47 protein-coding genes and 1 pseudogene (1 of these 48 running past the window's edge) are annotated in these 57,671 nt (G+C 64.1%); 12 read left to right on the plus strand and 36 right to left on the minus strand.

All coding sequences use genetic code 11. The features are described 5' to 3' along the window. The first annotated feature begins 101 nt into the window (after window positions 1-101). Complete coding sequence (locus tag Q362_RS24975) at window positions 102-251, plus strand: transposase (RefSeq protein ID WP_084312433.1); 150 nt, start codon at window positions 102-104, stop codon at window positions 249-251. 186 nt (window positions 252-437) lie between these two features. Here the strand turns inward: Q362_RS24975 and Q362_RS22150 are convergent, their stop codons facing one another. Then, a complete protein-coding gene (locus tag Q362_RS22150; protein WP_051553878.1) occupies window positions 438-3,929 on the minus strand; it encodes an NACHT domain-containing protein in 3,492 nt (1,163 codons plus the stop codon). A 695-nt stretch (window positions 3,930-4,624) separates the two neighbouring features. Between Q362_RS22150 and Q362_RS0107605 the strand changes: the two genes are divergently transcribed. Next, the gene (locus tag Q362_RS0107605) at window positions 4,625-5,026 is read left to right on the plus strand and encodes a type II toxin-antitoxin system MqsA family antitoxin (protein ID WP_028318194.1); all 402 of its coding nucleotides are present in this window, start codon (window positions 4,625-4,627) and stop codon (window positions 5,024-5,026) included. 115 nt (window positions 5,027-5,141) lie between these two features. Beyond that, the gene (locus Q362_RS22155) at window positions 5,142-6,590 is read left to right on the plus strand and encodes a sensor domain-containing diguanylate cyclase (RefSeq protein ID WP_051553879.1); all 1,449 of its coding nucleotides are present in this window, start codon (window positions 5,142-5,144) and stop codon (window positions 6,588-6,590) included. Between the two features lie 82 nt (window positions 6,591-6,672). Here Q362_RS22155 and Q362_RS19700 read toward each other — a convergent pair whose 3' ends face one another. Together Q362_RS19700 and Q362_RS0107620 are read right to left on the minus strand one after the other, a co-directional pair. After that, a complete protein-coding gene (locus Q362_RS19700; RefSeq protein ID WP_051553899.1) occupies window positions 6,673-7,440 on the minus strand; it encodes a class I SAM-dependent methyltransferase in 768 nt (255 codons plus the stop codon). Window positions 7,441-7,508: 68 nt separating this feature from the next. Then, window positions 7,509-8,135 (minus strand): LysE family transporter, encoded by a 627-nt coding sequence (locus tag Q362_RS0107620; RefSeq protein ID WP_028318195.1) that lies wholly within the window; start codon window positions 8,133-8,135, stop codon window positions 7,509-7,511. Window positions 8,136-8,694: 559 nt separating this feature from the next. On the opposite strand from Q362_RS0107620, the gene Q362_RS0107630 reads away from it, so the two are divergent. The 3 genes from Q362_RS0107630 to Q362_RS0107640 are packed head-to-tail and all read left to right on the plus strand — an operon-like array spanning window position 8,695 to window position 11,075. After that, window positions 8,695-9,099: a PaaI family thioesterase gene (locus tag Q362_RS0107630; RefSeq protein WP_028318196.1), complete on the plus strand. Its 405-nt coding sequence runs from the start codon at window positions 8,695-8,697 to the stop codon at window positions 9,097-9,099. After that, complete coding sequence (locus Q362_RS0107635) at window positions 9,096-9,977, plus strand: MBL fold metallo-hydrolase (protein ID WP_028318197.1); 882 nt, start codon at window positions 9,096-9,098, stop codon at window positions 9,975-9,977. Before Q362_RS0107630 ends, Q362_RS0107635 begins: the two co-directional genes overlap by 4 nt. A gap of 33 nt (window positions 9,978-10,010) precedes the next feature. Then, window positions 10,011-11,075, plus strand: a complete 1,065-nt coding sequence (locus Q362_RS0107640; protein ID WP_028318198.1) for a radical SAM/SPASM domain-containing protein — start codon at window positions 10,011-10,013, stop codon at window positions 11,073-11,075. Between the two features lie 82 nt (window positions 11,076-11,157). On the opposite strand, the gene Q362_RS0107645 is transcribed toward Q362_RS0107640, so the two are convergent. The 11 genes from Q362_RS0107645 to Q362_RS22160 all read right to left on the minus strand — a co-directional run bounded on the left by Q362_RS0107645 (window position 11,158) and on the right by Q362_RS22160 (window position 24,028). Then, on the minus strand, window positions 11,158-11,460 hold the full coding sequence (locus Q362_RS0107645) for a hypothetical protein (RefSeq protein ID WP_028318199.1): 303 nt from the start codon (window positions 11,458-11,460) through the stop codon (window positions 11,158-11,160). A 35-nt stretch (window positions 11,461-11,495) separates the two neighbouring features. Then, entirely contained in the window at window positions 11,496-11,693 is a 198-nt protein-coding gene (locus Q362_RS0107650; protein WP_028318200.1) for a hypothetical protein, read from the minus strand. Window positions 11,694-12,048: 355 nt separating this feature from the next. Further along, a complete protein-coding gene (locus Q362_RS0107655) occupies window positions 12,049-13,503 on the minus strand; it encodes a hypothetical protein (protein WP_028318201.1) in 1,455 nt (484 codons plus the stop codon). A 74-nt stretch (window positions 13,504-13,577) separates the two neighbouring features. After that, window positions 13,578-14,831 carry a polysulfide reductase NrfD family protein gene (locus tag Q362_RS0107660; RefSeq protein WP_028318202.1) on the minus strand — a complete coding sequence of 418 codons (1,254 nt, stop codon included), beginning with the start codon at window positions 14,829-14,831 and terminating at the stop codon, window positions 13,578-13,580. 3 nt (window positions 14,832-14,834) lie between these two features. Beyond that, a complete protein-coding gene (locus Q362_RS0107665) occupies window positions 14,835-15,764 on the minus strand; it encodes a 4Fe-4S dicluster domain-containing protein (protein WP_028318203.1) in 930 nt (309 codons plus the stop codon). A 41-nt stretch (window positions 15,765-15,805) separates the two neighbouring features. After that, window positions 15,806-16,318 (minus strand): cytochrome c3 family protein, encoded by a 513-nt coding sequence (locus Q362_RS19705; protein WP_035216040.1) that lies wholly within the window; start codon window positions 16,316-16,318, stop codon window positions 15,806-15,808. Beyond that, the gene (ftsH, locus tag Q362_RS0107675; protein WP_028318204.1) at window positions 16,315-18,162 is read right to left on the minus strand and encodes an ATP-dependent zinc metalloprotease FtsH; all 1,848 of its coding nucleotides are present in this window, start codon (window positions 18,160-18,162) and stop codon (window positions 16,315-16,317) included. Before ftsH ends, Q362_RS19705 begins: the two co-directional genes overlap by 4 nt. Continuing rightward, on the minus strand, window positions 18,159-19,088 hold the full coding sequence (locus tag Q362_RS0107680) for an IS1595 family transposase (RefSeq protein ID WP_028318205.1): 930 nt from the start codon (window positions 19,086-19,088) through the stop codon (window positions 18,159-18,161). The genes ftsH and Q362_RS0107680 overlap by 4 nt, the downstream gene beginning before the upstream one ends. Before the next feature lie 336 nt (window positions 19,089-19,424). Next, entirely contained in the window at window positions 19,425-21,233 is a 1,809-nt protein-coding gene (locus Q362_RS0107685; RefSeq protein ID WP_028318206.1) for a sigma-54 dependent transcriptional regulator, read from the minus strand. Next, on the minus strand, window positions 21,230-22,006 hold the full coding sequence (locus tag Q362_RS0107690) for a PAS domain-containing protein (RefSeq protein ID WP_028318207.1): 777 nt from the start codon (window positions 22,004-22,006) through the stop codon (window positions 21,230-21,232). The genes Q362_RS0107685 and Q362_RS0107690 overlap by 4 nt, the downstream gene beginning before the upstream one ends. Then, window positions 22,007-24,028, minus strand: coding sequence for a PAS domain S-box protein (locus Q362_RS22160; protein ID WP_157469956.1), 2,022 nt, complete (start codon window positions 24,026-24,028; stop codon window positions 22,007-22,009). Between the two features lie 171 nt (window positions 24,029-24,199). Between Q362_RS22160 and Q362_RS24735 the strand changes: the two genes are divergently transcribed. After that, complete coding sequence (locus Q362_RS24735) at window positions 24,200-24,331, plus strand: hypothetical protein (protein WP_281172875.1); 132 nt, start codon at window positions 24,200-24,202, stop codon at window positions 24,329-24,331. A 303-nt stretch (window positions 24,332-24,634) separates the two neighbouring features. On the opposite strand, the gene Q362_RS0107710 is transcribed toward Q362_RS24735, so the two are convergent. From Q362_RS0107710 to fdnG, 7 genes are all read right to left on the minus strand, one after another. Next, on the minus strand, window positions 24,635-24,859 hold the full coding sequence (locus Q362_RS0107710; RefSeq protein ID WP_157469957.1) for a hypothetical protein: 225 nt from the start codon (window positions 24,857-24,859) through the stop codon (window positions 24,635-24,637). 345 nt (window positions 24,860-25,204) lie between these two features. Then, window positions 25,205-26,998: a KamA family radical SAM protein gene (locus Q362_RS0107715; RefSeq protein WP_028318209.1), complete on the minus strand. Its 1,794-nt coding sequence runs from the start codon at window positions 26,996-26,998 to the stop codon at window positions 25,205-25,207. A gap of 563 nt (window positions 26,999-27,561) precedes the next feature. Further along, on the minus strand, window positions 27,562-28,410 hold the full coding sequence (ypfJ, locus tag Q362_RS0107720) for a KPN_02809 family neutral zinc metallopeptidase (protein WP_028318210.1): 849 nt from the start codon (window positions 28,408-28,410) through the stop codon (window positions 27,562-27,564). A 226-nt stretch (window positions 28,411-28,636) separates the two neighbouring features. Beyond that, window positions 28,637-29,545 carry a formate dehydrogenase accessory protein FdhE gene (gene fdhE / locus Q362_RS0107725; protein WP_028318211.1) on the minus strand — a complete coding sequence of 303 codons (909 nt, stop codon included), beginning with the start codon at window positions 29,543-29,545 and terminating at the stop codon, window positions 28,637-28,639. A 100-nt stretch (window positions 29,546-29,645) separates the two neighbouring features. Then, entirely contained in the window at window positions 29,646-30,266 is a 621-nt protein-coding gene (locus Q362_RS0107730) for a formate dehydrogenase subunit gamma (protein ID WP_028318212.1), read from the minus strand. Then, a complete protein-coding gene (gene fdxH, locus Q362_RS0107735) occupies window positions 30,263-31,135 on the minus strand; it encodes a formate dehydrogenase subunit beta (RefSeq protein ID WP_028318213.1) in 873 nt (290 codons plus the stop codon). Before fdxH ends, Q362_RS0107730 begins: the two co-directional genes overlap by 4 nt. 11 nt (window positions 31,136-31,146) lie before the next feature. Beyond that, a complete protein-coding gene (fdnG, locus tag Q362_RS0107740) occupies window positions 31,147-34,218 on the minus strand; it encodes a formate dehydrogenase-N subunit alpha (protein WP_084312435.1) in 3,072 nt (1,023 codons plus the stop codon). A gap of 295 nt (window positions 34,219-34,513) precedes the next feature. On the opposite strand from fdnG, the gene Q362_RS0107750 reads away from it, so the two are divergent. Continuing rightward, window positions 34,514-34,957 (plus strand): LexA family protein, encoded by a 444-nt coding sequence (locus tag Q362_RS0107750; RefSeq protein WP_051553882.1) that lies wholly within the window; start codon window positions 34,514-34,516, stop codon window positions 34,955-34,957. A 3-nt stretch (window positions 34,958-34,960) separates the two neighbouring features. Beyond that, a complete protein-coding gene (gene umuC / locus Q362_RS0107755; RefSeq protein ID WP_028318217.1) occupies window positions 34,961-36,208 on the plus strand; it encodes a translesion error-prone DNA polymerase V subunit UmuC in 1,248 nt (415 codons plus the stop codon). 166 nt (window positions 36,209-36,374) lie between these two features. Here umuC and Q362_RS0107760 read toward each other — a convergent pair whose 3' ends face one another. The 12 genes from Q362_RS0107760 to Q362_RS0107815 all read right to left on the minus strand — a co-directional run bounded on the left by Q362_RS0107760 (window position 36,375) and on the right by Q362_RS0107815 (window position 49,924). Continuing rightward, window positions 36,375-37,550: an MFS transporter gene (locus tag Q362_RS0107760; protein ID WP_028318218.1), complete on the minus strand. Its 1,176-nt coding sequence runs from the start codon at window positions 37,548-37,550 to the stop codon at window positions 36,375-36,377. Next, window positions 37,543-38,391: an FAD binding domain-containing protein gene (locus Q362_RS0107765; protein ID WP_028318219.1), complete on the minus strand. Its 849-nt coding sequence runs from the start codon at window positions 38,389-38,391 to the stop codon at window positions 37,543-37,545. Before Q362_RS0107765 ends, Q362_RS0107760 begins: the two co-directional genes overlap by 8 nt. Beyond that, on the minus strand, window positions 38,388-38,867 hold the full coding sequence (locus Q362_RS0107770; protein ID WP_028318220.1) for a (2Fe-2S)-binding protein: 480 nt from the start codon (window positions 38,865-38,867) through the stop codon (window positions 38,388-38,390). Before Q362_RS0107770 ends, Q362_RS0107765 begins: the two co-directional genes overlap by 4 nt. Beyond that, window positions 38,864-41,155, minus strand: a complete 2,292-nt coding sequence (locus Q362_RS0107775) for a xanthine dehydrogenase family protein molybdopterin-binding subunit (protein ID WP_028318221.1) — start codon at window positions 41,153-41,155, stop codon at window positions 38,864-38,866. The genes Q362_RS0107770 and Q362_RS0107775 overlap by 4 nt, the downstream gene beginning before the upstream one ends. Then, window positions 41,152-42,279, minus strand: coding sequence for a histidinol-phosphate transaminase (gene hisC, locus Q362_RS0107780; RefSeq protein WP_028318222.1), 1,128 nt, complete (start codon window positions 42,277-42,279; stop codon window positions 41,152-41,154). Before hisC ends, Q362_RS0107775 begins: the two co-directional genes overlap by 4 nt. Next, window positions 42,276-43,598: a hypothetical protein gene (locus tag Q362_RS0107785; protein ID WP_028318223.1), complete on the minus strand. Its 1,323-nt coding sequence runs from the start codon at window positions 43,596-43,598 to the stop codon at window positions 42,276-42,278. Before Q362_RS0107785 ends, hisC begins: the two co-directional genes overlap by 4 nt. 47 nt (window positions 43,599-43,645) lie before the next feature. Then, window positions 43,646-44,689, minus strand: coding sequence for a hypothetical protein (locus tag Q362_RS0107790; protein WP_028318224.1), 1,044 nt, complete (start codon window positions 44,687-44,689; stop codon window positions 43,646-43,648). Between the two features lie 2 nt (window positions 44,690-44,691). Beyond that, a complete protein-coding gene (locus Q362_RS0107795) occupies window positions 44,692-44,928 on the minus strand; it encodes an acyl carrier protein (protein WP_028318225.1) in 237 nt (78 codons plus the stop codon). A 30-nt stretch (window positions 44,929-44,958) separates the two neighbouring features. Next, window positions 44,959-46,464, minus strand: coding sequence for a benzoate-CoA ligase family protein (locus Q362_RS0107800; protein WP_028318226.1), 1,506 nt, complete (start codon window positions 46,462-46,464; stop codon window positions 44,959-44,961). Window positions 46,465-46,604: 140 nt separating this feature from the next. Then, on the minus strand, window positions 46,605-46,940 hold the full coding sequence (locus Q362_RS0107805) for an STAS domain-containing protein (protein WP_028318227.1): 336 nt from the start codon (window positions 46,938-46,940) through the stop codon (window positions 46,605-46,607). Window positions 46,941-46,986: 46 nt separating this feature from the next. Further along, complete coding sequence (locus Q362_RS0107810; RefSeq protein WP_035216066.1) at window positions 46,987-48,918, minus strand: SpoIIE family protein phosphatase; 1,932 nt, start codon at window positions 48,916-48,918, stop codon at window positions 46,987-46,989. After that, the gene (locus Q362_RS0107815) at window positions 48,905-49,924 is read right to left on the minus strand and encodes an ABC transporter substrate-binding protein (protein WP_035216068.1); all 1,020 of its coding nucleotides are present in this window, start codon (window positions 49,922-49,924) and stop codon (window positions 48,905-48,907) included. Before Q362_RS0107815 ends, Q362_RS0107810 begins: the two co-directional genes overlap by 14 nt. 191 nt (window positions 49,925-50,115) lie before the next feature. On the opposite strand from Q362_RS0107815, the pseudogene Q362_RS24535 reads away from it, so the two are divergent. Beyond that, a pseudogene (locus Q362_RS24535) lies at window positions 50,116-50,235 on the plus strand (IS110 family transposase); the annotation flags it as partial. 77 nt (window positions 50,236-50,312) lie between these two features. On the opposite strand, the gene Q362_RS0107820 reads toward Q362_RS24535, so the two are convergent. Continuing rightward, window positions 50,313-52,064, minus strand: a complete 1,752-nt coding sequence (locus Q362_RS0107820) for a bifunctional metallophosphatase/5'-nucleotidase (protein WP_035216045.1) — start codon at window positions 52,062-52,064, stop codon at window positions 50,313-50,315. 303 nt (window positions 52,065-52,367) lie between these two features. Here Q362_RS0107820 and ppk1 point away from each other — a divergent pair, with 303 nt between their 5' ends. Then, window positions 52,368-54,536: a polyphosphate kinase 1 gene (gene ppk1, locus Q362_RS19715; protein ID WP_084312437.1), complete on the plus strand. Its 2,169-nt coding sequence runs from the start codon at window positions 52,368-52,370 to the stop codon at window positions 54,534-54,536. Window positions 54,537-55,022: 486 nt separating this feature from the next. Continuing rightward, a complete protein-coding gene (locus Q362_RS0107830) occupies window positions 55,023-55,355 on the plus strand; it encodes a YnfA family protein (protein WP_028318231.1) in 333 nt (110 codons plus the stop codon). Window positions 55,356-55,425: 70 nt separating this feature from the next. On the opposite strand, the gene olsF is transcribed toward Q362_RS0107830, so the two are convergent. Then, entirely contained in the window at window positions 55,426-57,150 is a 1,725-nt protein-coding gene (gene olsF / locus Q362_RS0107835; RefSeq protein ID WP_028318232.1) for a bifunctional ornithine lipid synthase OlsF, read from the minus strand. 33 nt (window positions 57,151-57,183) lie between these two features. After that, window positions 57,184-57,671, minus strand: the 3' portion of a protein-coding gene (locus Q362_RS0107840; RefSeq protein ID WP_028318233.1) for a hypothetical protein. The gene runs 316 nt beyond the window's last position; 488 of the gene's 804 nt are visible here — the last part of the coding sequence; the start codon falls outside the window, past its right edge; the stop codon is at window positions 57,184-57,186.

The raw sequence follows: 57,671 nt of genomic DNA on the forward strand, positions 1-57,671 counted from the left end.
GCCCTTGTTCACTCTCCATGCCATGAAGGAACAACTCCGCCTGTTTTGGAGCCAGGGCACAGCAGACCGTGCTCAATCCTTTCTCCTCAACTGGTGCTTCGATGACCTCGGGCATCAAACAACTCAACGCGGTCGGCTCGACGATACTTGCCAGCATGCAAGGGTTGCTCGGCTACTACCCCCACAAGATTACCAACGGCCCGCTGGAAGGCCTTAATAACAAAATCAAAACCATGAAACGGCAGGCCTAGGGGTTCCGTGACATGGAATACTTCAAGCTCAGACTCTACAACCTACACAACTCCGGGTACGTATTTGCCGGATGAACCTTACTTTTACGCAGTTTATGACGAAAAAGATTCATCTCCTTCCTGGCGTAATCGCCAAAGGAGCTCCTTATGTTGACCTCTTGACGTCCATTAGTTGAGCCGCATGCGTCAAGGCTTCTTTGGGGCGGTCTTTTTTACCAGCTTAGGTTTCGCTCCAACTGTGACGTCCCACCCCAAGTGAGCCGAGAGCGAGGCGACTTGGGCGTCGATGTCCTCGGGACGAATGCCAGCCTGCGCCGCTGCTACCTTGATATGCTGGTGTGGAATTGGTTCGAGGGGATCGAAATATTCACCCCATTCGTCCAGGACCCGCATTGGCAAAAATTGACCGAACTCGGAGTGCATCTTGCCCAGTGCGGAGAAGGCTTTGCCGCGTCCAATGGCGTCCGGCGCTTCCAAGGCGTGTTGGACGAGCAGGTCGCGGGTAATCTGGTCTGGCCACTTCTCCGCCAACGCCTCCAGCGCGGTGCTGCGAGAGTATTTGCTCTCATCCTGGACGGAGCGCAGGGTGAGCAGGTCACGGGTGGCCCGGTCCGGCCACTTCTCCGCCAACACCCTCAACGCGGTGCTGCGGGGGTATTTGCTCTTATCTTGTACAGCACGCAGGGTGAGCAGATCGCGGGAGGCTTGGTCCGGCCACTTCTCCGCCAACACCCTCAACGCGGTGCTACGGGGGCCGGAGTCATTATCTTGGACGGCGCGCTGGACGAGCAGGCTACGGGTAGTCTGGTCCGGCCACTTCTCTGCCAACGCCTCCAGCGCCGCGCCGCGGGGGTATTTGTTCTCATCCTGGACGGCGCGTTGGGTGAGCAGGTCGCGGGTGGCCTGGTCCGGCCACTTCTCCGCTAACGCCTCCAGCGCACCACGGCGGGGGTGCTCGTCATCATCTTGGACAGCGCGCTGGGTGAGCAGGTTGCGGGTGGCTTGGTCCGGCCACTTCTCCGCCAACGCCTCTAGCGCGGCACAACGTGGCCATTCACTTTTATCATCATAGACGCATTGGAGCAGCATTTTATGAGTAATAGCGTCCGGATATCTTTCCGCAAGCGAAAGCAAAGCACCTTCACGGATACGTGGGTGTTTATTGTTTGCCAAATGGATGAGAAAAGATCGGCTAGCGCCAACGATTGAAACGAAATGCACCCAACAGCGAGCGGCATACATTCTTTCCCCCAAGTTATTGCTCACTGACCATGACGCCTTGGCCAAGTCTGGTAGATTCGACCAGCGCGTGCCGACTTCTTGAATAGCCTTGACAAGGTCTATAAAGAACTGTGCCGATCCACCCACTTTAAACAGATGAACAACGCGCTTGCCAACAACTTCACTGCCGGATTGGGGTTTTGCCAGATTCCGGCACTCACTCAAGCACTCAATCGCGCAGATTACCTCCGTTGCCTTATTCACCGCGCGCGTGTAATTCACCGCGCGAGTATAATCTACGTGCCTTGTAATGTGCTCAACGATTTGGCCCACAAACTGTTCATCGATTTGACCGCAGATCAGCCGCAGAACTTCCCGCCATTCATCGTCGCGGCAGTGCTGGTCGAACAAGGCGATTAGCCCATCAATATCCAGCTTCTTGGCGACGTTGAATTGATGCACGAAATCGGCGGCGCAGAAGTACTCCAGGAACGTGCGATGAACGAAGGCGTAGCTGTCCGCACCCACAAAGCAGAGGATGAAATTCCGCAGCCGTAACTGCTCGACCACCGCCCGTGCCACGGCGCGGGATTGGGCTATGTGCAATTCGTCTTGCAGATAGCCCTCGATCAAACTGGTCAGCGTCGGCCCATCGATCAGGTTCCCCTTCAGCCCGCCGGGCGCAGCCTGCATGTGGGCGGCGATGCGGCGGAGGAGGTCGGTCTTCTCCCGCAGGCCGATATCGGCACTCACGCCCGGGAGTGCCTCCAAGGCGCGTTCGGTGTCCCACTGGTGCAGCAGCACACGGGAGGCCTGGGCGTAGAGGTCGGCGCGGTCACGCGGCAGTTCCTGGTTGCGGTTCAGAATGGCCATCATTGTCAGTAGCAGCGGATTGCCGGCCAGCAGGGCGATGGACTTGGACTCGCGGATGGCCTTCTGCAAGCGGTCGTGCTTCGGCGCTGCCTGTGCTGGGTCGTCGAAGGTCACCTCATGCCAGCGTTGCACGAAGTCGTTGATCTGTGCGGCGTCCAGGTCATGCAGCATGAAGTGCCGAAACTCGATATCGCGCAGCCGCTGCGTCTGATAGCCCACGACACGCGATGTGACGAGGATGGGCAGGTGAGGGAACTGGCTGGTGAACCTCTGGATGTCATCCATGACGTCTGCGCGGAGCTTCACATCAAAGACTTCATCCAACCCGTCCAGTAGCAACACGACGCGGCCCGGCTGTGCGATGAGCTTGCCGAGCAGGCTGGGGGCCCATTGGTGCCAGCCGGGGGCTTCTTCCAGGAAGAGGATGAAATCCTTGCGCCGGTCGCACCGCCAGCGGCCGTAGGCGCCCAGTTCGACAACGAGCGGAATCGGCTGTGTGTCACGGACCGCCGGCTCGGAAATGCCCGCCCAGCGCACGGCCAGGTAGCGGACCAGCGACGATTTGCCGGAGCCGGGATCGCCCAGGATGACCAGCTTCTGCGCCGCCCCCGCTATCGAGGCGCGAAGGGCCTCGTCCACAACCTCCAGCACCGGGCGGAGTGGCTGGAGAAAGTATTCCTGCCGCAACCGGTCCGCCTGCCGCTCGGCCTCTTCGATTTCTTGGGCGGTGATCTCACCGGCGTCCAGGAGCAGGCGTTGGTGTTCCTTTGGTATTTCCAGCAGGCGTGGGTTGTATTGGTGGCATTCCCTTACCGACTGCGCAACGAAGACGCTCCACAGACGGACCGCACTGTAGAACGCGCCGGTGGTGTCGAGCATCTCGAAGTTGAGCTTGTCGAACCGCTTGAGTACAGCGATCCGGTAACCTTCCGCATCGAACTCTGCGGGGAGAGTTGGCGCGGTCGTGCCGCCGGTGGTGGCGATGTGGGCGGCGAGTTGTGATGCCCAAGGCCGAGCGGGATCGGCCAACCAGTGGTTGAGGTCACGCGCGAGCACCTCAGCGAAAGCCGCAGGATTCGGGTACTCGGCGTAAAAAACTGGGTTATTCAACTCCTGCATCCGCTGGCGAAAGGCAAGGACCTTTTGCCATTGCTCGACCGCGCTCACCAATTGGGCCGGATCTGCCGGCATCTCCAGCTTGTCCACCTTACGGAAGAACCACTTGATCTCCGGGAAACCCGAGGTTGCGTGGCTCTCCATCGCCCAGTTAAACTCTTCCTTCGTGCCCGAATCGGCCTCGCCGCTCGGCGAACCGAACCGCTGGGCCATGATGCCGATGACCAACGCGAGCGAATCGCGGTACTTCTCCAGCGTCTGTTGCGTGATGAGGTCTTGGGGCCTTCCCACGCCGATGGTGGCGTAGTTTTCCCAGTCCACCACGTCGAAGCGAACATTCCAAATATGGGCGGTGTGGCGGTTATATTCGTCGAAGAACCGGCGCACGTGCTCTCGTTCCACCCCTACATCACCGGGCGAGGCCAGGAACACATGATACTGACTGAGTGGGCGAGGTCTGGGTGCCATCGCAGGAAACTCCTCTGACTTTGGGTTTTACCTAACTGGATATCAAGCAATTTTGAAGTATATCAAGAAACCGGATATCTCGTAGCTATCCATTAAATTGGGGAGTCAAGCAAATTCCAATATAGTTTGCCTCATGCCTTCTGGTTTGGATACTCATCAAAATGAATACAAAAAATGGGATGAGGTCAACTAAATTGAAACTATCGAGAAAATGACCATATAAGTGGGCACAAAAAAAGGGATTTTGCTAGAAAGGTTGGCGGGTAGCAGCTATTGGGAAAGGCGGGAGGGGCACGCTCTCCGCCTGATTACAGGCAAAAAGAGCGTGAAGAGGAGGCGTTTCACCCGAAGCAGGGAGGTGTTTTTCTATTTTTGCTTGGCAAAGTTTCCATGTTTGCTTGGCAACTTACAACGGGGGCCAATACCCTTGCCAAGGGTAACCAACTAGGTTATGTGTGCCTCTGAAAAAGAACCACCGCATTGCAGGCTGGCGGCGCGGCGTTGGCTTCGAGGTCGAGGGCCTCGTCGGCGTGAACGAGGCCCCGACCCCGCCGATTGCCATCACGCATGCCCCCGCATGCCGATCACCGGATTCGGCAGGATGTGCATCGGCCTCTTCCCCATGCGGAGAGGTCGTTGTCCGGAACGCATGGGGGCGGTGCCGTGTTTGTCTTGTTTTTCAAGGAGATGTGAACATGAAATGTCCATTTTGTGCGGGGGATGAGTTGGTCCATGACACTCGCGACATACCGTACACCTACAAAGGGGAGTCGACCGTTATTCCCGCGGTGACCGGAGATTTTTGCCCGGCCTGCGGTGAGGTTGTCCTCGGTGTTGCCGAATCGACACGCACCAGCGCGGCCACGCGGGAATTCAACAAGCAGGTAAACGCTTCGATTGTCGATCCGGGCTTCATTGCCCGTGTCCGCAAGAAGCTCGCGCTCGACCAGCGCGAGGCGGCTGCACTCTTTGGAGGTGGAGTCAATGCGTTCTCACGGTACGAGAACGGTAAGACCAAACCGCCATTGGCCCTGGTGCAACTGCTTAAGGTTCTGGAGCGCCATCCAGACCTGCTGCACGAGATTCGGGCGTCGTAATTTGAACGCATGTTGCTCGGGCTCCATGGCAAGAGCCTATAAAACGATTCGATTCAAGATGTTGTAAGTAAAAAACAGATGCAATTATCATGTATATTAATTTCTTGACATTACCATGAAATTCAAGCTAACCATATGCCTCAAGCTGTTCTTGAGTCATACCATCGCGGTATTGATGGTGTCCGGCAGTATAGGAACATACTTTTATACAAGTGCGGCAAGCAGCTTGATGGATGGGTTGAAGGAGCGTCTTCAGTCAAGCGCGGCACTCATCAGCCAGGTTATTGATGCAGAAAAAATCTGTACGGTTGTTTCCGCATCAGATGTGACGCAACAAGGTTATCTTGACGTCCTGGAAAAGTTACGATCCTTGAAACGGATGAATCCGGATATCGCCTTCCTGTATGTGATGAGACAAGAAGGGGAAAAAATATTTTTTGTGGTCGATTCCGACGAAACAGAAAAACAGGCCCTGCCGGGCCAGCAATACAGTCTCCACCTGCCCAGCCTCCTGAAAGGCTTCACCAGCGTCACGGTTGACGACGAAATCGTATCAGACGAATGGGGAGCTTTCTTGTCCGGATATGCGCCTATCAAGAATGGCGTGGGCAAGTTTTTGGTGGGGATCGACATGCGGGCCGACAAAATATACGACAAATACCAAAGCTTACGCATATCAGGACTTGTTTCCCTCATAACTTCGGTTGCCCTGGCATTTCTCTTCTCCAGATTTCTCTCGTCAAAATTCACCGAACCGATCCATATGGCCATCGCCCGATGCATGGCCATTGCCGTTGGTAAATTGGATGAGCAGATCACGATGCGCACAAATGACGAACTCGATCAACTGCTCAATGCGTTTAACGAGATGTCGGCCACGCTCGCCCGCACGGAGCAAAAGAAACGCGAGGCGTTCGCGGCTCTCCAACGCTCCAAGGATGAACTGGAAATCCGGGTGAGGCAGCGGACCGCCGATCTCAACGAGGTCAATCACAGACTGAGCAATGAAATCGCCCAGCGCATCATTGCGCAGACCGCCCTGGAGGAAGCCGCCCGCATCGATCCTCTTACCCGCCTCTATAACCGGCGGGCGATGATGGAACATTTCGACCACGAAATTGCGCGGAGCACAAGAAGCCGGCGGCCGTTTTCCATCGTCTTCATCGACCTCGATTATTTCAAGAAAGTCAATGACGCCATGGGGCATGACGCTGGCGACTGTGTTCTGGTGGAGATCAGCATTCGAATGAAAAACATGCTCCGGAGCCAGGATTCAATCGGGCGGTGGGGAGGCGAGGAATTTGTCGTGTTGTTGTCGGAGACCAAGTTGTCCGACGGTACGATAGTGGCAGAAAAGGTACGGCGCGGAATAGCCGAAGCCCCGTTCTACGCGCATGGTGAAGAGGTCTTCGTTACCGCCAGCTTCGGGGTCGCGGAATTCAGAAAGGGCGCCGACATCAACCACGTCATTCAAGCGGCGGACGAAGCCGCCTATGCGGCCAAGATGAAGGGGCGGAATCGGGTGGAAATCGAGAAGACGAGACAGGAGGGGCAGCCGTCGTGACCATGGCACCGGTCCGTCTTCCAGGCAAAACCGATTGGGTTGCCGGGAGGAAGCGCGTGCCGGGCATTCTGTCCGGGCCGGTTCAGGCAGGCTCTCCCGACCGCCGTGGGCTGGCCAAAGGTGCGCCCTTGATGCCGCCAAAGGCAGCGAAACAGGAATTTTTATGCAAAAGATCCACTGAATTGAACCCCACTTGCCGCATCAGGTCCAATTGAAACGTGACCGGGCGGGGGGAATCTTCCTTGTCGATGTAGGCGACCACCTTTTCCCGATAATCCCTGCCTCCCGCCGCTTCAAGATAGTCACCATAGCGACGCCACATGAGCCGTTGCACGTGATCGATTTCGTGGCTCACCAGGTCGGTCACCCAAAACGAGCCTCCCGGCCTGAGCAGGCGAAAGATCGTCGAGAATGCCTCGGCCCAGTCCCGCTCGTCGCGCAGGTGATGGAGCACCGCAGCCGCCAGAATGACGTCGTAGCCGTCGTCCGCAAAGCGGACGGTGCGAAAATCGCCCTGAAGGATGGTCACCCGGCCCTCGGTTTCCTGCGAGACCCGCTGCCGTGCCCGGAGGAGCATGGGCATGCTGAGATCGTTCAAGTCGCAGTCGAAGGTGCCGGCATAGCTGCGCAGCAGTTTGATCGTGTTGTTGCCCGCACCGCATCCGATATCGAGCGTTCTCGTTATGACCGGCGTGGCCGCCACGGCGGCGGCGGTGATCAATTCCATCGCCAACGGCGCGTCGATCGTTGCAACCTGGCCGGTTTCCATGTTGGCAAACCTTTCGACGTCCCGGTCAAACCGGCGTTCGATTTCGGAAAGCGTGGATTTTTGATGCAGGGGTGTGGGCATGATTGCAACCGAAAAAATCAGCCGGGGGTCGGGTTGTTTCTTTCCTGCGCGCTTTGCGGAGTGCGCATTCATTGCCTGCTGAGCGCCAGGCGACCGGCCAAAAGCACGAAAACCGAGCCTGCCACGCGATTCAAGACAAGGTGCGCGCGCTGCGAACGTCTGAGCCAGTGGCCGATGCGGCTCGCGGCCCAGGCGATGCAGCCGAAGACGAGGAGCGCGCAGATCATGAAGACCGCGCCCAGCAAGACGATCTGGAGCGGGAGGGGGCCTCGGGCCGGATCGGCGAACTGGGGCAGGAACGCCAGGAAGAAAATGGCGACCTTGGGATTGGTGACATTCATCACGATGCCCCTGGCATACAAGGCCCAACCCCCCCTGGGACCGTTCTTCTGCCCGACCAGTTCGGTTCCGCCGGAGCGAAACGCCTGCCATGCGAGATAGAGGAGATAGCCGGCGCCTGCCATCTTGAGCGCGTTGAATGCGAGCACGGATTTTTGCAGGATGGCGGCCACGCCCAGGGCGACGGCGCTTATATGGACCAGGAGTCCGGTGCACAGGCCAAGCGTGATCAGCACTCCCGCCCTGCGCCCGTGCAGCGCCGACTGCGTCAGGACGAAAATGTTGTCGGGTCCCGGCGCGATCGCCAGTGCGACCGAGGCCGTGATGAACAGAACGAGCACATCGAATGGAATCATGGGGGCGTGTGGTGTCGGCAAAGTCCAGTCCAATCCGACAGGCAGGCCACCGGGCACCGCTTTGGCCGGACCGATTTCGGCGCCGGTTTCCGCCGGTGGCTGTCGGAGACAGATATGATGCGGTCGTTCATTCTGCCAGAGTTTGCCGCCATCCTCAAGTCTTTCCGGAAGCACCCCGCCGCGCCACAGGTTCGTGGCGGCATTGCCACGGATGTGCGTCTTGCGCGCGACGCTTTTGATCGTGCCGGCAAGCGTCGCGGACGGTCGTTTCCTTCCGTTCCCCCTGCCTGTGCCGATTCTGCCCCAGAGAAAGGTCTGGCATCGTTGGTGCATCGCGCGGATGAAGGGAACAACGGAATGCGGCGGAAAGGGAGGAAGACGGGCATGCGCGCCATGTGGAGGGTTGCACGATGAGGATCTCGGAGCCGAGGGGCCGGGACGACGATGGCAGGGAAGGCGGCATGTTCTCCTCCCGCGCCTCCTTTCGCCCGAACGCCGCCGCGGGCCGGCGTCTCGGCCGCCGGAACCATGACGCCCCTTTGTCCCGGGACCGCGCAGTGTGATCGATCCCGGCCACGGTCACCGTCAGTGCGTGCTCTGCGGCGCCTTCCATCCCCGCTCCTGGCGCCTTGCCTTCAAGAAAACCGAAGATGGCGGAGTGCGGACTTTTTTTGTGGCGAGTCCGGCATTGCAGGGGTACCATGGCATGGTCCATGGCGGCGTCATCGCTTCGCTGCTGGATGCAGCCATGACGCACTGGCTGTTTCACCATGGCATCCAGGCGGTGACCGGTGAGTTGCGCGTCCGTTTTCTCCATCCGGTCGCCTGTGACGTTCCCCTGGAACTTCGGGCCCGTTTGCATTTCTCCTGCCCGCCCCTGTATCAGCTCCGGGCTGAATTGCTGTGTCGGGAAGTCCTGCAGGCCAGAGGCGAGGGCAAATTCATGCGGCGGGAGCAGGTATGAACGCAGGTGCGGCGTGTCGGGAAACCAGGGTCACCATTCTTGTCGATAACGAAGCCGGCGCGGGCCTCGAGGCCGAACACGGTTTTTCCCTGTGGATTGAAACCGGCGGCAAGCGCATCCTCTTCGATACGGGCCAGGGCGGCACCCTGATGGCCAATGCCCGCATCCTGGGCATCGACCCGGCCGCAGCGGATCACCTCGTGCTCAGTCACGGGCACTATGACCACAGCGGCGGTTTGGTCCCGCTTCTCCATCATGGCCACGGCTTCATCCTCCATTGCCATCCCGGCGCGGTCAATCCCCGCTATTCCATCCGCAACCGCATCGTCAAATCACTGCAAATGCCCCGCGAGGCCATGGCCGGCCTGGACCGGTTTCCCCAGGAGCAACTGGACTGGGTCCAGCGGCCCGTGCTGCTCGGCGACACCGTGGGCCTGACCGGGCCCATTGCCCGTGAAACGATCTTCGAGGATAGCGGCGGCCCTTTTTTCCTCGATCAGGCCGGGCACCGGCCGGACCCGGTGGACGACGACCTGGCGCTGTGGGTGCGCACGGAAAACGGCCTGATCGTCTGCGTCGGCTGCGCCCATGCCGGTCTGATCAATACCCTGCACCAGGTGCGGCGCCTCAACGACGGCATGCGCATCCTGGCGGTGATCGGCGGCTTCCATCTGCTCAATGCCGACCACAGACGGCTGGAGCAGACCGTCTGCGCCCTGGACCGGCTGGCACCCGATCACGTCATCCCCTGCCACTGCACCGGAGAGGAGGCGGTCGCATCCCTGCGCCGGGCGTTCGGCAAACGCTGCCGCCCCGGCATGGCCGGCATGATCTGTTCTTTCGACGCCGCCGGCCCCATGAACGCCGCGACCTGCTGAACGGTTCGCCGCCGCCCGCCGGCACCGCCGATCATGTCCTGGCCCTGGCCGTTTTCCGTTTCGCCCCGATTGGACTGGTTGCAGGTGGAAATCAGCACCCGCTGCACCGCCGCCTGCCGCTATTGCCCCCGCACCCTCTACGCTTCCCGGTGGCAGGACCGCCTCCTGCCGAAGGCGCTCTTTGCGCGGCTGATGCCGGTGTTCAAAAAAACGGCCCTGGTCCATCTGCAAGGCTGGGGCGAGCCCCTGCTCCATCCCGACTTCATGACCATGGTCCGGATGGTCAAGGCCGCCGGCTGCCGGGTCGGCACCACCACCAACGGCATGCTGCTGACCGAGGATTTGTGCCGCCGGATGATCGAGGCGGAAATGGATGTCCTCGCCTTTTCCCTGGCCGGGATCGACGCCGCCAACGACCGCATCCGCCTGGGCACCAGTCTGGACCGGGTACTGGCCGCCATCGCCACCCTCGATCGGCTCAAGCGACAATGCGGCAGCGAGCGGCCGGCGATCCACATCGCCTATCTGCTGCTGCGGTCGCGACTGGACGATTGCGCGCTGCTGCCGCGATTTTTTGCGTCACTGGGGGTGGAGCAGGTGGTGGTCAGTACATTGGATCTGGTTGCGGGCCGGGAATGTGTGGCCGAGGCGCTCGTGCCGGCGGACGAGGCGGAGTATGCGGCGCTTCGCCGCCGCCTGGATGCGATGGTCGCGGCGGGCCGCGATCTGGGGCTGCCGATCCATGTCTGGCTGGCCGCCCCGCAAGGCGCGCACGGGACAACGGACGACTCCGAACCGTGGCCACCGCCGAATCCCGCCGGTTCCGGCTGTACCGAGCATATCGAGCGCGCCGCCGTCGTTGCCGCCGATGGCGGCGTATCCCCCTGCGTCTACACCCATCTGCCCGTTTGCGCCGACGTGTGCCATTGGATCGACGGGAGGGAAACGGCGCATGTCCCCCTGGTTTTCGGCAATATCGGGCGGCAGTCGTTTGCCGCCATCTGGCGCTCCCGCGAATACAGAACCTTCCGAAAAGCCCATGCCGGCGGCCAGCCGCCCCGGCCGTGTCGGACCTGCGTCAGGTTGCGGATGCGCTGACGCCGGCGATCGTCCCCTACGGCCGCCGGTCTGGGAGGGGGCGCGAGCGCGCCGCCGGCGGCCGCAGAGAAAAGCCGAGCCGCTACCGGTTCACCGGCACCTGCCGTTTTTCCTGGTTGACGTACTTGAAGAAGACCGGGAAGGCGACGAAGAAGGCGACGCAGATCAGGTATTCGACGCCCTTGATGTGGGAATAGAAATCGACCAGGGTGTGCAGGGGCTGCATCATGCCGGTGGCCAGCAGGTACTGCCGGGCCAGTTCCCCGAACTGCCAGTCGACCCGGTGCAGGGCGCCGATAAAGGCGGCTCCCGCCCAAAGCATCGCCAGAATGCCGAATCCCAGCAGAATGGTTGCGACCTGTTTGCCGCTTGTGGTGTCAGACATCGTTGTTCTCCTTGGTTTGCTGTTCATAACGTGCATCAGGGCCCGACAATGGTGCTGATGTAGCCCCTGATGAGATTGCCGATTCCGCCGCTGGCCAGACCGCCGATCAGGCAGGCCAGGGCCCAGATGCCGATCGCCCCGGCCATGGCCATGACGGCCCGCACGGTGAAACGGGATGTTTCGTGGGCGACATCGGTTTTGGTTTCGTTCTTGTCGATGACTTGCGTGGTCATGGTGCCCTCCTTCCGTTGGCTGAGGTGCCGGGTGGCTTGTGGTTGTACCTCCGGAATTGCAGCCCTGATGCCAAGGGGCATACGGCGTGGATGACACAAAAATTTTTCGCCCAACAATTGAATATAAAAAGATATTTTTCGGTTTTCTCTTCACGGGGACAACCGGTACTACCGCCACGGAACCGTGGCGCGGCATTGTGGCGGCCACGGTTCCGTGGCGTGGCAAGGACAATGATGTGGCGGCCGCGGCACGGTTGTGTGGCGCCGTGTTGCAGACAGGTGCCGTTGCCCGAAAAGCGTGGCGGCCGGGCCTGTGGTGCGCGGTGGGCGTGTGCTCGACGGGAAAGAAGAGGGATCAGGCGGCGATGGGGCGGCAGGGCAGGTCGAGGAGAAGATGCGTGCCCTGCAGGGTCGGCTCGACGGTGAGCGAGGCCTGGTGCCGATGCATCAGATGGGCGCAGAAGGTCAACGAAGGCCACACCGGCTCGGAACCGTCGTCCCAGGCGGCGGCGCTGTTGGTCAGCACGAGTTGGAGTCTGCGGTCCGCTCCGGGCTGAACGCGGCAGGCTACGTTCAGCCACTTTTCTGAGCGCGCGCCGGTCGTTTCGCGGTGCAGCGCACGCCGGCCCTGCTGCAATAGGGTGAGCAGCACCAGCCAGAGGTCACCGGCGGGTATCGGTATGTCATGACGGCAGTCGGTGGGCAGGCCGAGCGCGACGGATTCGGCCCGCAGGGGTTTGTCGAGCACCAGCAGCACCATCTGGAACAGGGACGGTAGGGCGATGCTCGCCGCGCTCCGCGCCGACTGCCATTGGCTGACCCGCTGGAGCGCCGCGACCAGGTCCGCCGTCTTCTTTTCCTCTCGCACCAGCGCCCGATACAGGCCGGCCGTCTCCTGCCGGTGGCCACCCTGTTCCGCGATGTCGATCAGGGTCTGGGTGTAATTGATCACGCCGTTGATGCCGTTGGTCAGCTCGCTGGCCAGCTCCAGGCCGATGCAGCCGGTGAGGGCGTGGCGGTAGCGGAGCGCTTCCCGGTGCAGGGCTTCCGGCGCAGTTGCGTCGCCCCCTGCCGCCGGCCGGTACGGCTCGCTGGCAACAGGCAGCGCGCGTAGGCGCGCCACCAGCGCGGCCAGCGAACAGTGGGGATCGCGCTCGTCGCCGTCATCTCCCGGCGGCGTGGTCAATCGGCAGAGGGCGAGGACCGGCGCGGCCAGATGCCGGTTGAGCAGGTAGAGCAGGGTGCAGGACAGCGCGACGATCAGACCCAGGGCGCCGACAATGATCCGGTGCAGCCCCAGCAACATGGTCTGGGCATGGTCGCCGAGCAGGAAACGGAACTGCTGGAGGCCGATATTGGTGCCGTCGAGGGAACGGACCACCGCCGCCGTCTCCTCAGTTTTTTCGTGCCGCCGCTCCTGGACGGCCCGCAGGCGCACCTCGAGACCGACGAGGTCGACCCGGCCGGGCAGGAGGTTCCGCAGGGCCTCGGGAACGAGGAGGTCGCCCCGCAGGGCCGCCGCCTCTTTTTCCAGATGCTGCAACTCGTCGTTGCAGGCGCGCAGGTCGATCTCTTCCCCCATGACCAGGGATTCGTTGAGATGGTCCCTGATGGCGGTGAACCGGAACAGCAGCCGGTCGCTGGCGGCCACGGTCCGCCGGCACTGGTCGTAGAGCATGTACTGGCGGACGCCGAGCGCCAGGACCAGGGCGAGAAACACGAGCACCGTGGCGGTGATGGCGCGGAACAGCCGGTCCAGCGGCCAGTGCGTCCAGCGGTGCGCGGTGCGTTCCTGCAACGGTATGGTCACGGCTCATCTCCGGGAAAGGGGGCGGATTCCGGCGGGAAACGGGACGAGGCCGACGGAATCCGCAGCCGGATGCGCTATTTCTCCCCCTGCCACTGGTAGAGGATGGGCAGGCGGTAGAGAATGAAGCGGTAGACGACGAAGTACAGGGCAAAAATGGTGACGGTCACCCAGATTTCCTTCCAGTGCGGCACCTCCCGGTAGAGCTGCCAGTTGAAGCAGATCATGGCGGTGTTGAGCCGGTTCCAGACAATGCCGAGCACGCTGATCAGGGCGGCCCAGCGGACCAGGCCCACCCGCCGATGCTTGACCCCGTAGGCGAAGAGACACATCGGCAGCACCACCGCCAGCGCCATCTCCAGCAGGAAGTACCGGCCCCAGCCGGTGAGCAGGTATGCCCACTCGTTGTCGTGGGCCACACCCACCACCTTGATCACCAGGTAGGTGATGAGGGCATAGGCGCAGCCTTTGCCCAGGCCCAGGGTGCATTGGTCGACGTTGTCGAGGAAGCGGCGGTCACAGCGCCAGGCGAGATGCCGCTTGCACAGGGCGCCGGCGACGATCACCATCGACAGGCCGGCGAAGATGGCCGAGCAGAAGAAGTGGATCCACTGGAAACTGGCCGACAGCCACAGCGGGTGGACCTTGGCGGGCGCGTAGTTGAACAGCGCGCCCAGGGCCCCCTGGTGCAGGGTGGAGAGGATGATGCCGGCAATGGTCAGGCCGATGGTGATCGAGCGGACGAAGCGTTTGCCCTTGAGCCAGCCGGTCCACTCGAAGTAGGCCGACGAGACCTCGGCGATCTGCACCGAGAGATAGGTGGCCACATGCCAGGCGACGAGGAAAAGCACCGCCGCCGGTCCCAGTGAGACGAACATCGGATAGTAGAGCCGCCAGGGCATGCCCAGGTCGACCTCCAGGTAGACCACGGCGAAGAAATAGCCGAGCAGGCCGTTGAGCAGGGCCAGCCGCTCGATGGGGACGAAATCCTTGCGGCCGAAGATCTCCACCGTGGTGCCGAGCAGAAAGCCCGAGGCTGACAGCGGCACCATGCCGAACAGGCCGAAGCCGAGAAAGAGCCCCCAGGGGTAATCGTTGGAGGCGTGGGTGATCGAGCCCAGGCCGAAGAGATAGCGCTGAAGCAGGATCGGCACGCCGACGGCGAAGACGAAGCACAGCGCCCAGTTGACCGGGTTGCGCAGAAACTGGGCCCGGTACTGGTCCCAGCTCAGCCCCAGCAGGAGTTTTTCCCGGATGGTCCACCGGCCGCCGTCCGGCCTGAGGTGGTTGGTAATGGGTATGACCTGGTTGTTGGCGATAAAGGTACGCATGGTTCAGACTTCTCCCTCGTTCTTGTTCACTTGCTGCATCTTCTCCTTCCTGTGTGCCAGCAGGTGAAAGCCGGCAAAGAGCGCCGGCCAGATGGTCAGCACCATGGGCACGATGCCCAGGAAATCCTTGACATAGTTGAGGATGGGTTCCTTGGGCACCGAGGTGTCGAACCCCGCCTGGTCGAAGGGCGCGGGCGAGAGATACATCCAGGCCGTGCCCCCCGCCTCGTGCTCGCCATAGATATGGTCGACATAGGCCGACGGGTTTTCGCGGATGCGCTGCCGCCCCATGGTCACCAGGTCCGAGCGGCGGCCGAAGGTGAGCGCCTCCTGCGGGCAGGCCTCGACACAGGCCGGAGGCAGCCCCTTGGTCAGCCGGGTATCGTAACAGAAGACGCATTTCATGATCCGCGGCTTGAAGGCGCTGGAGTAGCGGAAGGTCGGGATCAGGAACGGGCAGGCGATCATGCAGGTCCGGCAGCCGACGCAGACGTCGGGGTCGTAGACCACCGCCCCTTCCGGGGTCTTGGTATAGGCGTTGACGAAGCAGGAGGTCAGGCAGGCCGGCTCCTGGCAGTGGTTGCACTGGATCTTGCGGAAGAGCGGATGTTCGCGGCCGGGGATGTCGTAGCGGTTGACCACGGTGTAGCGGGTTTCGTCGGTGCGCCGCTTCTGGCCGTGGTGGAGTTCGTCGAACACCGAGAAATCGTTGAACGGCTTTTCCGGGGCGGGCAGTTGTTGCTCCTTGTTGCAGGCGGCCTCGCAACTGCGGCAGCCGACGCAGCGGGACAGGTCCACCAGCACGCCCATGGCGTTGGGGTAGCCTTCAAAGGAGGCGGCCTCTGTTTGTGCGGGCGCCAGGGAGACGGTGGCCGCGGCGGAGGCCAGCAGGCCGCCGCGCAGGAACCGGCGCCGGTCGATCAGGGTAGGCATGGTCGTTCACCTCAGTAAATGAAAGGAATAAAATGGGCCGGTCAAGGGGTCGCGCTGCCCCGGTTCTTGGAGTCGACACGGAAGAACGCCCTGCCGGCGTCGGTCAGGGCATGGCAGCCTTCGCAGCCGGAAGGGGCATTTTTCTTCACATGGCAGGGGATGCAGTTGAGATGGTAGGCCCCCTTGAGGCCGGGTTTGTCGATATGGTAGAGGTTGGGGTTGCCGGCGGCGGCGACCTGTTCGGGATAGAACTGTTTGCCGGTGTGGCAGTCCTTGCACGAGACGATGCTGGCCTCCGGCGAATAGGCGTGGCATCGGAAGCAGTTGGAGTCCGTGTCCTCCTGGCCGGTGGTATGGTGATGGCAATCCTTGCACCGGGCCAGCTTGGTGTGGCGGATGTGGCTGAAGCGGACCGGCTGGTACAGCCTGGCCAGGCTGTCGATGACGACCGTTTCCGGCGCATCGTACTGGTCCAGGGCCAGGCCCGGCAGCGGCGGCGTCCCGGCCAGCAGCAGAACCGCCGCTGCGAGCACGGTCCGGGGGGGTGTTCTCATTGCATGTCCTCCGTATGGTGATCTTGTTGGTCTTCGTCGGGTTTCCTGTTTTCCGTCAAAGCGCGTTCGACATCCCGTTCTTTGAGGTAATTGCGGTACACGATGTCCACCTCCTCGGCATCCATGGTTTCGTTGAGGAGCAGGACCTCGGCGAAGGTGTGGAGAAAGCGGTTGTGTTTGTGCAGCAGGTCGGCGGCCTGATCGGCACATTCCCCGATCAGCTGCCGGATCGCCCTGTCGATGCGGCGGGCCGTCATTTCGCTGTGGGGCGCGCTCTGCTCGCCGCCGACGAACTCGCCGCCGCGGCGGTAGGCCACCGGTCCCAGGTCGGCGCTCATGCCCCATTCGCAGACCAGGCGGGCGGCGATGTCCGTGGCCTGGAGGATATCGTTGCTGGCGCCGGTGGTCAGACGGTTGAACACCAGGGCCTCGGCGGCCCTGCCGCCCATGAGGATGGCGATCCGGTTCAGCAGGTAGTCGCGGGAATAGGTCAGGCGGTCGTCGAGGGGCAGTTGCTGGGTCAGGCCCATGGCCCGGCCCCTGGGGATGATGGTGATCTTGTGCAGGGGATCGGTCTCCTTGAGCAGGTAGCCGACGATGGCGTGGCCCGCCTCGTGGTAGGCGGTCAAACGCCGGTCCTGCTCGCTGACCGCGATGCTCTTGCGTTCGAGCCCCATGACGATCTTGTCCTTGGCCTCCTCGAAATCGTCCATGTCCACCGCCGCCTTGTTGTGGCGGGCCGCCATCAGGGCGGCCTCGTTGACCAGGTTGGCGATCTCGGCGCCGCTGAAACCGGGGATGGAACGGGCGACGGTGGGCAGATCGATGGCCGGGGCGGTGACGATTTTCTGGGCGTGCACTTCGAGGATCTTCAGCCGTCCCCGCACATCGGGCAGGGACAGGGTGATCCGGCGGTCGAAGCGGCCGGGCCGCAGCAGGGCCGGGTCGAGGATGTCGGGCCGGTTGGTGGCGGCGATCAGGATGACCGTGTCCCTGGTGTCGAAACCGTCCATCTCGACCAGGAGGGCGTTCAGGGTCTGGTTGCGCTCATCGCTGGCGCCGGTGCCCTGGCCGCTGGCGCGGCGGCCGCCGATGGCGTCGATCTCGTCGATGAAGATCAGGCAGGGCGGATGCTTCTTGGCCTCGGCAAACAGTTCCCGGACCCGCGAGGCGCCGACCCCGGCGAACATTTCGACGAAATCGGAGCCGCCCAGGGAAAAGAAGGCCACCGAGGCCTCGCCGGCAATGGCCTTGGCCAGGAGCGTCTTGCCGGTGCCCGGCGGTCCCTGGAGGAGCACGCCTTTGGGGATCTGGCAGCCGAGCCGGCTGTATTTCTCCGGATTCTTGAGGAATTCGACGATCTCCAGCAGCTCTTCCTTGGCCTCGGTGATGCCGGCCACATCGGCAAAGGTGACCCGTTCGCTCCTGACCGGGGTGAAGCGGGCGGTGCGGCGGCCGCCGAGCGCGCCGGCCACCGTCTTTTTGCTGAAGATGAGCCAGCCGGCCAGGATGAGAACCAGGGGCAGCAGGACCTTGAACGCATTGATTGCGCCTGAGGTCGGCTCGGCCTCGCCGGTGACGATCACGTCCCGCTCCACCAGCAGGGGCACCAGGGCGGGCGGGTCCGGGGCGAAGGTGCCGAACGGCCGGCCGCTGTTGTCCTCGCCGGTCAGGGTTTGCCCCCGGAGGTGCACCTTCTTGATGCGGCCCTGCCGCAGATCGGCGAGGAATTCGGTGTACGGCCGTTCCGGCGGCGTGATCTCGAGCAGATAGACGTTGTAGCCGAACACGCCGATCGCGGTCAGGGTGAGCAGCAGCAGGCCGAGCTGCACCGGATTGCTCATGGTTCCTCCTGCGGCAGTTTCGCCGCCACGGCGGCCCGGACCGCATGGCGGTAGCGCTCGATCGAACCGCCGAGTACGCCGCCGAGCAGGGCCGTGAACACCGCTTCGTGGTCGGGCAGCAGGGCGGCATTGTTGCGGAAACAGAATTCGTCCAGATACAGTTGCAGATGCCTGCAGGTGACCCCGCCGCGGTGCACCCCGTGGAGACAGGTTTCCAGGCGGCGGCTCAGTCCCTGGATGCGCGGCGACGGTTCCCGGCGGCAGGGGACGACCGTATAGGCGCCGGCCCCGCGGAGCAGCGGCAGAATCTGGTGGTCGCCGCTCAGCAGGGTGCTTGTTTCCCGGACCGCCTCCCTGAGAAAACGGAAGAGGTTTTCCTCCTCGACCGCGGCGATATGGCGCATGCGCATCCGGCTGATGCTGCCGAGGGCGGGCACGATTTCCACCGCGGTCAGGACCAGGGCGCGCTCCCCGCGGCGAGAGGCCGGCGCCACGGGCTCGCAGCCGAGTTCCACCACGCCCCGGCAGGGCTGCCGGTCCGCCTGCGCCATGGCCGTCCGCAGTTTCTGCAGCCAGACCCAGGCGGTCTGGTAGCAGGACAGGCCGAACAGGCGCTGCAACTCCTTGGCGCTGGACTCGAACGGCGAGAGACTGAACCAGCGGATGGCCAGCAGCCATTCCCTGATCGGCTTCTTCGTGCCGTGCAGCAGGGTGCCGGTGGTCAGGGAACTGCGGTGGCCGCAATAGGGACAAACAAGTATGCGGCGGGCGGCCATGCCCGGGTGGCAGGTGCGGCACAGGGGACAGACAAAGCCCTGGGGCCAGCGCAGCCGGAAGAGAAAGGCGATGCTCTCCTCTTCGTCCGGGAACAGGCGGGCAAAGGCATGCAGGGGGGCGGTCTGGCTGTCGGGGGCGATGGAAGGCATGGCTGTTGGGCGCACTCCGGAGAATGAACGTATCCACTTGGCTGCGGACGTTTGCACGGTCGGTGCCACACCGCGCCTGCCTGGCCGAATGTTGGCAGCGGTTCGCTCAACATGCTTGTTTCATAAGGAAATATTGACTGTTCTCCCGTTGGCACCACGGGGCGGGTTGGTTGTGGCTTCCGTCTGAAAAAATGGAGACTGTTCTGTTAATGGATTGAAAATATGAATGAAAATTGACTGGACACCTGGAGGGCACCTGCCGGGGCGGCGGCCCGGCCGCGTACCACGGAAGTGTGGCGGCGCCACGGTTGTGTGGCCACGGAATCGTGGCGGCAGCTAGAGGTCGGCCTGGGAGAGATCGAGGCGCAGCTCCCGGATCCTGCGGTAGAGGGTCGTGCGGTCGATGCCGAGCAGGCGGGCGGCCTTGGCCTTGTTGCCGCCGGCTTTCCGCAGGGCCTGGAGCAGGCGTTCGGAGGGGGAGAGTTCCGGCGGCGGCACCGCCGGAACGGCTGCGGGGTGCGCGGGCCGCTCGCCGCCTGCGGGGCCGACGGACTGCGCCGCCGCCATCTGCGCCTGATACTGGGTGATCTCCCGCGAGAGATGGTCGGTGGCGATGGTCGGGCCCTGGCAGAGGACGCAGGCCCGCTCGATGACGTGCTCCAACTCGCGCACGTTCCCTGGCCAGGGGTAGGCCAGCAGCAGCTGCTGCGCCTGGTCGGAGATGCCGCCGATGTTCTTCCCGATTTTGGCGGCGATCCTGTCGATGAAGTGGCCGGCGAGCAGGAGAATATCCTCGCCCCGTTCCCGCAGCGGCGGCAGGATGACGTCGATCACCCGCAGGCGGAAGTAGAGATCCTCGCGGAAGGCGCCCGCGCGGACTTTTTCCCTGAGATTGACATGGGTGGCGGCGATCACCCGGACATCGACCCGTAGCGGCGTATCCTGGCCCACCGGATAGAAGGTGCTTTCCTGGAGAAAGCGCAGCAGCCGCAGCTGCATCATCGGCGGGATGTCGCCGATCTCGTCGAGGAAGAGCGTGCCGCCGTCGGCCTGGAGGATGCGGCCCATGCGGTCGCGGTCGGCGCCGGTGAACGAGCCCTTGCGGTGGCCGAACAGTTCGCTCTCCAGCAGCGTTTCCGGGATGGCGGTGCAGTCGACCTTGATAAGGGGCCGGTTGGCGCGGTGGCTCTCCCGGTGCAGGGCCTCGGCGGCCAGTTCCTTGCCCGTGCCCGACTCGCCGGTGACCAGCACGCTCAGGTCCAGGCGGCCGACATTCTCGATCAGGGTGTACACCGCCTGCATGGCGTCGCTGGCGCCGAGAAACCGGTGAAAATGGTGCCGCCGGCCCGCCGGTTGCGGCTCGGGACTGGTCAGGTCGCGCAGCACCATGACCGCGCCCCCGATGCCGCCGGCCCCGTCCTTGAGGGGGGCGGTGGCAACGCTGAGCACCTTTTTGGGTTGATCGACCTCCCGGCACTCGAACAGTTTCGGGCTGCTTTCCTGGCCGGTTTTCAGGACCTGGAGCAGATCCTTTTTCAGCGGCAGGAAGGCCTCCCGGCCGCAGAGGGGGATAATGCTCCGCCGGTCGGCCAGACCGGGATCCAACTCGTTCAACAGCAGCCGGGCCGCCGGGTTCATTTCCATGATGTTGAGATTGCCATCCACGGTGACGATTCCGTCGGTCACGCTGCGGAACACGGTTTCCAGAAAGGCACGGTCGCGTTCCCGCTCCCGTTCCGCCCGCCGTTGCCCCTGCTCCAGCCGATACTGGCGCAGCGCCAACCGGGCCGTCTTCAGCAGCGTCTCCTTGTCCACCGGCTTGGGGATGTAGTCGAAGGCGCCGAGCCGCACCGCCTCGGCCGCGGTTTCCACCGTCGGGTAGCCGGTGATCATCACCACCGGGCAGACCATCCCCAGCTCCCGGACCCGCTTGAGCACGTCGATGCCGGTGTGGCCGCCGAGGACGATATCGCTGACGATCAGATCGAAACGGTGGGCGCTGATTTCCCGCAGGGCCTCCGCGAAGGTGGCCGCGGTGCGCACCGGCGCATATCCCTGGTTCTGGAGGAAAAACTGAAAGGTGTTGCGCAGGCTTTCCTCGTCGTCGATCACCAGGATGGCGGCTTTCTCGGCGGGGTCGTTCATGGTCGTTCTCCCGGAGGCAAGGGTTGGCGGCAGACGGTCAGGTCGCGGAAGACCACCACCGCGCCGGTCAGCCGGCGGTTTTCGAGGATCGGCGTGCTCATGTATTCCACCGGAAAGCTGGTGCCGTCGCGCCGCCAGAAGATCTCGTCGCCGCCGAAATGGATCTTGCCGTCCCGATAGGCCTGGTGGATCGGACATTGGCTGACCGGATACGGCTCGCCGTCGGCCCGGGTATGGTGGATCAGGCCGTGGTGCGACTGGCCGACCAGGTCGTCGGCCTCCCAGCCGAGCATCAGGGCGGCGGCCCTGTTGACAAAGGTCACCCTGCCGTCGATGTCCAGGCCGAAGATGCCCTCGCCGGCGGATTCGAGGATCAGTTCCATCCGCCGCTTGATCCGCCTGGTCTCGGTCTCGGCCTGGATCCGTTCGGCGATTTCGCGGTTGAGCGAGGCGTTGGCCACGCTGATCTCGAAGGTGCGGCGCTCCACCCGTTGTTCGAGATCCTCCTTGACCGCGGCCAGTTCACCGCCGGTTTCGTCCAATCGCCGCTCCAGTTCGCCGAGGTCCCGGCCCAGTTTGCCCACCTGGGCGCGAACCAGCACGGCAACCGCGAAAAACAGGCCGACCATGACCAGAAACGACAGCAGGGCAAAGGGCCATTGCCGCACCTCTTCCGGGCCGATGAGCATCTGCCGGTCCATCAGCGCCAAAAGCACGGCGGCCACGAAAAAAGACATCCCCAGTTGACCGAGCAGCCTGGTCTGTGCCGGCATTCAGTTCGTGCCTCCCTCTGCCGTGGGCAGATCGATGATGGCGGTGGTCCATTCGCCCCATTGGCTCTTGATGCGGAAGTGCCCCTTGTTTTCCCGGATCAGGCTGTGACTGATGCTCAGCCCCAATCCCGTGCCTTCCCCCTTGGATTTGGTCGAGAAAAAGGGGTCCATCAGCCGGTCCATCAGGTCGTGCTCGATGCCGGTGCCGTAATCGGTGATGGTGATGCGCACGAGATCCCGCTGCCCGTGCTGCCTGGGAAAGGCGGCGATGGCGATCAGCTTGTCGGCATGGGCCGTGGGATAGCGTTCGTTGAGGGCGTAGCGGGCGTTGCTGAAGACGTTGAGAAAGACCTGCTGGATCTGCTGCGGGTTGCAGAAGGCGAGCGGCAGGTCGTCGGCATAGTCTTCCGCCAGGGTGATGCCGTCGATCAGGTACTGATGCCGGATCAGTTCGATGCAATGGCGAAACAGGGTGGGCACGTGCACCGGTTCGGCGCTCTGCTCCCGCTTGCGGGAAAAGTCGAGCAGGTTCTTGGTGATGCCGGCGATGCGCTGCCCCTCCCTGATAATATGGCGGAGGATGCGGGCATCGGGCCCGGCCTGGCCGGAATCGATCAGGATCTGGGCGTAGTTGATGATACCGTTGATCGGGTTGTTGATCTCGTGGGCCACGCCGGCGGCCAGTTCGCCCACCGAGGCCAGTTGGGCGGCGCGGAAGGCCTCGGCCTTCATCAACTGTTCCTCGGTCAGATCGCGGGCGAGCAGCAGCGCCGCTCCGGAGGTGCCGTCGCAGGCGAGCAGCGGGCTGACGGTGAGCAGGAAATTGCCGCGCAGGCCCTGGAGTTCGGTTTCGAAAATACGGCTCTTCTTCTGGCCGAGCAGCACCTCCAGCGGGCAGATGGCCCCGGGCCGGCGGTTGCCGTGCAGGATCTCGCACACGCCGCGGCCGATGAGTTCTTCGCGGGGTCGGCGCGCCGCCGCCACCGTGGCCGGGTTGACGTCGAGGATGGTCCCCTGTTCGGAGACGATCAGGGCGGGGTCCTGCACCGAGGAAAAGATGTTCTCCCATTTGGCCAGGGCGTGGTTGAGCGCCTGGTCGGCCGCGAGCTTGCCGGTGATGTCGATGCCGAACAGCACCAGGCCCACCCGGCCCTGCTCAATGTCCGGACGGATGGAACCGTGCCACTCGATCATCCGCCTGTCGCCGTTGCGGGTGAGCAGTTCGGCCTGAAAATTCATCTCCGACCAGCCGCCCTTCAACACCCGGGAAAACCTGTTCTGACTCTCGGCCCGCTTTTCCGGGCTGATGAGGACATCCACCCAGAACTTGCCCTTGACCTCGGCCTCGGCATGGCCGGTGACCTCCTGGGCGGTGGGGTTGAAGGAGAGGATTTCGCCGCAATGGGAGAGCGACACCAGCAGGGCCTGGACCGTCTGCACGATCTCGCAGTTGAAGTCGTGCTCCAGGCGCAGGTGGCGCGAGGTGTCGTGCAGGGACAGGGCGCGGGAGAGGGTCGCGGCCACATTGGCGATGAAATCGAATTCGATCCCGGTCAGACTGTCCTCCCTGATCGAGTGGACGGTCAGTACCCCGTATTGCTGCCGGTTATGGACCAAGGGCCAGGAACCGCAGGTGCGGCTGCCGGTCATGGCCGCGAGCCGGCCGAGCGCCCCGGCATCGTCTTCGGTGTCCAAACCGGCGACGACCGGGCCACCGTCGCGCAGGGCCCGCGCCGCGCTGTTGGTTGCCGGCGCCTCCCCGACCAGCCGCTCCAGCGCCTGCCGGCATTGCCGTGCCGGCAGGCCGTCCCGGACGACCATGGTGACCGGCGCGATCGTGTTGCCGTGCTCTTTTCTTCCCACCCACACCAGGTTGTAGTCCGGGTCCTGGAGGAGCAGGCTGCAGCAACGGGTGAGAAACACCGTCTCGTCGGCGACCGACTCGACCTGGAGTTCGCCGATGTCCCGCAACAGTTTGTAGCGCTGCACGTACCGCGCTATTCTGCCCGCCTCCGTTTCCATGTCATGCTGTCCCGGTTGACCGTTGTCGGCCGTGTTGTTCCGCCACGATTGTGTGGCGCCGGCCGCGACCGCGCCACACAAATGCCACACAACCGTGGCGGATGTGCGGCATGATTGTCGTTTTTGTCCTCATCCGTGCATCGAATATGCCCGTGTCAGGAGGGCGGAAACATGGGAACGAAAAGAGGGGGAGGCAAGAAGGGGGCGTTCTTGCCGAGAGATGGCGACGGCGGCAAGGCCGGGCCGGGGGCAGCGGCCTCGGCCATTCCGACCCGGGCGACGGCCTTGCTGTCGGCTGCCTGAATAGCCGCGTCCGTTGGAGGCGTCGGCAATGGCCCTGCTGGCCGGCGCCCCGTTGCCGGGGGGATCGGGAGTGGCGCCGAGGATGCGATGGGCCTCATTCGCCTGGGACACGGGCGTGGTTCAGGTCGGTGATCCCGGTCGGGATAGCCTCCGCGCCGGTTTCGGTGGGGCGGGAGGGCGTCCGGCCCGGTCCCGAGGTGGCCTCGTGGCCGACCGCGCTTCCCGCCGAGCCGACGATGGAGCTGTCCACGCCTGCCGTCGGTCAACGGCAGGCGGTGCCGAACATGGTGCCCGCCGGGCCACTCACCGATTGCCGCGCTGCTGGCCGCGACCGCCGCCGCAACGGCCGCCCCGGCCCGCGCATCGCCCGCCCTGACGCATGCCCCGGCCCATGCCCTGGCCGGCATCGGCCTGGCCGGTCTGCGCCCCGGCCGGCTGCGCATCGTTTACATTGTTTTGCCTGCACCAGCCCAGCCCGCGGCCGAGCGGTCCGTTGCCCGTGGGGCCCTGTCCGTTCATTCCTGGCATACTGTACCTCCGTTGGTGATTGTGCGCGGGGACGGAGCGCCGGGCAAGGAGAATGCCTGCCGGATGCATCGCTCCCCGCCCGGTGCTGCTTTGCTTGCGGCCCCGCACTTTATGCCGGTAACAAAGCATTCCTCGTGCCAGAGGGCGGCTTCGGTGTCAACAGTAGAATAACCGTACGGAAAGACGAGGGAAAATAATACACCCGGTGATACAGGCGCAGGGGAGAGCCATGGTACGGGTCGCGCTTGCGCAACGTTGTGCGACTCTGTTGGGATGCCATCGTGCGACTCCGTTGGGCGGCCAGGGCGCTGGCCGCATTCCGGCCGCGCCCCGAACGCCGGTCGCTCAGTAGTAATACCAGATCGAATTGTAGTCCCGGATCTGTTCGCCGTCGCGCCGCAGCCGCTTGAGATAGTGATAAATGGAGACATCGGTATAGATGTAGGTCTCCATCAGCGCCATTTTTTTCTCCCAGGGGTGGAACTCGTACACCCGGCGCCCGTCGGGCAGCAGGGCGATCATGTCCCGGTTCTGCCCCGCCCGGAGATAGTTTTTGCCCAGACGCGGCACATTGAATACGATTTCATCGGTGCGCACCGCGCCCGGAAAGAGCCGCGCCTCCTCTTGCTGTTCCTGGAGCAGGCGGGCGATCGGCACCCGGTAGTCGTCGGTTTCTTCCTTGCCCTTGGTGTTGAAGGTGTAATAGGGGGTCACGCCGATCAGCCGCAGTTGCTGGCGTAGGGCGGCGGCCTCGAATTTGCGCGAATTGTAATAGGTGAACACCAGTTGGTTGTAGACCCCGACCCCGAACAGACGGAACCGTTGCACCGCCTGCATGGCCTCGGGGGTGATTTCCGTGGGGTGCTCGAAATGGGTGATGATCAGCATTTCCCGGCGGCCCGGTTCGTGAAAACGGGTGATGGCACGCACCAGGGACTCGGTGATCCGTTGCGGCAGGGTCACCGGGGTGCGGGTGCCGATCCGGATGCGGACCACGTGCTCCATCTGCGACAGGCGCGCCAGGATCATCTCCAGCCGGTCGTCGGCCAGGATCAGGGGATCGCCGCCGGTCACCAGGACCTCGGAGATTTCCCTGGTCTTCTCGATCCACCGCAGGGCCTGCTCCAGTTTGTGGTCCCCCAGGGCGGCGCCGGCGGAGCACGTGTCCCGGATCTGCCAGTTGCGCTGGCAATAGACGCAGATCTGCGGACAGGTCAGCACTGGCTTGAGAATGACGATGCCGGGATAGCGGCGGGTGATGCCGTCGATGGGCGAGGTGTCGCCCTCGCTCATGAAATCGCTGGAACAGGCGGGGTCCTGGCGCAACGCGATGATCCGCTCGACATACTGGCGGGGTGGAATCACCTGGGCGCGGATGGCTCGATCCCAGGTCCCGGTGTTGTTCGGATCCATCAGCGATACCGTGTAGGGGGTGATGCCGAAGGGAATCCGCTGCTTCCTGGCCATGGTGACGGTTGCGCGCTCCTCCCCGGAGAGGGTGATGAGGCTGCCGAGGACATCGGGATCGCGGATGATGTTCCGGGTATGCCAGGTCCAGTCGTTCCATTCCAGATCGGTGATTCCGAAGGCATGGAACAGCCGCTGCCTGTTCAGGCTGCGCTGCCGCACCAGGGCGTCATCCATGCCGCAGGGGTAGCGTTCGACGAATCCCCGGGCCTTGCGCGCCATGCGGGAAAGATCGGCGGATCGGAGCCTGGCGGCGGTTCTGCCGCTGTACCTGAGAAAGGCCGGCGGTTTTTCGACGTAGATATTCGCAAGCCCCCCGATGCCCTTGAACAGATGCCGCAATTCCGCCAGAAAGGCGGCCGTCGGCGCCGGGCCGACGGGCCGGTCGTGCAGCAGGCCATCCAGATAGGACAGGAGCGAAAAACCGGCCAGTTCCTCGCTACGGGTGTTGAGCATGTTGCGCAGCACCCAGACCGTGTCCCGGCAGGTGACCCATTCCAGGGAGGCCATCTCCCGACAATTATCGTAGATTTTGAGCAGAATATTGGAAAGATGGTTGCGAAGCAGCAACCGTTTCTCCTCCAGGGGCCGGTCGGCAAGAAAAAGGGCTGCCATTGCCGGATCAAGGGCAATGATTTTGCGGAGTTGTCGTACTCGCTGCACGTGGTTCATGGGGCACCTTCACCTAACGTTGAAGGGTATGCCGGCATGTGGGCGCGCTCCGCCTGACGCGGAAGGCGTCTGCAATCCGCATCCGCCATATTCCGGCACCGGGCCGGGTTGCATATGTCGTGAATTGCAGCGAATCACCGTTCCCGGCTTACGGGACGGCCATTCTGTATTTGCGGAAACACTGGATGTTCAGCAAAGGTGGAGCATACCATCGACGGTTTTCGTTTCCTGAGTCCGGACCGTCAATGGGGCGGCATACCCCTTTGTTGAGAGCGGGGAAGACCGTGCCGTCCCCGGTTGGGGGGAACAGGCAGGCCACGGAACACAACAGCGATTTTTATACTCGTATGCGGCGGGAAAACGCAAGGGCAACCTGCCCCCCTCTCCGGGACGTCCGTGAAGGACGGGGGCGGGAGTGCCTTTGCGCCGGGGGCGGCGGCCGGGTTTTTTCAACGCCGTCCGCGTATCCGGGCGGGACATTCCTGCGGATGGGACCGCGCCTTTTCAGGCGGTCGAATCAGGGCCGCGACCTCCTCGTTCACCGGTTCGGCGGTTTGATTGCATCAATTATTAAACGTGTTGCAATTGCGGATATCGCCGCTTTTCAGGCCCCGTTGAAACCAGGCGACCCGCTGTGCCGAACTCCCGTGGGTGAAGGAATCCGGCACGACATATCCCTGGGCCCGTTTCTGCAGATTGTCGTCGCCGATCATGCTGGCCGCGTTCAGGGCTTCTTCCACGTCTCCCGGTTCGAGAATATTCCTCACCCGATCGGCATGATGCGCCCAGACGCCGGCGAAGCAATCGGCCTGCAGTTCCAGTTTAACCGACACCTTGTTGTATTCGGTCTGGGAAAGTCGTGCGCGCAGTTCCTGCACTTGATCGCTGATGCCCAGAAGATTCTGGACATGATGGCCGATTTCGTGGGCGATGACATAGGCCTGGGCGAAATCGCCGGGGGCCTGGAGCTTGTTTTTCAGCTCGGAATAGAAACCGAGATCGATATACACCTTTCTGTCGGCCGGACAATAAAAGGGCCCGGTGGCGGCCTGGGCGAAACCGCAGGCGGACTGCACCGCTCCGCTGAACAGCACCAGCTTGGGTTTTTCATACGTCCCGCCGGCCTGCCTGAAAAGCGTCTCCCAGGTGTCCTCCGTGTCGGCAAGGACGACGGAAACAAAATCCGCCAGCTTGTTTTCTTCCGGACTCGACACGCCCGCTTCCTGCCTGGCCGGAAGGTCGCCACCCTGGAACGTGTTCAGGATGACGGCGGGATCGACGCCGAAATACATGCCGACAAGGGCAAGGAGCAGAACGGCTATGCCGCCTCCCTTCAGGCCTCGGCCCCCCTGGGGCGTCATCCCCCGCCTGTCTTCCACGTTGCCGCTTCTTCGCCCCATCTGCCAACGCATCCTACACCTCCCTTGCCTCGCTGGAATTTCCGCGTCTCCGGCACGCCCGTCCCGACGGTTTTGCGGGGGCGGGGTCAGATAAAAGATCGCATCAAGGTTCCGATCGTATGATTCCTCCATGGAAACACATTGTTAGAGCAGATTAACCATTCCTGCCGGTGCGTCCACTTTTTTGTGCCGGATCAGGGTGCCGTGGGCCGGGCAGGAGGGATGGACGCCCTGCTTCTTACATCATGAAGAAGTTGGTGCCGATGTTGGTGTACTGCCGTTCCTCGCTCATGAGCAGGTCGAGGGTCAGGGTGGCGATGTCGTCGGCCACCGGATCGGCGAGGGCGTCGTGCTCCCGGACAAGAATCTTCAGATAGCAGCGGCAGTGCGGGCACCCTTCGGCGCGCACCGCCCGGTGCGCGTCCTCCAGGCCGTAATATCCCATGTCCCTGGTGTTGTCGCATTGGGTGCACTTGGCGCGCACCACATGCCACTCCGAGCCGCAGAGGGCGCAGTGCAGATAGCGCAGTCCCCTGGCCGAACCGGTGGCGCGAATGACCGACGCCACCGGCGGGCCGCCGCAGACCGGGCAGACCGCCGGATGTTCCGGCCGGCCGATTTGATTCGGCCGGAGGCTGCGCGCCAGGTGCGTCCACTGCACCTGCAGGGCCGCGCCGATGAACGGGGCCGCCGCCAGATCGAACTCCTCGGCCGGCCCGTTCAACAGGATATCGGCCTGTGCCTCCAGCCAGGCGGTGTCGCCGTGCAAAAGCGGGGTCAGCGCCAGCCGGCCCTTGGCGGGCAGCAGTCGGTCGACCGCTTCGACGGCGCGGCAGGCCGCGTCCTGCCAGAGGGGATGCCGGGGCCAGCCGGCCGGGGCCAGCGGCGGCATGGCGTGCTCACGGCAATGCTCCAGCAGGTGGGCGTCCGGCAGGGGCAGATCCGGCCGCCGGTCCAACTCCTGCTGCTGCCATTCCGCCAATCGCGCCAGAAAGAGGAGATAGTCGGCCAGTCCGTGCCCGGCCGCCAGGTGGCTGAGCCTTTCGGAACGGAGGGCGAAGAGATCGGCCGGCGGGAGAGACAGGGCCGGGATGTCGCCGACCGGGGCTTCGAGCTGGCCAGGTTGGAGGATGGAGGCTGTGGTCATGGGAGCACCCGATGGCGATGGGAGAAGGGAAAAGAGGCGAAGCGTTGGTCCGGGCGGCTGGCCGCCGGCGTCGCTTCGCCCCACAGGCCGCGTTGGTGTGCTATCCCGCGATCTTCTTGTACCAGCCGGCGCAATGGTGTCGGGCCCAGGCCGCGGTGACCGTGCCCCTGGTCATGGACCGGATCGCGCCGCGCGTCCAGTAGGCGGCGTACACATGGACAATGAAGCAGACCAGCACGACAAAGGCGGCAAAGGCGTGCACCACCACCCCTATGCGCCGCAGCTCGATGGAAAACTCGGGCGCGAACCACGGCTGCCAGATGAGGATGCCGGAGGCCAGCAGCAGGACGATGGCCGTGAACATCGTCCTGGTCAGGAGCTTCTGGCCCAGGTTGTATTTACCGATGGGCGGCAGGTTGTCCATCTTGTTCTGCATGATGTCACCCATGTGTTTGGCCCATTGCCAGTCCTCGGGGGTGATGCGGTTGTCCTTCCACTCCCGGCCCACCCAGATGAAGAAGAACAGGGCCAGGCCCGCGCCGAAGAAGGGGTGCAGGATGCGCGCCCAGGTGCCGCCGCCGAACAGGTTGGTCAGCCAGTAGAAGCCGGGATGGAAAAAACCGAGCCCGGACAGGCCGGCGAGGATGAAGGCGAAGGCCACCAGCCAGTGGTTGAGCCGTTCGCTGGCGCTGTGTCGCTGAATGAGTGCGTGCTTGCTCATGACGTTTCCTCCTCTTCCTCGGTGACCTCGTTGGGTCCCTGGGTCAGGTAGTGGACGATGCCGCCGACAACGGCGGCGCCCAAACCGATGTTCATCAGGGTCTTGGCGATCTCCTTCCACAGGGCCACCAGCGGGCTGATGCCCGGATCTTTGGGCAGGCCCTGGTACAGCTCGGGCCGGTCGGCGTGGTGGAGCACGTACATTACATGGGTACCGTCCACGCCGGGCGGATTGTACACCCCGGCCTGGCCGTAGCCGCGTTCTTTGAGATCAACGACGCGGCCGGCGGCGTGGTGGAGCATGTCTTCCTTGGAGCCGAAGAGGATGGCGCCGGTGGGGCAGATCTTGGCGCAGGCCGGCTCCAGGCCCACGGCCACCCGGTCGGAACAGAGGGTGCATTTGTAGGCCTTGCCGTCCTTCGGCGAGAGCCGGGGGATGTTGAACGGGCAGCCGATGACGCAGTAGCCGCAGCCGACGCAGGCTTCCTGGTGAAAATCGACGATGCCGTTGCTGTACTGAACGATGGCGCCGGGCGCGGGGCAGGATTTGAGGCAGCCCGGATCGGCGCAGTGCATGCAGCCGTCCTTGCGGATCAGCCATTCCAGCCGTCCCGGCGCGGGTTCGACCTCGGCGAACCGCATCACCGTCCAGGACTGGTCGGAGAGATCGGCCGGGTTGTCGTAAACCCCCCGGTTCTCGCCGATGGCGTCGCGGAGGTCGTTCCATTCCATGCAGGCCACCTGGCAGGCCTTGCAGCCGATGCACTTGGACACGTCGATCAGTTTGACCACCTCCAGGGTGGCGCGGGCACCGGGCACGGGGGTGGTGGTGGCGGAGCGTCTTTTGATATCAAGGGATTGCAGTGCCATGGCTCACCTCCTTACACCTTCTCGATGGCGACGAGGAACGATTTGAATTCCGGCGTCTGGGTGTTGGCGTCGCCGACAAAGGGGGTCAGGGTGTTGGTGATGTAGCCGTTCTTGGCCATCCCCATGAAGCCCCAGTGGATCGGCACGCCCACGGTGTGCACCTTTCGGCCCGCGATTTCCAGGGTGCGGATCCGTTTGGTGACCACCGCCACCGCGACGATGAAGCCCCGCTTGGACCGGACCCGGACGCTGTCGCCGGCCCTGATCCCCTTTTTCCTGGCCAGATCCTCCCCGAGTTCGACGAACTGCTCCGGCTGGAGAATGGCATCCAGGATGGCGTGCTTGGTCCAGAAATGGAAGTGCTCGGTGAGGCGATAGGTGGTGCAGACCTGCGGGAACTCCTCGGCCGAGCCGAAGGAGGCCCAGTCGCCCTTGAACACCCGCGCCGCCGGGTTGGCCCGCGCCTTGCCGTTGTTCGGGTGGAGCGGGTTGGCGGCCAGGGGCGACTCGAAGGGTTCGTAGTGTTCGGGGAAGGGGCCTTCCGCCATTTTGTCGAGGGCGAAGAAACGGGCGACGCCCTCCGGATTCATGATGAAGGGTCCCATGCCGTTTGCCGGCGGCGAGACCGCGCTGTAATCGGGGATGTCGGACCCGGTCCAGGCGCCGGCCGCGCCGTTCCAGGCGATCAGCGGGCGCTTGGGATCGAAGGGCTTGCCGTCGGGGGTGCAGGAGGCGCGGTTGTAGAGGATGCGCCGGTTGGCCGGCCAGGCAAAGGCCCAGTTCAGGGTCTGGCCGATGCCGTAGGGATCGGCGTTGTCGCGGCGGGCCATCAGGTTGCCCTTCTCTGACCAGCAACCGGAGAAGATCCAGCAGCCGCAGGCGGTGGAGCCGTCGTCCTTCAGTTCGGCGAAGCCGTTCAGTTGCTGCCCGGCCTTGAGCAGGACCTTGGCCGGGTCCTTGGGATCGGTCTGATCCTTGAGGGCCGTGCCGGAAAACTCCCGGGCCAGCTCCTCGGGCGAGGGCTCCTCGGGCTGGCGGTGTTTCCAGGTCAGGTTGAGGATGGGCTCGGGAAAGGCGCCGCCGTTTTTCCGGTACAGCTCCCGGATCGTGAGAAAGATGCCGGCCATGATCGCCTGGTCGCTTTTGGCCTCGGCGGGCGGGTCGGCGGCCTTCCAGTGCCATTGCAGCCAGCGGCCCGAATTGACCAGGGAGCCGTCCTCCTCGGCGAAGCAGGTGGAGGGCAGCCGGAAGACCTCGGTCTGGATGGCGGTGGGATCGACATCGTTGTACTCGCCGTGGTTCTGCCAGAATTCCGAGGTTTCCGTGGCCAGGGGATCGATGACCACCAGGTATTTCAGCCTGGCCAGGGCGCCGGCGACCTTGACCTTGCAGGGGGCCGAGGCCAGCGGATTGAAGCCCTGGCAGATGTAGCCGTTGACCGTGCCCTGGTGCATGTTCTCGAACACCTGGAGGATGTCGTAGCCCTTGTCGAGCTTGGGCAGCCAGTGGTAGCACCAGTTGTTCTCGGCGGTGGCGGCGTCGCCGAACCAGGCCTTCATGGTGCTGACGAAAAACTTGCCGTAGTTCTGCCAGTAGCTCAACTGGCCGGGCCGCAGCGGCTTGAGCGCCCTGGTGCCGAGGTAGGCCTGGTAATCCTGTTCCCCGTCGCCGGGCAGGGTCATGTAGCCGGGCAGCAGGTTCGACAGCAGGCCGAGGTCGGTAAGCCCCTGGATGTTGGAATGGCCCCGCAGGGCGTTCATGCCGCCGCCGGCGACGCCGATGTTGCCGAGCAGCAGCTGGACCATGGCCGCGGTGCGGATCATCTGCGAGCCCTGCGAATGCTGCGTCCAGCCCAGGGCATACATGACGGTCATGGCCTTGTCGGGCGCGGCGGCCTCGGCGATCATCCCGCAGATTTTGAGGAAATCCTCCTTGGGCGTGCCGCAGATGGTGGCGACCATTTCCGGGGTGTAGCGGGCATAGTGCGCCTTCAGCATCCGGTAGACGCAGCGCGGGTTTGCCAGGGTCGGATCGGTGACCACATAGCCGTCCGGGCCGATCTGGTAGCCCCAACTGGTCTTGGCGTAGGACCGTTTTTCGGCGTCGTAGCCGGTGAACAGGCCGTCGTCGAAGCCGAAGTCGTCCTTGACCATGAAGGTGAAGTCGGTGTAGTTCTTGACGTATTCGTGGTTGATCCGGTCGTTTGCCAGCAGGTAGTTGATCACGCCGCCGAGAAAGGCGATGTCGGTGCCGGCGCGGAGCGGGGCGTAGACATCGGCCACCGAGGCGGAACGGGTGAAGCGGGGGTCGACCACGATCAGCTTGGCCCCGCGATGGGCCTTGGCCTCGGTCACCCATTTGAACCCGCAGGGGTGGGCTTCGGCGGCATTGCCGCCCATTATCAGGATGAGGTCGGCATTCTTGATGTCGACCCAGTGGTTGGTCATGGCGCCGCGGCCGAACGTGGGGGCAAGACTTGCCACCGTTGGTCCGTGTCAGACCCTCGCTTGATTGTCGAAGGCGAGCATCCCCAGGCTGCGGGCGATCTTCTGCGTCAGATAGCCGGTTTCGTTGCTGGAGGCCGAGGCGGCGAGGAAACCGGTGGAGATCCAGCGGTTGACCGTCTGCCCCTTGTCGTTTTGGGCGATGAAGTGGGCGTCCCGATCTTCTTTCATCAGGGCGGCGATCCGGCTGAAGGCCTCGTTCCAGGTGATGCGCTGCCATTCCTTGCTGCCGGGGGCGCGGTATTCGGGATAGTTGAGCCGGTTGGGACTGTGGACGAAATCCAGCAGGCCGGCGCCTTTGGGACAGAGGGTGCCGCGGTTGACCGGGTGGTCCGGGTCGCCCTCAATGTGGATGATTTCGGCGGGAGCGTTTTTGGAATTATCCCCCAGGCTGTAGATGAGCAGGCCGCACCCCACCGAGCAGTAGGGGCAGGTGTTGCGGGTTTCGGTAGCGCGGGTCAGCTTGAATTCGCGGACCTCGGCCAGGGCATTGGCTGGACTGAACCCCAGGGTGGCCAGGCTGGAACCGCTGACGGTGGCCGCACAGACTTTGAAGAACTGCCGTCGATTGATGTGCATCGCGTCCTCCTCCTTGGTGGTAGCTCAGGGCTTTTGGTGGGTATGTCTTATGTCAAGATGCTGCTTGCGGAAACTCCTTGTGGCGAAATGGTTGGCGGGAAAAAAGAACAAAAAGGTACGATGTGCATAGCTGAGCAGGTGCCGGCTGTTTTGTCAAGCGAAATGGCAGAGGGCACAGGCTGCTGCATTGTGGTATCATACCGGGCTCGACCCGAAGCGGTTGTCCTGGTACAATGGCATGATTGAAAACCGGACCGGTCGAGACTGTCCGGGCTTGAATGGAGCGGGGGAAGCGATGCAGCCACCAACAGCGCGGGATATCGAAATCATCGGCCGGCCGGAGGCGTCGGCCGGAGTGGCCGTTGCCCTGGCCGTGGCGTCGGTGTCGGCCGGGTTCCCCTCGCCGGCGGAGGATTACATCGAACAGGCCCTCGATCTGAACGACCTGCTCATCACCAATCCGCCCGCCACCTTCTTCGTCAGGGTCACCGGCACCTCGATGATCGAGGCCGGCATCCATCCGGACGACATCCTGGCCGTCGACCGCTCGCGGGAGGCGCGCCACGGCGACATCGTCATCGCCATCGTCAACGGCGAGCTGACCGTCAAGGAACTGGCCACCACACCGGTGCTCAGGCTGATTCCCCGCAACAGCGCCTATGAGCCGATCGTGCTGCGCGAGCACGACGATTTCGAGATTATCGGCAAGGTCACCGGCCTGGTCCGGCGGTTTCGGTAGGCCGTGTTCGCCCTGGTCGACTGCAACAATTTTTACGCCTCGTGCGAGCAGCTGTTCCGCCCCGACCTGCGGCACTGGCCGGTGGTGGTGCTGTCCAACAACGACGGCTGCGTGGTGTCGCGCTCGGCGGCCGCCAAGGCCCTCGGCATTCCCATGGGGGTGCCGGCCTACCAGCTCAAGGAGGCCATCGTCCGCCACGGCGTCGAGGTGTTTTCCTCCAACTATGCCCTTTACGCCGACATCTCCCAGCGGGTGATGCGCGTTCTCGCTGAACTGGCGCCGGAAGTGGAGATCTACTCCATCGACGAGGCCTTCCTCGACGTGGGCGGCATCGCCGATCTGGCGGCGTTCGGCCGGCGGTTGCGCGCCACGGTCCGGCAGTGGATCGGCATCACCGTGGCCATCGGCATGGCGCCGACCAAGACCCTGGCCAAGCTGGCCAACTCCGGCGCCAAGCGGTTTCCGGCCACCGGCGGCGTGGTCGACCTGAGCGACCGGGAGCGGCAGCGGCGGCTGTTGCGGATCACCCCGGTGGAGGAGGTGTGGGGCGTGGGCAGGCGTCTGTCCCGGCGGCTGCGCCTGATGGGCATCGACACCGCCCTCGATCTCGGCGCACGGGACAAGGGCGAGCTGCGGCGGCGCTTCAGCGTGACGCTCGCCCGCACGGCCATGGAACTCGACGGCGTGCCCTGCTTCGGCTTGGACGAGGCCCCGCCGCCACGCAAGCAGGTCATCTCCTCGCGCTCGTTCGGCGAACGGGTGACCAGCCTTGCGGCCATGCGCCAGGCGGTGTGCGCCTACACCGCCACGGCCTGCGAGAAGCTGCGCCGGGGTCGGCAATACGCCCGCAGCATGAGCGTTTTCCTCCACACCAGTCCGCACGCCGGCACGGCCTACTACGGCAACGCCGCCCATGGCAGCCTGCCCGCCCCCAGCGGCGACACCCGTGATTTTCACCGGCTGGCCGGCCGGCTGCTCGATGCGATCTGGAAAGACGGCCACGCCTATGTCAAGGCCGGGGTGATGCTGCACGACTGCTGCCCCATGGCGCCGATGCAGCTTTCCCTCCTGGGCACGCAGGGGCTGCACGCCAGCGACGCCCTGATGACGGCGGTCGACCGGATCAACCACAGCGGCCGCGGCCAGGTCTTCTGGGCCAACCAGGGCATCGACCCGTCCTGGACCATGTTCCGCAACCACCTCTCCCCCGCCTACACCACCAACTGGAACGCCATTCCCTGCGTGCGCTAGGCCGCCAGGGCTCGGCACGTCCCTTCCCCTCCATCTCCAACCTATCGCGAAACCTGCTGGTCAGCGTCGGCTGCTCGGACAGCGAATGACAGCTCCCTCAGTCGCATCAAGGTGCCGGTGAGCGACGGCATCCTTGTTCCACGCCGGCTGATTCGTCATGGCTGGGCTACTTTGCCGGCATCTCCGACGGCCGCGGCACCAGGAGCAGGAGGGCGGCCGCCGCGATGGTAAGGCCGGCAAGGAGAAAAAAAAGAAACGTGAAATCAAAGCGGGCCAGGACCTGGCCGCCGATAAAGGGGCCCAGGAAAAAGCCCCCCTGCATCATCACCACCAGCAGGTTCTGGTTCATCGCCCGTGCCGCCGGTGGCGAGAGGTCGAACATGGCCGCTGCCTGGAGCGGCATGACAATGCCCCAGCCCAGGCCGGTGCCGCCGGCCAGCAGGACAAAAAACAGCCCGGAGGCGCACAGGGGCAGCAGGGCATAACAGAGCGCGGTCAGCAGTAATCCCGCGGCGCAGAGCACTGCTTTGCTGTAGCGGTCGAACAGCCAGCTGCCCAGCAACCGGATTGCGATCATCACCAGGGTCGCGGTGGTGAAAAAGAGGCTGGCGCTGCCGACGCCCTGGGTCCCGGCAAACTGTTTGAAAAAAAAGAATATGGTGGAATATCCGCAAAAAAAGAGCAGGACGGAGAGCAGCAGCATCGCCACGGCGAATGAACGCAGGCTGGCGATCATGCCGGTCCATCCCGGCGGGGAACCCGCTGCCCCCGTTTCCGTCCGCCGGGTAGCAGGCAGCAGAAGCAGCAGCACCGGTAGCACTGCCACCATCGCGGCGGCAAGGAGCAGCGAGGGAAACGAAGCGGGCTGGAGAGAGAGCAGGTCGAAAAGAAAGGGAATGACCGCGTAGGGGATCAGGCGCACCAGCGACACCCAGCCAAAGGCCCGGCCGCTCATCTCCGGGGGGATGAAGCGGACCAGGAGGGTGATCAGAGCGGAAAGCAGGCAGATGAATCCCGCGCCCTGGAGCAGCCTGGCACCGATCAGCAGCGGCACCGAAGTGACCCGGGTCAGGCAGATGAGAGCCGTCGCCAGCAGCAAGGAGCCGCCGACGAGCCAGGAACGGGCTGTGCCCTCGTGCACCACCGGTGCGATCAGCGGTTGAACCACCAGGGCGGCCAGGGCGTCGGCGCTGAGGATAAAGCCGGTGCTGGCCGAATCGATGCCCAACACTTGGAGATACCCGGCAAAGGCGAAAAACAGGGCGGCAATTGCCGTCACCAGGGCGAACTGGAGGTTGATCGCCACAAACCCTGGGGAAATGAGTCCGGAACCCTTAGCCACCCAGTGCCTCCACAAATTGGGTCGCCAGATTGGCGGCGACGAGGCGGCGATATCCGGCCGAGGCGCGGAGATCGCTGATCGGCGCAACACCTTGGTGCACCGCCAGGCCGACCCGTTCAACCGTGGCCGCATGCACCGGGGCGCCGACCAGTTCGGTCTCCAGAGCGGGCAGCCGTACCACCGTCGGCCCGACACTGCCCCAGGCCATGCGGATTTCAGCAATGCGACCGTCTTGGTCAAGCCGGGCCCGGCCGGCAAAGCTGGTCACCGAGATGGCCAGGGCCTTGCGGCGGCCGGTCTTGATGAAACGCTCTCGGGGAAAACGCGGCGCCTTGGGCAGCAGGATACGGGTAACAAGTTCGCCTTGCTCCAGCGCGGTCCTGCCGGGGCCGAGAATGAAGGCCGCAATGGGCAGCGCTCTTTCACCCGCCGGGGAGGCCAGTTCGATCCGGGCATCGAGCAGATACAGCGGCGGCAGGGAATCGCCCGCAGGCGAGGCGGTGCAGATATTGCCGCCAAGGGTCGCCATGTTTCTTATCGCCGGTCCGCCGATGGTTTGGGCCGCCTGGACAAGGAGCGGCGCATACCTGTGCACCAAGGGATCGGCGATAATGCGGCTGAAAGGGGTGGCCGCGCCGATGGCGAGGAATGCGGCCTCCTCGGTTATCCCCTGCAACTCCGCCACGTGGGCGAGAGAGAGCAGGACGGGCTCATGGCCGGGGATGGCGCCGCGTCGCCGGACCAGCAGGTCGGTCGCGCCCGCCATCGCCAGTGCAGCCGGATTTTCGGCCAGTAGCCGCAAGGCCTCGTCCAGGCGTGCAGGTGTCAGCACCGCGCTCATTGTTCTTCCCGGCCTGCATGGAGATCGCGGCCCGCCCGCTCCACCGCGTCAACGATTTTGGTGTAGCCGGTGCAGCGGCAGAGATTGCCGGACAAACCCTCGCGAATGCACTCCCGTCCCGGCGCATCCCCCTGCCGCAGCAGGGCCAGGGCGGCCATCTCCATGCCCGGTATACAAAATCCGCACTGGACCGCACCCTCCTCGACAAAGGCCCGCTGGATGGTCGCCCCTGCCGTTGTTGCCGCCAGTCCTTCAACGGTGGTGACCCGTGCCCCGTCCAACTGCGCCGCCACCATCAGGCACGAAAGCCGCGTCTGGCCGTTGACCAGGATGGTGCAGGCGCCACATTCGCCGGTGCCGCAGCCCTCCTTGGTCCCGGTGAGTCGCAGGTCTTCGCGCAGCAGGTCCACCACCCGCCGATCAGGGGCAACATCGATTTCCATCGGCGCCTCGTTGAGTTCAAACCGCACCTTCACGCTTGTTCCTCCAGGGCCAAGAGGACCCGTTCCGGGGTGAACGGCGCCCGACGCAGGCGGATACCGCAGGCATCGGCGACCGCGTTGGCCACTGCCGGCAAGGGGCCGTTCATCGCCACCTCGCCCACCCCCTTGAGACCAAAGGGACCGGTCGCCTCATTGCCCGACAGACGGCAGGAAAGGATGTCCGGCACGTCGACGGCCGTGGGAATCAGGTAGGTTGCCAGGCTCTCGCTCTGTATGCACCCTTCCCGCCGCTCCACCTCCTCCATCAGGGCGTAACCGATCCCCTGGGCCACGCCGCCCTGGATCTGCTGGTCGAACAGGCAGGGGTTGAGAACCGCACCGCCGTCGGTCGCCGCCACATAATCATCGATCCGGATCAGGCCGGTCCGCAGGTCGACCTCGATGCGGGCCAGATGGGCGCCGTAGGCAAAGATCACATGGGGAAAGCCGATGAAGAATCCCGTGGCCGTGTCCGGCACCTGCCGGCACACCGGGGCCACGAACTGGCTGATGCACACCCGGTCTTCCCGGGGCATGAAGGCTGCGAGCCGGGAGAGCGGGACCTCGCGGTCGGTGGGCGGATGGATCACCTTGCCGGGCACCAGGCGCAGGTCGCAATCATCGTCGAGAAAGAGCAGCAGGCCGGCACGGTTGATCAGCCGCTGCCGCAGCTCCTCGCAGGCCTTGATCAGGGCATTGCCGAAAGTATAGGTGGTGCGGCCCGCCGAGGCGGAACCCGAGGGATAGGCGGTTGCGGTGTCCGGTTGGCGCAGTTCGAGCTGGTCTGCGTCCTGACCGAGGATGCTTCCGGCCATCTGGACAAAACCACAGGCATTGCCCTGGCCCATGTCGGCGACGGCGTTGTGGATCGCGATCCGGCCGTCCGGGTTCAGCTCCACCTTGGCAATGGCGGCATCGCGCACCTTGCCGCCGTATCCGGCCGCATTGAAGACCGCGGCCAGGCCGACGCCGCGCCGGGCATGGGGTGGCGCTCCATCCTTCCAGGCCTGCCGCTCTCGCCACAGGGGATGATCGCGCAGCATCTCCAGGCAGCCGACCATGCCGGTCGAGGTGGTCAGCGGCAGGCCGGCGCAGTTGACATCGCCGTCGACCAGGGTGTTGCGCAACCGCAGTTCCAGGGGATCCATGCCGAGCCGTTGCGCCAGCTGGTCCAGCATCGATTCCATGGCAAAGGCCACCTGGCAGACGCCAAAGGCGCGCATGGCCCCGGCGACCGGGTTGTTGGTATAGACGCAGCGCCCCTCGATCAACACGTGAGGGATGCGGTACGGACCGCCGGCATGCTCCATGCCCAGTTCCATGACCTCGCCGCCGAGATGGGCATAGGCTCCGGTGTCGTACAGGAGCGAACAGTACAGGGCTCTCAGCGTGCCGTCCCTGTCCGCGCCCAGGCGGTAGCGCGTCCGGCAGGGATGCCGTTTGTAGCCGGCCGCCATGCTCTCCTCGCGCTGCCAGTGCATCTTCACCGGACGACCGCCGGCATGGAGCGCGGCCAGCGCCAGCAGACACTGCACCGTGGCCCCGTCCTTGCCGCCGAATCCTCCCCCCAGGCTGGGGGCGACGATCCGGATGCGGTCGTAGGGGATATCGAGGGCGGCGCCGACCTCAAAGCGGTCACGAAAGGGCGACTGGCTGGACACGGTCATGCTGACGGTGCCATCTCCCTCCAGCCGGGCAACGCCGTTTTCGGTCTCCAGGAAGATATGCGCCTGCATCGGCGTGGAAAACTCGCCCTCCACGACGACCTCGCAGCCGGCCAGGGCCTGGTCGGCCGCGCCCTTGCGGATCTCGGCGGCCAGGAGGATGTTGCCGGGGCGTTCTTCGTGCACCAGCGGCGCATCCTCGCCAAGGGCGGCTTCCGGATCGAACACCGCGGGCAGCGGCTCGATCTCCGCCCGCACCCGGCCAATGGCCTGACGCAGGGCTGCATGCGTCTCGGCGATGACCAGGGCCACGGCATCGCCGGCATGCCGTACCCGGCCATCGACCAGCACCGGGGTGTCGCGATGGATGATGCCGTGGCGGTTCGGTCCGGGGACATCGGCGGCGGTCAGCACCCGGACCACGCCAGGCACGGCCAGGGCCGCCTCTGTTTCCACCGAGCGCAGCCGGCCGCTGGCGACGCCTGCCCGCACGACTCCGGCCCACAACAGGTTTTCCGGATACAGGTCGGCTGCATAGGGCTCGGTGCCGGCGGCCTTGGCCGCCGCATCGTAACGGATCTCCGGACGCCCCACCTGCAGCGGTTCTCTCGGGCTCATGCAGGGACTCTTTGGTTACGAATGGCGTGGACCTCTTCAGCCAGGATCGCGGCAAAGCTTGCCATCACCGGGATCTCCCGCAGGGTGACCCTGATCCAGCCGGGAAAACGAAAGCCCGTCATGGTGCGGACCATCATGCCCCTCTTCATCAGCCGCCGATACATGAGCATGTCGTTGATCGGGGTGCGGATCATCAGGTAATTGCCGGCGCCGCCGACCGTCTCCAATTCCAAGTCCCGACAGGCGTCCACCACCAGCCTCATGCCCTCTCGCACCAGGGTCCGGGTGGCGGCAATATGCTCGCGATCGTCTTCCAGGGCCGCCAGGGCCGCCTGCTGGGCCTGGACGTTGACCGAGTAGGCCACGCTCGTCCGCCGCACCACCTCAACCACCGCCTCTGTCCCCGCCAGATAGCCGACGCGCAATCCGGCCAGGGCGTACATCTTGGAAAAGGTGCGAAAGACCACCAGATTGGGGAATCGTTCCATCAGGCCGATGGTATCGGGATACTCCGGATCGTCGATGTATTCCCGGTAGGCCTCGTCCACCACCACGATCCGGTCTTCACCGGCCTGTTCGAGGAAATCGACCAGCATCCGTTGGGTCCAATACGTGCCGGTGGGGTTGTTGGGGTTGCAGACAAAGAGGATCTTGGTGTGCCGGTCGATCCGGTCGAGCATGGCCTGCGGGTCGAAGGCGTAGTCGCGCAGCGGGGTCAGGCGGGCCTCGATGCCCGAGAATTCCGCCACCCATTCGTAGACGGCAAAGGTCTTGTCCGCGGTGACGATGTTGTCCCCCGGCTGGCAGAAGGCCTTGATCACCGACGAGATCACCTCGCAGGAGCCGTTGCCGACCAGGACCCGGTCCGCGGCAATCCCCAAGCGCGCGCCCAGGGACTGGCGCAGATCGTAGGAATCGCCGCTGGGGTAGATGGCGGCGCGTTCAGGAGGAAAGGCGGCGATGACCCGGGCCGCAGCCGGAGGCGGCCCCAGGGGATTTTCGTTGTTGTTGAGCCGGTGCAGCATCGATGCGCCGTATTCACGCATCAGGAGATGGTCGGGCTTGCTGGGCACATAGGCCTGGAAACCCCGGACATACTCGGGAATCAGCGCCTCCAGGTTCATACGCGGCCCTCAGGTTCCGGATGGTCGTACACCACCAGATCGCCCTGGCCGGCATCGGGGATCACCAGGCGCGGGACAAAACCGGTCTCCGCCAGAGGTGCGGCAAAGGCTGTGTCTTCGCTCCGGCCGGTGTTGAGTTCCACCAGGAAGTTGCCGATCCCCTCGCCGCGCAGCATGTCCAGATGGGCGGTGAGATTGGCGGCCATGTCCTTGCCGGCGCACAGGGGACGGAGGATGGCCAATGACCGTTCGTGTTCCAGTTCCACTGCCAGGACCGAGCCGTCGCGCAGCCGGGCGGGGTCGCTTCCGGCCTGGCGAATCTGCCGGGGCAGGCAGAGGCGGTCGTATTGTTTGTCGAGGAAGGAAGCCAGCGGTTCGGCGCAGTAGACCGTGCCGCTGCTCTCTTCCTTGAGCTGCCGGTAGTAGCAGGTCGAGCGGATGGCTGCATCGCCTCTCCGCAGGTGGAGTTCGCCGAGGAAATCGAAGAAGCGTTCAAATCCGGCCAACACGCCCTGACGCCGTACCAATCCGCGGTAGGGGGAGCGGGAGATGCGCGCCACCGCCGCGTCGAGCAGCAGGGTCACCCCTTGGGCGTCCGCATCGGGGCCAAATATATACGGCCCATACAGTTCCAGACAGGAACCCGTCAGGGGGTGCCAGAGCACCCCGCCCCGAATCCAGCTGTCCTGTTCGATCAGGAGCGCGCCGATATGTCCCGCTGCCAGCATGTCCGCCGCCATCCCCGGACGGGCGAGAAAACCGGGGAGAAACGGCGAACCCGCCGCCACCGCCATGGCAGCGAAATGGCGCAGATCGTCCGCGGAAGGTTCGAGCAGCCGCAACGGACTTTTCAGGTCCCCGGGGGGCAGCGGCACGTCGGCCGCCGGCGGATAGTCGCGGTTGCGGGCCAGGCGCAGCACCACCTGGTCGTCGGTGCCGAAATCGAGCCGCAGGCTGGAGACGCTGCGGGCGGCAAGCATCGGACCGAGCAACTCCAGGGATTCCTCGCTGTCCAGGCTGCAATTCCAGGTCAGATTGAACGCACGCAGGTCAGGATTGGCCATGCGAAAGGTCAGGGTCAACGCCAGGCGATAGCCCTGGTCCTCCAGGTCGACATCGATGGCGGAATCCGCTGTTGCCTGCCGCGCATAGAAAGAAAAAAGTTCCTCTATGGCCAAGACCAGGCCACCGGCCTCCCGGCGGCCATAACCAAAGCCCTCCGCGCCCTTTTCGACCAGGGACATGGCCAGGGGAAGAAAGGCCCCTTTGAAGGGCAGGCGGGAGGAGAGACTGTGCGACCGGGATTTTGCCTGTTTCATTTATTTTTTCCTCGCACGTGTTGTGACCCGGATGTAGCCGCGACCGTTCACGCCCGGCTCCGCCGCCATTCGCTCTTGATCAGTTCCATCAGGGCGCGGCCACGGTCCGAATGAATCTTCATGCCCGCAAAAGCAGGGTCCACCAGGTGCTTTTGCATCAGCAACCCGTCGGTGCCGAACCAGATCGGCAACAGGCCGCCGAGGGCATATCCCTGAGCGCGCAATTGTTCCACCACCCCGCCCGACCAGGGCTGACCGAGGTCGACAAAAAACTGCAACAGGGCATAGTTGTCCGCCTGGGCCTGGCGTTCCAGGTCGCGCAGCCGTCCGGGCAGATCCGCCCCCGGCCTGGTCACCGTACACCGGGCCACTCCGGCAAAATCGAAACGCTGCACCTCGATGGCGGCCTCACCGGCGGGAATACCCGTGTCAGCGGGCATCATTTCACGGTCGAGGGGGAACCCCTCGAGAATAAAGCCCAGTTGTTGCCGATAACAAGCCGGCACGAACAAGACCTTCCGCTGATCGACATCCACCCGGAAATAGACCAGGCACCCCACCCGGCCGATACCCTGCCATTCGCTTTCATAGGCCTCGGCGGGCATCAGCGCCGGTTCCACGGCGGTTTCGATGCACCTGGAGTGACGGGACAGCTTCTGGGTGATGGTATGGTTGCACACCGCCTCTCCGAAGATGCCGTCGATGCCGTCCTTGCCCACCAGTTGCATCAGCAGTTGGGTGGTGCGGAAAAAAGCCATGGTCGAGCGGTAACTCGGCAGGGTCAGTCCCACGCCGTACTCGTAGAGTCGGGGGTTGGGCGGCGAGCTGCGATAGAAGGCGACATGGGCCACCACCTCCCCCGAGACGGTGCGCGCAACCGCGCTGCGAATGTTTCCCCGCCGATTTTCCTCAATCAGGCGTTCGGGAATGTAGTAGGTGTCGATCGGATAGCCGTCGCCGTAGACGGTGTAGAACAGCCGGGCCACACCGGGGCCGTCGGCTGGTTCGAAATAATGGGCCTCATACTTTTCCCCTTCGGGGACGGCATGCCGTTCGTCGGCGAGGCGTTGCAGGGCTTCATTTCTGTCCATCGTCACACCTTGGCGTTGAGGCACCGCTCGAAGTCGGTCAGGGTTTTGAGACGCAGGGCCTCGGCATCCGAGATTTTGAGACCGTAACGTTCTTCCACCGCTACGGCGAAGGCCGGATAATCGATGGAGTCAAATCCCTGTTCGCTTAGCAGCATGTTCGGATCGAGGCGCGATACCATTTCCTCGTCCAGGTCGATGGCGAGCATCGCCTTCTTCGGGTCAGCAATCGTGATTGCCATAATCGTTCTCCTTGGCGCGACAGGCTGAATTCATTGTTTCAGACGGAACCGCTGCACCTTGCCGGTGGGCGTGCGGGGCAGGTCGTCGACAAAACGGTAGACCAGTGGACACATGTATTCGGGCAAGCGGGCGGCCACGAAGGTGCGCAGTTCGCGTTCCAGGGGGCGGCCGGGCGTGTTTCCCGGCCGCAGGATCAGATGCGCCGCCGGCCGCTCCAGCCCTCCGACCCGGTACGCGGCCACGGCGCAGTCCGCCACCGCCGGATGGCTGCGCAGCGCTTCCTCCACCTGCACGGGGGAAATCCATTGGCCGCCGACCTTCAGCATGTCGTCGCTCCGGCCCCTGTGGTAGTAGCGGCCGTCCTGCTCGACAAAGACATCGCCGGTGCGGAGGAAGCCGTCAGCCAGCATGGTTTCAGCCGTTTTTTCCGGCAGATGCCAATACGACAATGCCGCCCCCGGCCCGCGAACCAAGAGATGGCCAGCCACCCCTGCGGAACCGGGATTGCCGTCATCATCCACTATCCGAAATTCGTATCCCGGCACGGGCCGGCCGGCGGAACCGGGGACCAGATCACCCGGTCGATTGGAAAGAAAATTGTGCGTCATCTCGGTGGAGCCGATACCGTCGAGCAGCTCAAGACCGGTGAGTCGCCGCCAGTCTTCGACAAGGGCTGCGGGCAGGGCTTCTCCCCCGGAAATGCACAAGCGCATCGGCAGGTGCAGATGGGGGGCGTCGACGCTGCGGATGATCTGTGCGTACACCGTCGGCACCGAGAAAAACAGGGTCGGCCGGTGGCGCGCCATCAAGGCCAGCAGTTGGCCGGGCAGGGGATTGCCGGGATGCAGCACCGCCGAGGCGCCGACGGCGAGCGGAAAGGCCAGGCTGTTGCCCAGGCCGTAGGCAAAGTAGAGTTTGCTGGCCGACAGCGCCAGATCCTCTTTTTTCATGCCCAGCACCTGCGCCGCGTAGCGATCGGCGGCCTCCAGCAGGTCGCCATGGCGGTGGGGCACGCCCTTGGGCCGACCGGTGGAACCCGAGGTGTACAGCATGAAGGCCGGATCGTCCTCTCCGATCGCGGCGGCCACGATCGGCGCATTCGCCATTTCCGTCCATACCCCGGCCAACTGTTCACCGCAGATGAGGCAGTCGACCCTGTTGCGGGGAAAGCCCCCGATGGCCGCCACTGACGGGGACGCCAGCAGCAGACGAGGCGTGCAGTCGGCCAGCAGATAGTCGTAGGTCTCGGCCGTGAGTGAGGTGCTGACCGGAACTGCCACGGCGCCGATCAGGGTGATGCCCAGAAAGGCGGCCACGAATACCGGCGAATCCAGCAGGGCAAGCATGACCCGATCGCCCGGCCCAATTCCCCTGGCGCGCAACAGGCCGGCGCAACGAAAGGCGCCCTCGCCCAATTGCCGATAGCTGACCGATTCCTCCGCGCAATGGTAGGCGATCTTGTCGGGATGGCGAGCAAGGTTGGGCAGGAGCAGGCGTGCGGCCAGATTGGGCGCAATGGCTGGAGATTTATTCATAAATCCTCTTGGTTGGCGTCTTTTCCCGTCAACATCTAACCAATCATCGTCGCCGTCGCCAAGTCTCCATCGCTTCGATCATTGCTTCATTCGTGCCGGCCAATACCGGCGCCGGGTGCCCATTCCACGGTCATGGCCGATCATCCGATGGCGGCCAAGGCCCCGGCAACGGAATCGTGCATCCGCAGGATGCTGCTGAATCCCGATATGTCGAAGATTTCCCGCACCGTTCCCGTCACGTTGGCACAATGGAACTGCGCGCCCTTGAGTTTGATCCGCTTGGCCGTGGCCAGCAAGGCGCGCAAGCCGGCACTGCTGATATAATCGAGGCTCGCGAAATCGATGATCAACGAGCAGGGAACGGCCTCGAGCAATGCCATGACCCGCTGCTCGTAGGCCGGTGCGGTGACCCCGTCCAGCTTGCCGCTGAGGGTGAGGATATGGGCCTTTTCTTCCTTGGCGATCTGAATGTCCATAATGGTTTTCTCTGTTCTTGAAAATGGAGAAATGCGCAACAGGCAATCAGGGATTGCGTGCGGCCATTCCCCGGTACTTGATGGCGAGCATGGTGACATCGTCGGATTGGGGTGCGCCGTCCGCATGGCGGAAAACCTCGGCGCGGACGGTGCGGATCATCTCCGCCAGTTCCTGCCGGCTCGCCGTCTGCAGCGTTTGCAGCAGACGTTCTTCGCCATACAACTCCTCGCTGCGGCTTTTTGCCTCGGTAATGCCGTCGGTATAGAGGAAAAGCACATCCCCCGGCTCCAGGGTGATCCGCTCAGCGGTATAGACGGTTTCCGCAATGGGGCCGAGGACGAACCCCGCACGGATCGACAGGAATTCTGCCTGTCCTCCACTGATCAGCACCGGCGCGTTATGGCCGGCATTGGCAAAACGGACCTCGCCGTTTTCCGTATTGAGAATGGCGCAAAACACGGTGGTGAACATGCAACTGTCGTTGTCGGCGGCCAGGATCTCGTTCACGCGGGAGAGGATCTGCTCCGGTTCGCCGAGCCGTTGTCCTTCGGTCTTGAGCAGGATCTTGGCCACCATCATGTACAGGGCTGCCGGCACGCCTTTGTCGGCCACATCCGCCATCAGGAAACAGAGGTTGGTGGGGTCGATGAAGAAGAAGTCGTAGAAATCGCCTCCCACCTCCTTGGCCGGATCCATCGCGGCGTGGATGTCGAACTCGGGCCGGTCGGGAAAGGCGGGAAACAGCTGGGGCAGCAGGCTGGCCTGGATATCCGTGGCCATTTTCAGCTCGCTCTGGATACGCTCCTTGGCGGCGGTGGTTTCGGTCAGGTTGCGGATATATTTCTTGAGTGCCCCGGTCATGGCGGTGAAGGCGAGGGTGAGTTTGCCCACTTCATCGCTGCTCTTCACGGCCGGCAACTCGGTGTCAAAGTGACCAGAGGCAATTGCTTCGGTGGCCTCGGCCAGCGCGCCGAGCGGGGCGGTCACCCTGCGGGCGACCCAGTACACCGCGGCGGTCAGCAGGAGAATGCCGGCCAGGGCGATGCCGGCGACCACGAGGGTGAGATTGCGCACGTCGGCGTACAACTCCGCCTCGGGAAAGACCACCGCCAGGGTCCAGCCGGTGGAGGGCACCGGGGCGTAATACATCAACGTGCTGACATCGTGAATGTTGGTATACGCGACAAAACCGGACTCGCCCAGCACCATCTTCCGGCCGATCTCGCGCAGGTCGGGTTTATGGCGCGATTCCGCCAGGCTGAAGATGGTTTCGTTCATGATCAGATCCCGGTCGGGATGGGTGAGGAAGGTGCCGTTGCGGGAGAGCAGGAAGCTGTACCCGGTGTCCAGCACCCGGATGGAAGCCACCAACTCGGTCAACCACTCCAGGGACACATCCGCCACCACCACGCCGCGGACCTGCTTTTCCCGGCCGTTGTCCGAAAAAATCGGGACCGAGCAACTGGTCATCAGGATGGTGCCGCTGGCTTTGTCGAAAGAGGGCTCGCTCCAGGCCATTTGCCCCAATTCCTTGGGAATCTGGTACCAATCCTGGCTAAGATGCTGGAAGTTGTCCTCCGGGGCGAAGACCAACCGCTCGCCTTGGCGAAAATAATACGGGACCACCGGATGGGGGGGATTGAAGGCCGGGTTCGGATCAAAGGCGGCGCCAAATCCGTGGATGTCCCTGTTGTCCCGAAGGGTTTCCTTCAGCAGCGTGGTCAAGGATTGATCGTGGTATCCGGCTATTTCCAGGGAACGGGAGGTGTCCTCCGCCACCTTGCCGATGGCATGCAGCGTGGTTTCCACCCGGTTGATCGAGGCCAGCACCAGATGTGCGGCATTGTTTGCCACTTCCTGTTCGAGCGCAACCCGGGAACGGTGATAAAAAGAGCCGATGGCCACGGAAAAAATCAGGACGGTGCACACCGAAACGATCAGGGTGAACGTCCGGGCAATGCTTTTAGTGGTCTGCATCGGCATCCCCGGTAAAGGTCGCGTAGTCCGGGATATCCTCGATCGCCCCGTGCTTGTGGAGGATCGTGCCTGCGGCCTGAAAACCGGCCAACTGCAGGTGCCCCAGAGTCTCGGAGGAGTCTGCGGGCATGATTAGGTCGCGCATCCGCGCCAGCATCCATTCCTGGTGGGACCGGCTGGCCGGCACCTTGGCTTCCCGCATGCGGCGGAGCACCACTTCCAGAGTCTCCTCGGGATGGGCAAAGGCGTAGCGCCAACCCTCCAGCGAGGCTTGGGCAAAGGCCCGGGCGCGGGCCGGATCTTTGCGATAGCCCTGCTCCAGGGCGTAGAGGCCATCCTCGGGGAAGCTGATGCCGTGTTCGTGCAGGGAGAAGACCTGCAATTCATCGGGGTTGATACCGGCATTGAGGATGGTGTGGTATTCGTTGTACCACATGGCCGACGCCGCATCGATGCCGCCCCGGAGGAAGAGATTGACGGTGTAGGCTTGGCTGATGCGCTGAACGTGCAGGCGATACCTTTCAAGAAAAGCGAGCACCGGCAGCGAGAGTTCCCCGGCCCAGAGGCCGACCTTCCTCCCCTGGAGATCCGCCGGTCCTGCGATGCCGCTTGCTTTTTTGGCCACCAGCATCAGCGACGAACGCTGGATAATCTGTGCCAGGTTGACCAGTTTGAGGCCATCGTCATTCTGCTGCAGGGCTGTTGCCAGCCAGAGCACGGCAAAATCCACCTCGCCGCTGATCAGCGACTGTAATGGCGACCGGCCGGGCCCACCCTCGAGGATATCGACATCGAGGCCGTAACGGGCGTAGATGCCCTTTTCCCTGGCCATATAATAACCGGCAAATTGGGCCTGCGGACTCCACAACGGCATGAGGCGGACCTTGGCAAGTCCCTCGGCCCTTGCGTGGGCAAGACAAAGCCAGAACAATACGAGGGGCACTGCCAGCCCGATCCACATCGCCAACCGCCGGTTGCCTGTTATCGCGTGCTCTCTTCTGCGCATGTGCCTGTTTGCAATGATGAAGTTGGAGGGGACGAGCGGCAATCACCGACCTGATTTCGGCAAACAGGATTGTATCGCAATATTTCCGGTGAAATCAAAAAATAATCTCTTGTCGGTGAAGATTCCCCTCAAAACGGGCCAACAACTACCACTTCCCTGTTGCCGGCAGGGCAACGGGCTAATGGGGGCACATGGCGGAATTTTTCGCCAACCGCGGGCCGGGAATGATCGCCAGGGAAGCGTGCGGCAGTGCGTGCACCCTACTGGGGTGTGATTTTGCCGTGATGGGGCACGAGGTGCGGCTGATTGCGGGAGCGGCGGCTGTTGCTAGTCATCCCGGCGGGGGAAGTGTGGGGCGTGGGCAGGCGTCTGTCCCGCCATGGCGCGCTCAGTTCAGCCGGCTGATCCGGCCCTCGATGTCGGCGGCGATCGGCTGGGGCCGGGTCTGCACGTACTGCATCAGGGCCTCGGCGAGGAAGGGGCCGACCACCGGGTTGGCGCCCCTGGTCAGGACGGTGAAGTTGCCGCCGCCGCCCGCCAGGTATTCGTTCGCCGCCACCGTGTAGACGGCCTGGCGGTCGAGCGGAGTGCCGTTGCGCTGCACGGCCACCACCCGCTGCCCGGCGGGCCGCCCGGCGTCCCAGGTGTAGGTCAGGCCCGAGACCTGGAGAAAGCGGCCGTGGCCACCATCGCCGCTCCACTGCTGGTTGAGCAGGTCGTAGATCTGCTGGCCGGTCATTTCCAGTTTGATCAGATTGAGGTTGGCCGGCTGCACGGTGAAGTGGTCGCCCTTGGTGAGGGCGCCGGACGGGATGTCGGCCTCGATGCCCTCGGGGTGCATGAAGGCGAAATCCGTGCCCATGATCTGGCGCTGGGCGTCGGCGATCAGATCGCCCAGGGCCGATTCGCCGGCCTCGTTGCTGGCGCGGGTGATCGGCCTGGCGGCGCGGGCGATCACCTCGGCGGCGATGGCGTTGCCGCGCTCCTGCACCCGGTCGGCCAGGACGGCCACCTGCGGGTCAGGCCGCAGACCCGGCCCGCTGTCGGCCCAGGTGGTGACGATGGTCGAGGTCATGGCCACCACGTCGCCGGTTTCCGGGCTGATCTCCAGGTCGATGTCGGCGAAGCCGGTGCCCTTGGGCCAGGCCTGAACCACCAGCACGGGCCTGCCGCCGCCGTTTTCGGCCAGGATGTTGTGGAAGGTGTGGGTGTGGCCGCCGACCACCACATCGATTTCGCCGTCCAGGCGCTCGACGATGGGCACGATGTCGCCGACCAATCGGCCGGGCGCGCCGTCGGTGGCCGGGGTCTGATAGCCGCCCTGATGGACGATGGCCACCAGGGTGCGGACGCCCTCGGCCTTGAGCTGGCGGGCGTAGCGGTTGATGGTGTCGGCCTCGTCCAGTATGTGCAGGCCAGCCAGGCTCTCCGGCGACAGGAAGGTGGAGGCCCGGTGCAGGATCGCGCCGATGAAGCCGACCTTGATGCCGTCCACGGTGCGGACCACGTAGGGCGGCAGCAGCGGCTCGCCGGTTCCGGTCTGGACCAGGTTGGCGCAGATGGTGGGGAAGGCGGCGCCTTGGTAGGGATGCTCCAGGAAGGGACCCAGACGGTGGTCGCCGCCTGTCAGGAGGCGGAGCATTTCGGGTAGGCCCTCGTCCAACTCGTGGTTGCCGGGGATGCCGATCAGGTCGCAGTCCGGGCCGGACCGGCCGCCGGTGCGGCAGTGGCTGTTGCCGAGCATGTTGAAGAACATGATCCCCGGCTCGTCCTGCAGCAGGGCCGACTGCGGCTGAGAGGCGCCGACCTGGTCGCCGGCGTGGAGGAGGAAGGTTTTTCCTTTGGCCTGCGCCTGGGCTTCCTTGAGATAGGCGGCCAGCACCGGCGCCGAGCCCACCGGGCGGCCGTCCACCTCCTGGCCGGCGGTGATCTGGCTGTGGAAGTCGTTGATGGTCAGGAGTTGCAGGGGAAGAGTCCGCTCCGCCCGCGGTGCGGGAGCCTGCCAGCGCACCGTTCGCCCGGCCTGCTCGCGCCACTCGCTGTCGCCGGCCCGCGCCCCGATCGCCGCCAATCCGGCCAGCATCAGCAGTCCGGCCGCAATCAAGCCGCGCTCGAAGATGTGGATGCGTGTCGTGTTCATATCTGCCTCCCTGGATGCCTTGTCCGTTGCGGGGCAGCCCCCGCTTCCTGTCCGGTACAAACCATGGTCCTGTTCGAATCGGGTCAGCGAACCGTGAGGAAACCGTCGGGATTTTTTTCGGATTTGATGAGGAAGAACGAGGATCGGGGAGACAGACGGACGGACAGGGACCGGCCGGGACGGAAGGGGACAGTCCTGCCGGCCATTGATCGGGCACTCATCAAATCCTAACGGAACCTGAACAATGGGCCGCTATAGTGAGTGATTTTCACGAACAGACAGAACGAAGGACGGCCAACAGACATGCCCGCATCGGATTCTCCCCCGCACGACCACGACCACGACCCGGCGCCCGCGCCGATCGATTTCCACGATCCCCAATGGTATCTCAACCGCGAGCTGACCTGGCTGGCCTTCAACCGGCGGGTGCTGGGCGAAGGCCAGGACGAGCGGGTGCCCCTGCTGGAGCGGGTCTTCTTCCTGGCCGTGGTGGGCTCGAATCTCGACGAGTTCTTCATGAAGCGGATCGGCGGCCTCAAGCAGCAGGTCGGCGCCGGCGTGCGGGAGCTGTCGGTGGACGGCCGCCTGCCCCAGGAGCAGATCGACGCCTGCGCCGTGGTGGTGCGCGACCTGCTCCGCGAGCAGGAGGAGCTGGAGGTGGAGCTGAAGCGGCTATTGGCCCGGCGGCAGATCCGCATCGTGCCCTACGCCGACCTCAGTCTGGCGGAGAAATCGCTGGCCGAGCGGTTCTTCCTCGACCAGGTCTATCCCCTGCTCACCCCCCAGGGCATGGACCCGGCCCACCCCTTTCCCTTCATCTCCAACCTGTCGATCAACCTGCTGGTCAGCGTCCGCTATCCGGACAGCGAATACAGCTACCTCAACCGCATCAAGGTGCCGGTGAGCGACGACATGCCCCGCTTTCTCGCCTTCGGCGAGGCCGGCCACTGGATCACCCTGGAGGACCTGATCGGCAACAATCTGGAGGTGCTCTTTCCCGAGATGGTGGTCGAGACCTGCGAGACCTTCCGGGTCACCCGCAACGCCATCACCGAGCCCAACCAGGAGCAGGCCAACGACCTGCTGCAGATGATCGAGTCGGCCCTGCGCGAGCGCAAGTTTGCCGAGATTGTCCGCCTGGAGGTGGGCTGGGGCATGGAGGAGGCGCACCGGGGCATGCTGGCCGCCGAACTGGGGGTGGACGAGGAGGGCGACGTCTTTGCCGTGGACGGCATCGTCGGCAAGCGCGACCTGTGCGAGATCGCCCGGCTCGACCGCCCGGAGCTGCGCTTTCCGCCGCACAGACCGGTGGACAATCCCGAGCTGCGCGACGATGCGGCCAATATCTTCCACGTCATCCGGCAACACGGCTCGATCCTGCTCCAGCATCCCTACGAGTCTTTCGACACCTCGGTGGAACGCTACCTGCGCGAGGCCAGCACCGACCCCAGGGTGCGGGCGATCAAGATGACCCTCTACCGCACCGCCGGCCGGTCGCGGGTGATCGAATACCTGATCGACGCCGCCCAGAACGGCAAGCAGGTGGCGGTGGTGCTGGAGCTGAAGGCCCGTTTCGACGAGCAGGCCAACATCCGCTGGGCCGGCACCCTGGAGGAGGCGGGCATCCACGTCACCTACGGCGTGGTCGGGCTCAAGACCCACTGCAAGGTGATTTTCGTGGTGCGCAGGGACGACGACGGCCTCAGGCGCTACGCCCACATCGGCACCGGCAACTATCATGCGGGCACCGCCCGGATGTACTGCGATTTCGGCCTGTTGACCTGCGACCCGGACATCGGCGCCGACCTGACCGAACTGTTCAACTACCTGACCACCGGCTACACCCCGATGCGGCGCTACCGCAAGCTGCTATGCTCGCCGCGCATGCTCAAGAAGGCGCTGTTGCAGAAGATCGAGCGCGAGATCCGGGGCCACGGCGTTGACTCGCCGGGCCTGATCCAGTTGAAGGCCAACGCCCTGGAGGACCGCGACGTGGTCGCCGCCCTTTACCGGGCCTCGCAGGCCGGCGTCCGGGTCGACCTCGTCATCCGCGACACCTGCCGCCTGCGGCCGGGCATCCCCGGCCTGTCGGAGCATATCCGGGTCGTTTCCGTGGTCGGCCGCTTTCTGGAGCACGCCCGCCTGTTCTATTTTCACAACCAGGGAAACGAGGAGTACTTCATCGGCTCGGCCGACCTGATGCAGCGCAACCTGGAGAGCCGGGTGGAGGTGTGCGTGCCGGTGGAGTCGCCCAAGCTGCGCAAGCTGCTGCGCCAGGCGCTCGACCTGCAACTGGCCAGCCGCCGCAACGTCTGGGAGATGCAGCCGGACGGCGAATATCGCCGGCGCGAGGCCAAGGGGCGGGCCGGCGCGACCTGCATCCACCACACCTTGATCAAGCAAGCGGAAAAACGATTGGCGGCCAGTGACCGGACGCCGGGCAAGAAGAAGACGGGGAAGAAAGGTGGGTGAGCGCCGGCCTTTCGGCTGGTGCCCTTGCCGCTTGCCGTCGCCGGGCGCGCTCAAACTCGCGGCTTACACCGCTCGGACAGTGTGCGCCGCTTCCTCCGGCGCCTGCTGCGTGGCTTCGGCGCTCCCGTATGGGTTTCAGGTTGGAGGAAAGCGGAGAGAAATCCGTTGACAGCAGGTACAATTTGTCATCTCTAGGAGCGGAGCGACGAGAAATCTCCCGGCCATGAGAGATTCTTGCGCAGGTTCTCGGCACAAACCCGGCGAAAAACAACGCCGCGCAAACAAGTCCAACACATTTCCCTGGAACATCGAGTCAGTGCATGGCATGGTCATCCCGACAATAAGATGACAGGCCTTGCTCGTCGTCTATCACCCGGAGGTGCCTCTTTCATGTTCCGTGTCTTGTTCCCTGTTTCTACAAGTAGATAGAAGCATGAACAACCGCAACTGTCTCCCTTATCCGCAGCAACCGATCATCGGGTGGCCATGACTGAACTGAAAACCGTCGCTTTGTTCTTGGTTACGGCAGTCGCCGAGATTCTGGGCTGCTATCTGCCGTCCCTGTGGCTGAAGGAAGGCAAAAGCGCCTGGCTGCTTGTGCCCGCGGCGGCGAGCCTGGCGCTGTTCGCCTGGCTGCTGTCGCTGCATCCGACGGCCTCTGGCCGAGTATATGCGGCGTATGGCGGCGTGTATATTTTCGTGGCCATTCTGTGGCTCTGGTCGGTCGACGGCGTGCGGCCGACGGTCTGGGATTTCGTCGGTTCGCTTGTCGCCCTCGCCGGCATGGCGATCATCATGTTCGCACCGCGCAGCGTTTGATTCCGCCTTCCGGGACGCGCTATTTTCCGACCTCTCACGCCGGCATCCTCCCCCGGCACGCTATCCCCCCTCACCCTGCCGTCAGCACCGACTCCTCGATGTAGCGATTGCGCTTGTTCGGCTTCAACTGGGCGGTGTCCACCACCACCAGGCCGTCGACGCAGTCGCCGAAGTCCCGGTCGACGTTGAAGTCGAGAAACACCACCCCGCCGGGCAGGCAGAGTTCGGTGTACTGCTTGTACAGCGTGGGGATCGACGTACCCATGGCCGCCAGCATGGACTTGAGGTGGACCAGGTCCTGCTGGTAGTTGTCGCCCTGGAAGGAGCGGGCCAGGTCGGTGACCGGCAGCGAGAAGCGGAAGGGATTGCGCGAGCAGGTCTGGCTGCCGGCGGTGCTGAAATAGAGCTTGTAGAAGTAGATGAGCAGTTCCTTCGCCATCTGCGGCATGGCGTTGCTGATGCTCACCGGCCCGAACAGGTAGCGGTACTGCGGGTTGCGGCGGAGGAAGGCGCCGATGCCGTACCACAGATAATCGAGGCTGCGCTTGCCCCAGTAGCGCTGCTGCACGAAGCTGCGGCCCAGTTCCAGCCCCTGGTCGAGGTAGGGAAACCGGCTCGGCTCGAACTGGAACAGGCTGTGGCTGTACAACCCCTCGCAGTCGTGCTCCCTCACCACCGCCGCCGCGTCGGCCAGCCGGTAGGCGCCGACGATCTCCAGATCTTCCTCCGACCAGAGCACCAGATGGCGGTAATAGCGATCGAACCGGTCCATGTCCCGCCGCCTGCCCGACCCCTCGCCCACGGCCCGGAAGGTCATCTCCCGCAGCCGGGCGATCTCCCGCAGCACCGGCGACTGCTCGTCGCCTTCGAACAGGTAGATGGCCTTGTTGTCCGGCGTTTTCCCCAGCAGTTCGCCCGCCTGTACGGTCTTCTTGAGCACCACCCGCCGTTCCGGCCGGGCGATGGCCGTCTCGGTGGGCAAAACGCCCCGCTTGCCCGCGCCGATGCGGTAGAGGTGCCGGCGGAACAGGTCGACCTTGTCCCGTTCCCGGATCTTGAGGCCGTCGTAGGCGGCATGGGGGATCAGGCCGCCGATGGTCAGCTTGAGGGGCCGCCGCCGCTGGTGGAACATCTCGCCGACCAGCATCAGGGTGGAGAGCGGCTTGACCAGCATCGAGGTGGCGTAGAAGGAGAAGGAGTTGCGGCCGTGCACGTGGATGGGCAGAATCGGCGCCTTGGCCCGGGCCGCCATGCGGAGGAAGCCCTTGTGCCAGGGACCGTCCTGGATGCCCTTGGGCGAGAGGCGCGACACCTCGCCCGCCGGAAAGATGATGATGGCCTCCTCGTTGGCGAGGGCCCGGTCGATGCGGGCGAGCTGCTCCTTGCGGGCATGGCCGGTCATGACCTTGACCGACAGCAGGCAGGGGTGGAGCGGTTCGATGGCCTCCAGCAGGTCGTTGGCGACGATGCGCGTGTCCGGGCGGCTGTCGTGCACCAGTTTGAGCAGCGCCAGCCCGTCCAGGGAGCCGATGGGATGGTTGGCGACGATCACCACCCGGCCGCTGGCCGGGATGTTCTCCCGGTCGCGGTCGGACACGGTGTAGGTGCAGTGCAGGGTCTCCAGCACCTGTTCGACGAAATCCATGCCCTTGAGGTGGGGATACTGCTCGGCGAAACGGAGGAAGCGATCCTCCCGGAGCAGGCGGCGGAGCACGGTGCGGACCGGCGGGGTGACCAGCGGCCGGTTGGCCAGGCGCGGATAGTACTGGTTGAGGAGGGCGTCGACGGTGAACATGGGCATCTCCAGGGGTGAAAAACGGGCGACGGTTCAGGCAAAGGCGCGGTGTTCCCGGTAGCCCAGCCACTGTTCGCGGAACGACAGGGGAAAGAGGGGACGGTGGGATTTGCCGCCGATGCGCTGGATGTCGACGGTCATGGCCAGGGCGGGCAGGTTCGGGGCATGCCCGGCATCGACGGCCGCGGCCGGCTCGGGTTGGCGGACGGTGACCGCCGACACCGCCGGGAATCTGGCGGTGAACAGACCGAGCAGGCCGACGCCGGGCGCGGTCAGCGGCGTGCGGTGCAGGGTATAGTTGGAGCGGGTGGTGAGCTGCTGCCATTGCTTGCCGGTGAGCACCGCGGCCCGGTCGGCGCACAAGGCCACCGCGCCGTAAGGTTCGCGGAGCAGGGCATGGGCGAACAGGTGGCGCAATTGCCGGAGCTGGGTCGTGCGCGAGGCGCCGAGGTGGAGGTTGAGCGCCAGCAGCGAGGCGCCGTGCTTGCGGACCAGGGCGAACTGGACCAGGGTGGTCTCGT

The organism is Desulfobulbus elongatus DSM 2908, assembly GCF_000621145.1.
GTDB classification, from domain to species: domain Bacteria; phylum Desulfobacterota; class Desulfobulbia; order Desulfobulbales; family Desulfobulbaceae; genus Desulfobulbus; species Desulfobulbus elongatus.

What these genes read in the sequence shown, in the direction of transcription:
- Q362_RS24975 (WP_084312433.1), top strand. Translation starts at nt 102, where the DNA reads ATGACCTCGGGCATCAAACAACTCAACGCGGTCGGCTCGACGATACTT.
- Q362_RS22150 (WP_051553878.1), bottom strand. Translation starts at nt 3,929, where the DNA reads ATGGCACCCAGACCTCGCCCACTCAGTCAGTATCATGTGTTCCTGGCC.
- Q362_RS0107605 (WP_028318194.1), top strand. Translation starts at nt 4,625, where the DNA reads ATGAAATGTCCATTTTGTGCGGGGGATGAGTTGGTCCATGACACTCGC.
- Q362_RS22155 (WP_051553879.1), top strand. Translation starts at nt 5,142, where the DNA reads ATGAAATTCAAGCTAACCATATGCCTCAAGCTGTTCTTGAGTCATACC.
- Q362_RS19700 (WP_051553899.1), bottom strand. Translation starts at nt 7,440, where the DNA reads ATGCCCACACCCCTGCATCAAAAATCCACGCTTTCCGAAATCGAACGC.
- Q362_RS0107620 (WP_028318195.1), bottom strand. Translation starts at nt 8,135, where the DNA reads ATGATTCCATTCGATGTGCTCGTTCTGTTCATCACGGCCTCGGTCGCA.
- Q362_RS0107635 (WP_028318197.1), top strand. Translation starts at nt 9,096, where the DNA reads ATGAACGCAGGTGCGGCGTGTCGGGAAACCAGGGTCACCATTCTTGTC.
- Q362_RS0107640 (WP_028318198.1), top strand. Translation starts at nt 10,011, where the DNA reads ATGTCCTGGCCCTGGCCGTTTTCCGTTTCGCCCCGATTGGACTGGTTG.
- Q362_RS0107645 (WP_028318199.1), bottom strand. Translation starts at nt 11,460, where the DNA reads ATGTCTGACACCACAAGCGGCAAACAGGTCGCAACCATTCTGCTGGGA.
- Q362_RS0107650 (WP_028318200.1), bottom strand. Translation starts at nt 11,693, where the DNA reads ATGACCACGCAAGTCATCGACAAGAACGAAACCAAAACCGATGTCGCC.
- Q362_RS0107660 (WP_028318202.1), bottom strand. Translation starts at nt 14,831, where the DNA reads ATGCGTACCTTTATCGCCAACAACCAGGTCATACCCATTACCAACCAC.
- Q362_RS0107665 (WP_028318203.1), bottom strand. Translation starts at nt 15,764, where the DNA reads ATGCCTACCCTGATCGACCGGCGCCGGTTCCTGCGCGGCGGCCTGCTG.
- Q362_RS19705 (WP_035216040.1), bottom strand. Translation starts at nt 16,318, where the DNA reads ATGAGAACACCCCCCCGGACCGTGCTCGCAGCGGCGGTTCTGCTGCTG.
- ftsH (WP_028318204.1), bottom strand. Translation starts at nt 18,162, where the DNA reads ATGAGCAATCCGGTGCAGCTCGGCCTGCTGCTGCTCACCCTGACCGCG.
- Q362_RS0107680 (WP_028318205.1), bottom strand. Translation starts at nt 19,088, where the DNA reads ATGCCTTCCATCGCCCCCGACAGCCAGACCGCCCCCCTGCATGCCTTT.
- Q362_RS0107685 (WP_028318206.1), bottom strand. Translation starts at nt 21,233, where the DNA reads ATGAACGACCCCGCCGAGAAAGCCGCCATCCTGGTGATCGACGACGAG.
- Q362_RS0107690 (WP_028318207.1), bottom strand. Translation starts at nt 22,006, where the DNA reads ATGCCGGCACAGACCAGGCTGCTCGGTCAACTGGGGATGTCTTTTTTC.
- Q362_RS22160 (WP_157469956.1), bottom strand. Translation starts at nt 24,028, where the DNA reads ATGGAAACGGAGGCGGGCAGAATAGCGCGGTACGTGCAGCGCTACAAA.
- Q362_RS24735 (WP_281172875.1), top strand. Translation starts at nt 24,200, where the DNA reads ATGGGAACGAAAAGAGGGGGAGGCAAGAAGGGGGCGTTCTTGCCGAGA.
- Q362_RS0107710 (WP_157469957.1), bottom strand. Translation starts at nt 24,859, where the DNA reads ATGCCAGGAATGAACGGACAGGGCCCCACGGGCAACGGACCGCTCGGC.
- Q362_RS0107715 (WP_028318209.1), bottom strand. Translation starts at nt 26,998, where the DNA reads ATGAACCACGTGCAGCGAGTACGACAACTCCGCAAAATCATTGCCCTT.
- ypfJ (WP_028318210.1), bottom strand. Translation starts at nt 28,410, where the DNA reads ATGCGTTGGCAGATGGGGCGAAGAAGCGGCAACGTGGAAGACAGGCGG.
- fdhE (WP_028318211.1), bottom strand. Translation starts at nt 29,545, where the DNA reads ATGACCACAGCCTCCATCCTCCAACCTGGCCAGCTCGAAGCCCCGGTC.
- Q362_RS0107730 (WP_028318212.1), bottom strand. Translation starts at nt 30,266, where the DNA reads ATGAGCAAGCACGCACTCATTCAGCGACACAGCGCCAGCGAACGGCTC.
- fdxH (WP_028318213.1), bottom strand. Translation starts at nt 31,135, where the DNA reads ATGGCACTGCAATCCCTTGATATCAAAAGACGCTCCGCCACCACCACC.
- Q362_RS0107750 (WP_051553882.1), top strand. Translation starts at nt 34,514, where the DNA reads ATGCAGCCACCAACAGCGCGGGATATCGAAATCATCGGCCGGCCGGAG.
- Q362_RS0107765 (WP_028318219.1), bottom strand. Translation starts at nt 38,391, where the DNA reads ATGAGCGCGGTGCTGACACCTGCACGCCTGGACGAGGCCTTGCGGCTA.
- Q362_RS0107775 (WP_028318221.1), bottom strand. Translation starts at nt 41,155, where the DNA reads ATGAGCCCGAGAGAACCGCTGCAGGTGGGGCGTCCGGAGATCCGTTAC.
- hisC (WP_028318222.1), bottom strand. Translation starts at nt 42,279, where the DNA reads ATGAACCTGGAGGCGCTGATTCCCGAGTATGTCCGGGGTTTCCAGGCC.
- Q362_RS0107785 (WP_028318223.1), bottom strand. Translation starts at nt 43,598, where the DNA reads ATGAAACAGGCAAAATCCCGGTCGCACAGTCTCTCCTCCCGCCTGCCC.
- Q362_RS0107790 (WP_028318224.1), bottom strand. Translation starts at nt 44,689, where the DNA reads ATGGACAGAAATGAAGCCCTGCAACGCCTCGCCGACGAACGGCATGCC.
- Q362_RS0107795 (WP_028318225.1), bottom strand. Translation starts at nt 44,928, where the DNA reads ATGGCAATCACGATTGCTGACCCGAAGAAGGCGATGCTCGCCATCGAC.
- Q362_RS0107800 (WP_028318226.1), bottom strand. Translation starts at nt 46,464, where the DNA reads ATGAATAAATCTCCAGCCATTGCGCCCAATCTGGCCGCACGCCTGCTC.
- Q362_RS0107805 (WP_028318227.1), bottom strand. Translation starts at nt 46,940, where the DNA reads ATGGACATTCAGATCGCCAAGGAAGAAAAGGCCCATATCCTCACCCTC.
- Q362_RS0107810 (WP_035216066.1), bottom strand. Translation starts at nt 48,918, where the DNA reads ATGCAGACCACTAAAAGCATTGCCCGGACGTTCACCCTGATCGTTTCG.
- Q362_RS0107815 (WP_035216068.1), bottom strand. Translation starts at nt 49,924, where the DNA reads ATGCGCAGAAGAGAGCACGCGATAACAGGCAACCGGCGGTTGGCGATG.
- Q362_RS0107820 (WP_035216045.1), bottom strand. Translation starts at nt 52,064, where the DNA reads ATGAACACGACACGCATCCACATCTTCGAGCGCGGCTTGATTGCGGCC.
- ppk1 (WP_084312437.1), top strand. Translation starts at nt 52,368, where the DNA reads ATGCCCGCATCGGATTCTCCCCCGCACGACCACGACCACGACCCGGCG.
- Q362_RS0107830 (WP_028318231.1), top strand. Translation starts at nt 55,023, where the DNA reads ATGACTGAACTGAAAACCGTCGCTTTGTTCTTGGTTACGGCAGTCGCC.
- olsF (WP_028318232.1), bottom strand. Translation starts at nt 57,150, where the DNA reads ATGTTCACCGTCGACGCCCTCCTCAACCAGTACTATCCGCGCCTGGCC.